We start from the raw sequence: 57671 nt of genomic DNA on the forward strand, positions 1-57671 counted from the left end.
CGAGATGTTCATGTGGTCGGGGTTCGACACCGCACCGATGGTGCCGCGGCAACGGCCGTGCACCAGGCGCTGCTCGCCCGAATTCAGGCGCAGGATGACGTAATCCTGGTCGCGGCCGACGATCTGGGCGTAGGTGCCGGCCGAACGCGCGATCTGGCCACCCTTCCCGATCTTCATCTCGATGTTATGGACGATGGTGCCGACCGGCATGTTGCCGAGCGGCATGACGTTGCCGGGCTTGACGTCGACATAATTGCCGGCAACCACCGTGTCGCCCGCGGCCAGCCGTTGCGGCGCCAGGATGTAGGCCTGCTCGCCGTCCTGATACTTGATCAGCGCGATGAACGCGGTGCGGTTCGGATCATATTCCAGCCGCTCGACGACGGCGGGCATGTCGACCTTGTTCCGCTTGAAGTCCACGATGCGGTAGGCCTTCTTGTGGCCGCCGCCGCGGAAGCGCACCGTGATGCGGCCGGTGTTGTTGCGGCCGCCGTTACCGAGCTTGCCCTCGGTCAGCGCCTTCACCGGCTTGCCCTTGTAGAGGGCCGAACGGTCGACCATCACCAGCTGGCGCTGGCCCGGCGTCGTCGGATTGTAAGTTTTCAATGCCATCGCTGTGTCGCCTTATAGTCCGGTGGTGACGTCGATGCGGTGGCCCTCTTCGAGGGTCACGATCGCCCGCTTGACGTCCGACTGCGAACCGAAATTGCCGCGGAACACCTTGGTCTTGCCCTTGCGGACCAGCGTGTTCACGCTCTTCACCTTGACGTCGAACAGCTTCTCGACGGCTTCCTTGATTTGCGGCTTGGTCGCCTTGCCGGCGACCTTGAACACGACCTTGTTGTGCTCGGACGCCACCGTCGCCTTTTCGGTGACGACGGGCGCAACGATCACGTCGTAATGGCGCGGATCGATATTCTTCATTTGAAGCGCGCCTCCAGCGCATCGACTGCCGCCTTCGTCAGCACGAGCTTCTGACGGCGCAGAATGTCGTAGACGTTGATGCCCTGGATCGGCAGCACGTCGATATTCGGAATGTTGCGAGCCGCGGTCGCGAAACCGTTGTTGAGCTCGGCGCCGTCGATGATCAGCGCATTGGTCAGGCCGAGACCCGAGAAGTGGCCGACCAGCGCCTTGGTCTTGGCTTCCTTGATCTGGGCGCTGTCGATCACGATCAGGCCGCCGTCCTTGGCTTTCGCCGACAGCGCGTGCTTGAGCGCCAGCGCGCGCACCTTCTTCGGCAAGTCGGTCGCATGCGAGCGAACCACCGGACCGAACGCACGGCCACCGCCGCGGAACTGCGGCACGCGGGCCGAGCCGTGACGGGCGCCGCCGGTGCCCTTCTGCTTGTACATCTTCTTGCCGGTGCGCCAGACATCGGCGCGGCCCTGCGTCTTGTGCGTTCCGGCCTGGCGCTTGTTGAGCTGCCATTGCACGCAACGCTGGATGATGTCGGCGCGGGGCTCGAGACCGAAGATCGCGTCCGAGAGCTGAACCGATCCGGCTTCCTTACCTTCAAGGGTCGTGACTTTCAGTTCCATCTCACGCGCCCTCCTGCTCGGCCGGAGCCTCAGCCTGCTCGCCGCCGGCAACCTTGAACTTGCCGGGCTTCGGAGCTTCCTTCGGCAACGGCTTCTTTACGGCGTCGCGCACCGAGATCCAGCCGCCCTTGGAGCCGGGAACGGCGCCTTCGACGAGGATCAGGCCGCGCTCGACGTCGGTCTGCACCACACGCAGATTGAGCGTGGTGATACGGTCGACACCCATGTGACCGGGCATCTTCTTGTTCTTGAAGGTCTTGCCGGGATCCTGGCGTCCGCCGGTCGAACCGATCGAACGATGCGAAACCGACACACCGTGGGTGGCGCGCAGACCGCCGAAATTCCAGCGCTTCATGCCGCCGGCAAAACCCTTACCGACCGAGGTGCCGGTGACGTCGACGAACTGGCCGACCACGAAATGGTCCGCCTGAATCTCGGCGCCAACCGGGATCAGCGCGTCCTCGGACACGCGGAACTCGGTGACCTTCCGCTTGGGCTCGACCTTGGCGACCGCAAACTGGCCGCGCTCTGCCTTCGGCAGATAAACGGTCTTGCGGGTCCCGGCACCGAGCTGCAGCGCGACGTAACCGTTCTTTTCGGTCGTGCGGTGGCCCAACACCTGGCAATTGCCCAGCTTCAGCACGGTCACAGGGATATGTTCGCCGGTCTCCGTAAAGACCCGCGTCATCCCGACCTTTTGTGCGATCACTCCGGAGCGCATCGGCGTGCTTCCTGTTCTTTCTGTCCGCTAACTTCGGACGATCCTGAAATTTAGAGCTTGATCTCGACGTCGACACCGGCGGCCAGGTCGAGCTTCATGAGAGCATCGACGGTCTGCGGGGTCGGGTCGACAATGTCGAGAAGGCGCTTGTGGGTGCGCATCTCGAATTGCTCGCGGCTCTTCTTGTCGACGTGCGGAGAACGGTTGACGGTGAACTTCTCGATGCGGGTGGGCAGCGGGATAGGTCCGCGAACCTGGGCACCGGTACGTTTCGCCGTGTTCACGATCTCGCGGGTCGACGTATCGAGGATACGATGGTCGAACGCCTTGAGACGGATGCGAATATTCTGGCCGTTCATTGCCGTTTGTCTTTCTTTGTCGTCGCTTCTTGCGAATGATGGAGGCGAACAGCGAGTGAACTCACTCGCTATTCGCCGTTCCCTGTTCGCTGCTTACTCGATGATGCTGGAGACGACGCCCGAACCAACGGTGCGGCCGCCTTCGCGGATTGCGAAGCGGAGCTTTTCTTCCATCGCGATCGGCACGATCAGGTGCACTTCCATCGCGATGTTGTCGCCGGGCATCACCATCTCGGTGCCTTCCGGCAGATGGACGACGCCGGTCACGTCGGTGGTGCGGAAGTAGAACTGGGGCCGGTAGTTGGTGAAGAACGGGGTGTGACGACCGCCCTCCTCCTTGGTCAGGATGTAGGCCTCAGCCTTGAACTTGGTATGCGGCTTGACCGAACCCGGCTTGCACAGCACCTGGCCGCGCTCAACTTCCTCGCGCTTGGTGCCGCGGAGCAGCGCACCGATGTTGTCGCCGGCCTGGCCCTGATCGAGCAGCTTGCGGAACATTTCGACGCCCGTGACGATGGTCTTCTGGGTGTCGCGGAGGCCTACGATTTCGATTTCCTCACCGACCTTGATGATGCCGCGCTCGACGCGGCCGGTCACCACGGTGCCGCGGCCCGAGATCGAGAACACGTCTTCGACCGGCATCAGGAACGGCTGGTCGACCGGACGGGCCGGCTGCGGGATGCTCTCGTCGACCGCCTTCATCAACTCCAGGACCGCGTCGTGGCCGAGCTTCGGGTCCTTGTTTTCGAGCGCTGCGAGCGCCGAGCCGCGGATGATCGGAATGGTGTCGCCCGGGAACTCGTACTTCGAGAGCAGTTCGCGGACTTCCATCTCGACGAGCTCGAGCAATTCCGGATCGTCGACCATGTCGCACTTGTTCAGGAACACGACGAGGGCGGGAACGCCGACCTGACGGGCAAGCAGGATGTGCTCGCGGGTCTGCGGCATCGGGCCGTCGGCGGCCGACACGACCAGGATCGCGCCGTCCATCTGGGCTGCGCCGGTGATCATGTTCTTCACATAGTCGGCGTGGCCTGGGCAGTCGACGTGGGCGTAGTGCCGATTCTTGGTTTCGTATTCGACGTGAGCGGTCGAGATGGTGATGCCGCGCGCCTTCTCTTCCGGCGCCTTGTCGATCTGGTCGTACGCCGTGAACGTCGCACCGCCGGTTTCAGCCAGCACCTTGGTGATCGCTGCGGTCAGCGAGGTCTTGCCATGGTCGACGTGACCGATGGTTCCGATGTTGCAGTGCGGTTTATTACGTTCAAACTTTGCTTTGGCCATTTGACTCTCCGTTCAGTCGTTAGCTTTGAACCAACGACAATCAGGCAAACTTCTTCTGGACTTCTGCCGACACGTTCGCCGGCGCTTCAGCGTAGTGATCGAATTGCATCGTAAAGGTCGCGCGTCCCTGGCTCATCGAGCGCAGGTTATTCACATACCCGAACATGTTCATGAGCGGCACCATCGCGTTGATGACGTTGGCGTTGCCGCGCATGTCCTGGCCCTGGATCTGTCCGCGCCGGGAATTCAGGTCGCCGATGACCGAACCGGTATAGTCTTCCGGGGTCACCACTTCGACCTTCATGATCGGCTCGAGCAGAACGGACTTGCCCTTCTGCAGCGCTTCGCGGAACGCCGCGCGCGATGCGATTTCGAAGGCCAGCGCCGAGGAGTCGACGTCGTGATACTTGCCGTCGACGAGCTGGACCTTGACGTCCACCACCGGGAAGCCGGCAACGACGCCCGAGCCCATCACGCTGTTGAGGCCCTTTTCGACGCCGGGGATGTATTCCTTCGGCACTGCGCCGCCGACGATCTTCGACTCGAACTCGTAACCCTTGCCGGGCTCGTTCGGCTCGACGATGATCGACACTTCGGCGAACTGACCGGTACCGCCGGTCTGCTTCTTGTGCGTGTACTTGACTTCAGCACGCTTGGTGACCCGCTCGCGGAACGCCACCTGCGGCGCGCCGATGTTGGCGTCGACCTTGTAGGTACGCTTGAGGATGTCGACCTTGATGTCGAGATGGAGTTCGCCCATGCCCTTGAGGATGGTCTGGCCGGACTCCTGGTCGGTCGACACGCGGAACGACGGATCTTCGGCGGCGAGCTTCGCCAGAGCGACACCGAGCTTTTCCTGGTCGGCCTTCGACTTCGGCTCGATCGCGATTTCGATCACCGGCTCCGGGAATTCCATCTTTTCCAGGATCACCTGCTTGTCGGGATCGCACAGCGTGTCACCGGTGCGCGCTTCCTTCAGGCCCGCCAGCGCGACGATGTCGCCGGCATAGGCTTCCTTGATGTCCTCGCGGTTATTCGCATGCATCAGAAGCATGCGGCCGATACGTTCTTTCTTCTCGCGGGTCGAGTTGACGACGCCGGTGCCGCTCTGCAGCACGCCCGAATAGATGCGGCAGAAGGTGATGGTGCCGACGAACGGATCGTCCATGATCTTGAATGCAAGCAGAGCCAGCGGCTCCTTGTCGTCGGCCTTGCGCACCACTTCGTTGCCGTCGTCATCGGTGCCCTTGATCGCGGGCACGTCGACCGGCGACGGCAGATAGTCGACGACGGCGTCGAGCAGCGGCTGCACGCCCTTGTTCTTGAAGGCCGAACCGCACAGCACGGGATAGAAGGCGCCGGTCAGCACGGCTTTACGGATCAGGCGCTTGAGCGTCGCCTCATCCGGCTCCTTGCCGTCGAGGTAAGCGGCCATGGCATCGTCGTCGAGCTCGACGGCGGCTTCGATCATCTTCTCGCGGTATTCCTTGGCCTGGTCGACGAGGTCGGCCGGGATGTCGACGTAGTCGAATTTCGCGCCGAGCGATTCATCGTTCCAGATGATGCCCTTCATGACGACGAGGTCGACGAGGCCCTTGAAATTGTTCTCGGCGCCGATCGGAAGCTGGATCGCGATCGGCTTGGCGCCGAGGCGGTCGACGATGTCGGCGAGACACTTGAAGAAATCCGCGCCGGTCTTGTCCATCTTGTTGGCGAAGACGATGCGCGGAACCTTGTACTTGTCGCCCTGACGCCAGACGGTTTCGGTCTGCGGCTCGACGCCCTGGTTGGAATCGAGCACGCATACGGCGCCGTCGAGCACGCGCAGGGAACGCTCGACTTCGATGGTGAAGTCGACGTGGCCGGGGGTGTCGATGATGTTCAGGCGCTTGCCGTTCCAGAACGCGGTGGTCGCAGCCGAGGTGATCGTGATGCCACGCTCCTGCTCCTGCTCCATCCAGTCCATCGTCGCGGCACCTTCGTGCACTTCGCCGATCTTGTGGCTCTTCCCGGTGTAATAGAGGATGCGCTCGGTGGTCGTGGTCTTACCGGCATCGATATGCGCCATAATACCGAAGTTGCGGTAGTTCTCGATGGCATGAACGCGGGGCATGGGCTGTTCCTTAAATCCGTTCTTCGCCGTTACCAGCGATAATGCGAGAAGGCACGGTTGGCTTCCGCCATCCGGTGCACGTCTTCACGCTTCTTGACGGCGTTCCCCCGGTTGTTCGACGCGTCGAGCAGCTCGGCCGAGAGCCGCTCCGTCATCGTCTTTTCATTGCGGTCGCGTGCCGCCGTGATGATCCAGCGAATGCCCAGCGCCTGACGGCGAACCGAACGCACTTCGACCGGCACCTGGTAGGTGGCGCCGCCGACGCGGCGCGAGCGCACTTCGATGGTCGGCATGACGTTTTCCAGCGCCTGCTCGAACACCGTGAGCGGCCCCTGCTTGGTCTTGGCCTCGATCATGGCGAGCGCGCCGTAGACGATGTTTTCGGCAGCGGACTTCTTGCCGTCATACATGATCGAGTTCATGAACTTCGTAATGACGATGTTCCCGAACTTCGGGTCCGGGTTGACTTCACGCTTTTCGGCAGAATGGCGACGAGACATCTTGTCTGTTCCCGCTTATTTCGGACGCTTCGCGCCGTACTTCGAACGGCGCTGCTTACGGTTCTTGACGCCCTGGGTGTCGAGGACGCCGCGGAGGATGTGGTAGCGCACGCCAGGCAAGTCCTTGACGCGGCCGCCGCGGATCATCACCACCGAGTGCTCCTGAAGGTTATGGCCTTCACCCGGGATGTAGCCGATCACTTCGAAGCCGTTGGTCAGGCGCACCTTGGCGACCTTACGCAGCGCCGAGTTCGGCTTCTTCGGGGTCGTGGTATAGACGCGCGTGCAAACACCGCGCTTCTGCGGCGACTGCTGCAGCGCCGGCACCTTCTTGCGTGACTTCTGCACCGCACGCGGATTTGCGATCAGTTGGTTGATCGTCGGCATGTCAGCCTTCACCCTTTAGTTCACGCGAAACCTAGACTGGCTTTCGCAAATTCTTCTCGGAACTAGCCGTTCCGTTCGGCCCGCCTTGCGCAGAAAAAACATCCACGCAAAACGAAATCGCGCCAACCACTCATCGCTGAGCGGAAAGCGCTTCGACGCCACAGAGGACCGCAAGTGAAGGCCGATCAGCGTTCGCTGTCCGGCCTGCTACCGAGGTCATGCATCCGAGTTCACTCTCAAGAGGACGTGCTCAAGAGAACTAAAATCGTCCTGGCATTGCCTAGCAAATATGATCGACAGCGTTTGAGCGGCATTCGTCGAGGGTGGTGCCCGTCCCGGTCCTTTAGGAAACTTCCGTAAGGATTTGAAAGGGTGTTCCGTTCCGACGCTGGCGTTGCTCACCGCCTGTCGTTAAGTGGCCGTCTTCTATAAGCGGTGAATGGCTAAGTCAAGCGAAACGAGAACACTGGAAATGCCTATGGCGTCTACGGATTCAGTGCTTCGCGTGAATTCGGGAAGTCCGAAATGGTGATGCGCCACCCTTCCCTGGCCCCTTTCGAGTGGCTTATTTTACCCGGATAAATATATCCAGAAACATAATTCTCGGTTCCAGCTTTTCCCGGCTAAGCCTTTATTTGCCATTCGGGGGTCAAAACTAGCGCTTTGAAGCCGGGATTGCCCATGAAATACACCGACATTGCGATCATCGGCGGCGGCCTGGCCGGCTCGACCGCCGCCGCCATGCTCGGACGCGCGGGAATTCCGACAGTTCTGATCGATCCGCATCAGGTCTATCCGTTCGACTTCCGCGTCGAAAAAATCAGCGGCGACGAGCAGCTCGGCCGCTTTTACCAGACCGGAATCGCCGATTCGGTGCTTCGCTCGGCCACCCATGACGGCGAAAACTGGATCGCGCGATTCGGCTACCTGCTCGACAAGAAGCCGAGCCGCCAATACGGCATCATGTACGACGCGCTGATCGGCGCGGTCCGGGCGGAAATCGTAGCTCCCGCCGAACTCGTCTACGGCAAGGTGACCGATGTCTCGACCAGCGCAGAGCGGCAGAAGCTCACGCTGTCCAACGGCGAAACGCTCTCGGCGCGCCTGGTGGTGCTGGCCAACGGGCTAAGTGTCGGGCTGCGCCGCAATCTCGGCATCGAGCGCCAGGTCCTCAGCGTCAGCCATTCCATCTCGATCGGATTTGACCTGGTGCCGGTCGGCCGCCCGGCCTTCGAATTTCCCGCCCTGACCTATTTTTCGGAGCGGGCCAAGGAGCGCGTCGCTTATGTGACGCTCTTCCCTGTCGGAAACCGGATGCGCGCCAACCTTTTCGTCTACCGCGAGGTCGACGACCCCTGGCTGCGCGAGATGCGGAAGCGGCCGGTCGAAACCATGAATGCCGCGCTGCCCAGGCTGCGCCGGATCACCGGCGAATACGGCGTTGCCGGCGACGTCAAGATCCGGCCTGCGGACCTTTACGTCTCTACCGGCTATCGCCAGCCCGGCGTCGTTCTGGTCGGCGACGCCTTTGCGGCGACCTGCCCGGTGACCGGCACCGGTACCGACAAAGTGTTCACCGACATAGCCCGACTCTGCAACGTCCATATCCCCGTCTGGCTTGCGACCGAGGGCATGGATGCGGCCAAGATCGCTTCCTTCTATGACGATCCGGTCAAGCAGGCCTGCGACGCCTGGTCGATGGCCAAGGCCGTCAGCTTCCGCAAGGTCACGATCGAGAACGGGCTGTACTGGCGTGCACAGCGTTGGGCGCGCTTCCTGGCGTGGTTGGGCGAAGGTGCCATGCGGCGGATGCGCAGCCGCGTCAGCGCGGCGTTAAACCGCCGCGCTTACTCCTCGTCATCATCCTCATCATCGTCATCGTCTTCATTGTCGTCGTCGGCCTGAGCGGCGGCCTGGTGCGGCGTGTGGCCCTGGTCGTCCCAGAGCTTGCGATAGACGCCGTTGGCCGCGAGCAATTGCGCATGCGAGCCGCGCTCGATTGCCTTGCCGCCCGAAATCACGATGATCTCGTCCATCTCGACCACCGACGTCAGGCGGTGGGTCGACCAGATCATGGTGCGCCCCTCCGCCACGTTGAGAAGCGTGCGGTTGATCGCGGCTTCCGTGGTCTGGTCGAGCGCCGACGTCGCCTCGTCGAGCAGCAGCAGCGAGGGATTGCGGATGATCGCACGCGCAATCGCGATGCGCTGGCGCTGGCCACCCGACAGCGTGTCGCCGCGCTCGCCGACCGGCGTGTCGTATTTCTGCGGCAGGCTCGTGATGTAGCGGTGAATCTCAGCCTTGCGCGCCGCCTCCTCGACCTCCTCGTCGCTGGCGCCTTCCTTGCCGAGCCGGATATTCTCGCGGATCGACATGTTGAACAGCATGTTCTCCTGGAACACGATCGCCATGCTCGCCCGCAGGGATTCGCGCGTCACGCGGCGGATATCGACGCCGTCGATCGCGACCCGCCCCTCGTCCGGCGTGTAAAGGCGCAGGATCAGGTTGAGCAGCGTGCTCTTGCCCGAGCCGCTCGGACCCACGATCGCGATGCGCTTGCCGACGCCGAGCTTGAGGCTGAAATTATCCAGCACCGGCGTCTCGCTGCCTTCGTAGGCGAAGGTGACGCGGTCGAATGTGATGTCGTTGGTGATGCGCGGCAGATCGGGCGCGCCCGGACGATCGGCGCCGCGCGTCGGCTCGTCCAGCAGTTCCTGCATGTGCCGCACCGCCGCCGCCGACTGGATCGACACCGGAATGAAGTGCATCAGGTGAGCGATGTTGTAGGACACCTCCCAGAATGCGCTCTCAAAAGTGACGAACGTGCCGATGGTGATCTGGCCCTTGGTGGCGAGATAGGCGCCGATCGCCAGCACGACGAGGTGCAGCAGCAAGACTGAAATGGTGACGGTGCGCTCCACCATCGTGGAAAGGAAGACAGCGGACGCGGTCTTGATGCGCACATCCTGGTTGCGCATGGTGAACCAGCCGAGCGTACGGCGCTGCAGGCTGAACGCCTTGATCACCGCCTGCGCCGCCACGTTTTCCTGCACCGTGCCGAGCAGCGCCGACTCGTTCAATTTCTGCTCGTAATTTGCCTGCACCGCCTTCGGCGTCAGGATTCGCGGCCCGATCAGCGTGATCGGAAATACCAGCAAGGCGACCGCCGCGAGCTGCCAGTTCAAAAACAGCATCAGGATGATGCCGGCGATCAGTTCCAGGAACGGCAGCGCCGCGCTGTTGGCGAAGGTCTTGATCGAGCCTTCGAAGGCCGCGAGATCGATCGAGAAGCGCGAGAGAATCTCACCGCGCTTGGTGCGGGCAAAATACGATGACGGCAGATTCTGGACGTGCTCGAACAGCCGCGCCCGTACATCGGCAATGATGCACGCCGCCAGCCGCGCATCCCAGCGTTCATACCAGACCGCAATGATCGAGGTGATGATGCCGGCGACCGCCAGCACGCCAAGGATCTTGTAGAGTGCCTGAAAATCCTCTTCGCCGAGCGCGTCGTCGATCAGGAATTTGAGGCTCAGCGGCATGATGACATTGAACAACGTCTCGACCAAGACCCCGAAACTGACGAAGATCAGAAGTTTCCTGTAATTGCCCAGATACGGCTTGACGAAGCCGTACATCGTCGCCAGCGCGCCGGCGGCTTCCTTGGCGGTGAAGACGACGAGATCCTCGTCGTCTTCATCGTCCTCAAGCTCCAGTTCGTCGTCGTCTTCCTTCTCATCGTCGGAGGGCGCGCCGGCCGCCTTGCCGCCGGAAAGCGGGGCGACAGTCGCCAATAAGAGCTTCTTCGCAAGCTCGGGATCGTCCGCCGGCGCGGAATTCTGATCATCCGAGGAAGGAGGCTTGGGCGCCATAAAACCAACCGATGCTGCACGGCCGGCATGACCGCAAATCGAACGCGGCAGCGGCGGGCGCTACCGCACGGATTCTATGCGATCGGGATCAATTCGGCAAACATTTGGCGCGCGGCGCTGATTCATCAGAGCCGGGCGCGCCTTAATACAACTGGTCGAACCTCAATCGTCCGATTCGACCTTGTCGAAGAACGAATAGCGCAGGCTGTCGGCGTCGGCGTACCACTGCCCCGGCCCCTTGTTGGCGGCCAGCGTCGCCGCCCACACCGCATCGGTGCAGTCACGGCGGTGCATCGAGAGGTCGAAGCCGTTGCCGAAGAACAATTCGGACCATTCCCACCAGGTACCGAGCTTCTTCACGCCGCGCAGCAGGTCGTAACGGTCGATCAGCGCGGGGGCCATGTCGGACGTCACCGACCCGAACACCAGCCCGGTCTTCACGACGCGGTTGAGTTCGCGCACCGCCCGCGGCACCTGCTTTTCGGCGACATGGCAAAGGCTGGTCTCGAACACGAAATCGAATTCGTCGTCCTTGAACGGCATGTCGACGATGGAGCCGAGCTTGTTGTACTTTTTCAGTGCCTTCGGCGTTTTGGCGTGGATCGCCTTGTTGTTTTCGATACCCCAGGCATCGATGCCGCGCTCGCGTAGCGCGCCGACCAGTTCGCCGCTGGCGGAGCCGGCGACGAGCAGCTTGTAGCCCTTGGCCCTGTCCCAGACGATCTTGATCAGGTCCGTCAGATAGGCCGGATCGGTAAACCGGTTCCAGACTTCGCTATACGGGCCAATGCCACGGTAATTCTCGAAATAGCTGAGGTCGATCTTGTCGGATGACAGCTCGCCTTGCTGGGCCCGGGCACGGCGCAACCGCATCATCTCGGTCAGAACGATATCGGTGGCGGCGTCGGAAGAATCGAGCAGGCCATTGAGCGTCGAATCGAACAGATAATCGCCGACCACCACGATCCCCGGGTGCTGCTTCGGTTCCGGACGATGGTTGGTCATGACGTCCCGCACCGGCATCCCGCCCGGCAGCGCGTTCACCGATGACAGCCAGCGGTGAATCCTGCCTTCCATGAAATGGTCGCGGGCGTTGCCGAACGCGGCCGGCAGCGACTTGAGCGCCGCGTCGATCAGTTCCTGGTCGCTGAGATTGGCAAACGCCAGCGCATCGGAACCTGCGATCAGCCAGTTGAGCACGCCGTGCTTGCCGACGTCGTGGCGGGCGCCCTCATTATAGACGCAGCAGCCGCCGAACGCTTCCGACATGAACCAGGCGCCGGCGATCTTCTCGCCCCAGAACGGCTCGTCGAACAGGATCGAAACCCGAAGGTAATGCGCCGGACGGTCGAAATAGGCGACGTGCTTGACCATCGACTTGCGCAGCTCTTCGCCATCCCAACGCATGGTGGCGAGCCAGGAATGTGGCAGACACATCAGCACCAGATCGAAATCCCGTGTCTCCGGCCCCTTCCCGTTCATCATATTGAGTTGATAGCGGCCGCTATTGGTCTTGCCGACCTTGAGCACGCGGTGATTGAGCTGGATGTTGGCATCGACTTCCGAGCGCAGGCACTCGATCAACTGCTCGTTGCCGTTCTGGATCGAGTACAGGCCGATATAGCCGTCGATATCCATCACGAAGTTCTTCAGCGCGTTCAGCCCGTTGGTATTGTGGCTTTCAGTCGCGATATCCGAGCGCGCCATCACCTTGAAGAAGCGCTTGGCGATGGGATCGTCGACTTCCTTGTCGAGCACTTCCTCGCAGGTCATGTAGGCCCAAGGGTGCTCGTTGTCGTGGGCGCCGACGCCCTCGTAATATTCGATCGGCGAGACCATGTCGCTGCAGCGCTTGCGGAACGCCTCGATCGCAGCCGCGGTCTTCTCACCATATTTGCGGCGCATGCCCGGCACGTCGTGGAGCAGCTCACCGTCGAGATGCACCTGCTCGGCGTCCATCGGTATGGTCTGCAGGCCGAAATGCTGGATCAGTTCCCTTAAGGGATCCGGGCCGGTCATTGAATAATCGTAGATTTCGGCGACGCCTGCCTCGTACATCGCCGGCGCGGAATCGAATTTGCGCGAGACAATCTTGCCCCCGATTCTGTCGGATGCCTCGTAGATCGTGACGCGGCAGAGATCGCCGAGCTTTTTCTTCAAATACCAGGCACTCATCAGCCCGCCCGGGCCGCCGCCCACGATTGCAAGATCCAACATGTCTTTTCCGTCGCCCCTCCGGCCCCCCTGCCTTCCGAAGCAGCCGGTCTAAACCGCATCTAGCAAAAGCGCTTTTCACCCTGAAGGGAAGATGAACAAAGCAGGTCCTCGCAACGCAGCAATGAAAGAAAGCAGCAAAAAGGCCGGCTTGCGCCCGCCTTTTGACTTCGCACCGTATTCTTGCGGAAGCCCTATTTCGCCGGCGGGGTGTGGCCGTTCCGCCTCTGCAATCAAGGACGCGGTTATCTAGCCGCCACGGAACGCCTTGCCGGCGAGCAGGCTGACAAGCTCCTGCTGGCGCGAGAGGCCGGTCTTCGACAGCACGGCCTTGAGCTGGCTGCGCACGGTCTCCCGATTGACGCCCGACGCGTCGGCAAGTGTATCGATGGTTTCAGCCTGGCCGATGCCCCGCGCCACGCGCGCTTCCGCCGGCGTCAGGTCGAACAGGCCTTGCAGGACTTCCGCGGTCGGCACCGCGGCGCGGTTGACCGGCGTCACCACCAACAGCGCGGTAGCCCGCGTGAAGATATCGTGCGCGGAACCGCGTACCGGGATCACATGCAGCACCATCGGTACTTGACCTGCCGTCGCGGCGATCGGTATGGACTTCACGGTACGGTCACCGGCAAAAGGCAGCGTGCCGAGCGCTTCGCCGAGCAACACGTCCGCCGCAACGTCCGCTATCGTGACGCGCTGGGCGCGATCCTGAAACAGCGAAGGCATCAGCGCTTCGAACAGACCGTTTGCCGCGAACACCCGGCCGCGCCCACGCAACACCGCACCTGGCAGGCCCAGCACCTGCAGCGCATCAGCCTGCGCGCGGGCACGCTCGAAGCCAAGGCGGTTCGCCGTCAGGGACGCCCGGGCCAGATGCGGCCGCAGCCCATCCAGCAAGGTGACGATTTCCCGCGGTACCGGACCGCGGTCCTGATGCCGCGGCACGACAATCGCGATGGAATCGCCGCTCGGTATCGGAATGATCGTTCCCGCCCGATAACCGATGCCGTGTTTGCGGTAAAAATTGCAATAGACGTCGTTGGTCGCGATCTCCTCCTCGGAGAGGAGGTCATGGTCGGTGACGAAGCCCGCATGATTGAGGGCGATGGCGCGCGGCAAATCAGGATCGCGCTCGCTCCATCCGTCTCTCAGGAAAACCGGCACGATCTCGTCATATTCGACGGAATTGACCGCGCTTGTGTATCCGTCCCGCACGCCGAACAGAAAACCGCCATTGCCGCCGACCGCCGCACCGAGTTCACCCAGTACCGCCGGCCAAAGCGATGGAACGAGCCCTGCCTCGTAGATGCGATCGATCAGGGATTCGAAATGAACCGGCTCGCTCATGGGGACTTGCCGATATTGGACACCATTGCCTGACTTGATAGCAGGCATCACCCGTCCGGGTGAAGCGCCAGATTCCCGTTCGCGAAAGAAAAAGCCGGCTTCGCAGCCGGCTTTTTTGTTGATCGGAATGGAGCCTTACTCCGCCGGCGGCAGCGCCAGCGGTTCGGCTTCCGGCGCGGTCGGCACGATCGCCGCCTGCTTCTCGCGCTCGTCGAGAATCAGCTTGTCGCGCTTGACGGCGACTTCGCGGATCTTGGCCATCGAGGCGCCGGTGCCTGCCGGGATCAGCCGGCCGACGATGACGTTCTCCTTGAGGCCCTCCAGCGGATCCACCTTGCCGTTGACGGCGGCTTCGGTGAGCACGCGGGTGGTTTCCTGGAATGAGGCCGCCGAGAAGAACGAGCGGGTCTGCAGGCTCGCCTTGGTGATGCCGAGCAGAACCGGCGTTCCCGTGGCGGGCTTCTTGCCCTCTTCCTTTGCCTTGGCGTTGAGCGCGTCGAACTCGATCTTGTCGACCTGCTCGCCCGAAATCATGTCGGTGTCGCCCTGATCGGTGACCTCGACCTTCTGCAGCATCTGACGGACAATCACCTCGATGTGCTTGTCGTTGATGAGCACGCCCTGCAACCGGTAGACTTCCTGGATTTCGTTGACCAGATAGGCAGCGAGTTCCTCGATGCCCTTGATCGCCAGGATGTCGTGCGGCGCCGGATTGCCTTCGACGATGAAATCGCCCTTTTCGACGATGTCGCCGTCCTGCAGATGGATGTGCTTGCCCTTCGGGATCAGGTACTCGCGCGGCTCCTCGGTCTTGTCCAACGGCTCGATCGCAATGCGCCGCTTGTTCTTGTAGTCGCGGCCGAAGCGGATGGTGCCGGCGATTTCCGCGATGATTGCCGCGTCCTTTGGCTTGCGGGCCTCGAACAGTTCGGCCACCCGCGGCAGACCGCCGGTGATGTCGCGGGTCTTGGCGCTTTCGGTGGAGATACGCGCCAGGATGTCACCAGCCTTGACCTTGGCGCCAACATCGACCGACAGAATGGCGTCGACCGACAGCATGTAGCGGGCATCGCCGCCACGGGCGAGCTTGAGCACCTTGCCGTCCTTGCCCTTGACGACGATCGCCGGACGCAGATCCGCGCCGCCCCGCGACGCGCGCCAGTCGATGACGACGCGCTTGGCGATACCGGTGGATTCGTCGAGCGTCTCCGAAATCGACTGACCCTCGACCAGGTCCTCGAACCCGATGGTGCCTTCGACTTCGGTGAGAACCGGACGTGAGTACGGATCCCATTCCGCAATGCGCTGGCCACGCTTGACCATATCGCCTTCATCGACGTGCATGCGCGCGCCATACTGAATGCGATGGGTCGCACGCTCTGTGCCGTCGGCATCGGTGATCGCAACGACCATGTTGCGAACCATCGCGACCAGGTGACCTTCGCTGTTCCTGGCGATGGCCTTGTTCTTGATGGTGACCTTGCCTTCGAAATTCGACTCGACGAACGACTGCTCGTTGATCTGCGCCGCGCCGCCGATGTGGAACGTACGCATCGTGAGCTGCGTGCCGGGTTCACCGATCGACTGGGCAGCAATGACGCCGACCGCCTCGCCGTGATTGACCGGCGTGCCGCGGGCCAGGTCGCGACCGTAGCACTTGCCGCAGATGCCGTTGACGAGTTCGCAGGTCAGGGCCGAACGGATCTTCACTTCCTGGATGCCGGCCTGCTGGATGGCGTCGACATGCGTCTCTTCCATCAGCGTGCCGCGCTTGACCACGACCTTGTTGGTCGCGGGATCGCGCAGGTCCTCGCCCGTGGTGCGGCCGAGGATACGCGACGCCAGCGAAGCGACGACGGTGCCGGCGTCGACGATGGCGCGCATCTTGATGCCGAGCTTGGTGCCGCAATCGTCCTGCGTGATGATACAGTCCTGCGCCACGTCGACCAGACGGCGGGTCAGGTAACCGGAGTTCGCGGTCTTCAACGCGGTGTCCGCGAGGCCCTTGCGGGCGCCGTGGGTCGAGTTGAAGTATTCGAGCACCGACAGACCTTCCTTGAAGTTGGAAATGATCGGCGTCTCGATGATCTCACCCGACGGCTTCGCCATCAGGCCGCGCATACCGGCGAGCTGACGCATCTGGGCCGGCGAACCGCGCGCGCCGGAATGCGCCATCATGTAGATCGAGTTGATGTCGGCGTCGGCGCCCTTCGGCGTCTTCTTGGTCGAGGAGATTTCCTTCATCATCTCCTTGGCGATTTCTTCGGTCGCCTTCGACCAGGCGTCGACCACCTTGTTGTACTTCTCGCCATGGGTGATCAGGCCGTCGTTGTACTGCTGCTCGAAGTCCTTTGCCAGCGTACGGGTGGTGTCGACGATCTTCCACTTCGAGTGCGGCACGACCATGTCGTCCTTGCCGAACGAGATGCCGGCCTTGAACGCGTTGTAGAAGCCGAGCGCCATGATGCGGTCGCAGAAGATCACCGTCTCCTTCTGACCGCAGTGACGGTAGACCTGGTCGATCACGCCGGAAATTTCGCGCTTGGTCATCAGCTTGTTGATGATCTCGTACGAAATCTTCGGGTTCTTCGGCAGCAGGGTGCCGAGCATAACGCGGCCCGCGGTGGTCTCGATCCAGCGCCTAGTGGTCTTGCCGTTCTCGTCAGTGCCTTCCCACCGGTACTTGATCTTGGTGTGGAGGTGGATGACCTTCGAATGCAGGGCATGCTCGAGCTCGGCCATGTCGCCGAAGATCTTGCCCTCGCCGGGCAGGCCTTCGCGCATGATCGACACGTAGTAGAGGCCGAGCACGATGTCCTGCGACGGCACGATGATCGGCTGGCCGTTCGCGGGGTGCAGGATGTTGTTGGTCGACATCATCAGGACGCGCGCTTCGAGTTGCGCTTCCAGCGACAGCGGAACGTGCACGGCCATCTGGTCGCCGTCGAAGTCGGCGTTAAACGCGGCGCAAACCAGCGGATGGAGCTGGATCGCCTTGCCCTCGATCAAGACCGGCTCGAACGCCTGAATGCCGAGGCGATGCAGCGTCGGCGCGCGGTTGAGCAGCACCGGATGCTCGCGGATCACCTCGTCGAGAATATCCCAGACCTCGGGACGCTCTTTTTCGACGAGCTTCTTCGCCTGCTTCACGGTAGTGGACAGACCCTTGGCGTCGAGCCGCGAATAGATGAACGGCTTGAACAGTTCGAGCGCCATCTTCTTCGGCAGGCCGCACTGATGCAGCCGCAGTTCGGGACCGACCACGATCACCGAACGGCCGGAATAGTCGACGCGCTTGCCGAGCAGGTTCTGCCGGAAGCGGCCCTGCTTGCCCTTGAGCATGTCGGCCAGCGACTTCAGCGGGCGCTTGTTGGCGCCGGTGATGACGCGGCCGCGGCGGCCGTTGTCGAACAATGCGTCGACGGCCTCCTGCAGCATGCGCTTTTCGTTGCGGATGATGATGTCGGGCGCGCGCAGCTCCATCAGCCGCTTCAAACGGTTGTTGCGGTTGATGACGCGGCGGTAGAGGTCGTTGAGATCCGACGTCGCGAAGCGGCCGCCGTCGAGCGGTACCAGCGGACGCAGGTCCGGCGGAATCACCGGCACCACGGTCAGGATCATCCACTCCGGCTTGTTGCCGGAATAGCGGAAGGCCTCGACGATCTTGAGCCGCTTGGCGAGCTTCTTGTGCTTGATGTCGGACTCGGTCTCCTGCATCTCGGCGCGCAGGGACTGCTCGAGCTTTTCGAGCTCGAGCCCCTTCAACAACTCGCGGATCGCTTCCGCGCCGATCATGGCGGTGAAGCTATCCTGGCCGTACTCGTCCTGCGCCTTCAGGTACTCGTCTTCCGACAGCAGCTGACGGTCCTTGAGCGCGGTCAGGCCCGGCTCCAGCACGACATAATATTCGAAGTACAGGATCCGCTCGAGATCCTTCAGCGTCATGTCGAGCAGAAGGCCGATGCGGGACGGCAGCGACTTCAGGAACCAGATGTGGGCAACCGGGGCTGCCAGTTCGATATGGCCCATGCGCTCGCGCCGGACGCGCGACAGCGTCACTTCGACCGAGCACTTTTCGCAGATGATGCCCTTGTACTTCATCCGCTTGTACTTGCCGCACAAGCACTCGTAATCCTTGATCGGACCGAAGATGCGGGCGCAGAACAGCCCGTCACGCTCCGGCTTGAAGGTCCGGTAGTTGATGGTCTCCGGCTTCTTGATCTCGCCGTAGGACCAGGACAGAATCTTCTCCGGGGATGCAATCGAGATCCGGATCTGGTCGAAGACCTGAGCCGGGGTCGTCGGATTGAAGAGATTCATAATTTCTTGGTTCATCGTCTTCTCCTCGCGTGCCGATCGTCACCGGCAGCAAATTCGAAATTCTTCTTTGGTCCGCGCCCGCTCAACGTCCGGGCGGAGCGCGAATGTCCGGCCCATCTGCGAAGTCGCCTTCGCGCTCTGGGCCGGACTATCGAATCTTTGACGTTACTCGGCCGCCTCGGACGTCGGCGCCGGTCCCATCTTGGAATTGTGCAGGTCGACGTTGAGGCCGAGCGAGCGCATTTCCTTGACCAGCACGTTGAACGATTCCGGAATACCCGCCTCGAACGTGTCGTCGCCGCGAACAATCGCCTCGTACACCTTGGTACGGCCGGCGACGTCGTCCGACTTCACGGTCAGCATTTCCTGCAGCGTGTAGGCCGCGCCGTAGGCTTCCAGCGCCCACACCTCCATTTCGCCGAAACGCTGCCCGCCGAACTGCGCCTTGCCGCCCAGCGGCTGCTGGGTGACGAGCGAGTACGGACCGATCGAACGCGCGTGGATCTTGTCGTCGACCAGATGGTGCAGCTTGAGCATGTAGATGTAGCCCACCGTCACCTTGCGATCGAAGGCATCGCCGGTGCGGCCGTCATAGACGGTCGACTGGCCGGAGGCGTCGAAGCCCGCGAGCTTCAGCATCTCTTCGATGTCGGCTTCCTTGGCGCCGTCGAACACCGGCGTTGCGATCGGCACGCCGTGGCTCAAATTCCTGCCAAGTTCCATCAGCTCGTTGTCGTTCAGCGTCTTTATGGTTTCATCATCGCCATAGATCTTCTTCAGGGTCTCGCGCAGCGGCTTGAGATCCTGCTTCTGATAATAGGAGTCGATGGTCTGGCCGATGCGCTTGCCCAGGCCGGCGCAAGCCCAGCCGAGATGCGTCTCCAGAATCTGGCCGACGTTCATGCGCGAGGGCACGCCGAGCGGATTGAGCACGATGTCCGCATGCGTGCCGTCCTCGAGGAACGGCATGTCCTCGATCGGAACGATCTTGGAAACCACGCCCTTGTTGCCGTGACGGCCGGCCATCTTGTCGCCGGGCTGGATCTTGCGCTTCACCGCGACGAAGACCTTGACCATCTTCATCACGCCGGGCGGCAGTTCGTCACCGCGCTGCAGCTTTTCGACCTTGTCGAGGAAGCGCTGTTCAAGGCCCTTCTTCGATTCGTCGTACTGCTTCCGCATCGCCTCGATTTCGCTCATCAGCTTGTCGTTCGGCGAGGCAAACATCCACCACTGCGACTTCGGATACTCCTCGAGCACGGCGCGTGTGATCTTGGTGTCCTTCTTGAAGCCCTTGGGACCCGCGATGCCCTGGCGGTTTTCCAGCAGCTCCGCGAGGCGGCCGTAGACGTTGCGGTCGAGGATCGCCTGTTCGTCGTCGCGGTCCTTGGCCAGACGCTCGATCTCTTCCCGCTCGATCGCCAGCGCACGCTCGTCCTTGTCGACGCCGTGGCGGTTGAACACGCGCACTTCCACGATCGTGCCCTGCACGCCAGGCGGCACGCGGAGCGAAGTATCGCGGACGTCGGAAGCCTTCTCGCCGAAGATGGCGCGCAGAAGCTTTTCTTCCGGCGTCATCGGGCTTTCGCCCTTCGGCGTGATCTTGCCGACCAGGATATCGCCGGCGCGGACTTCGGCGCCGATATAGACGATACCGGCTTCGTCGAGGTTCTTCAGCGCTTCTTCCGAAACGTTCGGAATGTCGCGGGTGATTTCCTCAGGACCGAGCTTGGTGTCGCGGGCCATCACCTCGAACTCCTCGATATGGATCGAGGTGAAGACGTCGTCCTTCACGATCCGCTCGGAGAGCAGGATCGAGTCTTCGAAGTTGTAGCCGTTCCACGGCATGAACGCGACCAGCACGTTGCGGCCGAGCGCGAGCTCGCCGAGATCGGTCGAGGGACCGTCGGCGATGATGTCGCCCTTCCTGACGATGTCGCCGACCTTCACCAGCGGACGCTGGTTGATGCAGGTCGACTGGTTGGAGCGCTGGTACTTCATCAGCCGGTAGATATCGACGCCCGACTTGGTGGGATCGAGATCTTCGGTGGCGCGGATCACGACGCGGGTGGCGTCGATCTGGTCGATCACGCCCGAGCGGCGGGCAGCAATCGCAGCACCGGAGTCACGGGCGACCACGCCTTCCATGCCGGTGCCGACGAACGGCGCCTCGGCGCGAACCAGCGGCACCGCCTGGCGCTGCATGTTCGAGCCCATCAGCGCGCGGTTGGCGTCGTCGTTCTCGAGGAACGGGATCAGCGCCGCAGCCACCGAGACGAGCTGCTTCGGCGACACGTCCATATAGTCGACCTTGTCGGGCGTGATCGGCAGCACTTCGCCGGCGTGACGGCAGACGATCAGGTCTTCGGTGAAGCGGCCCTTGGCGTCGAGCGGCACGTTGGCCTGCGCCACGCGATACCGGCCCTCCTCCATCGCCGAGAGATACACGACCTCGTCGGTGACGCGGCCGTCCTTCACCTTGCGATAGGGCGTTTCGACGAAGCCGTACTTGTTGACGCGCGCGAACGTCGCCAGCGAGTTGATCAGGCCGATGTTCGGACCTTCCGGCGTTTCGATCGGGCAGATGCGGCCGTAATGCGTCGGATGCACGTCGCGCACCTCGAAGCCGGCGCGCTCGCGGGTCAGACCGCCCGGTCCAAGCGCCGAGAGACGGCGCTTGTGGGTGATCTCCGACAGCGGGTTGGTCTGGTCCATGAACTGCGAGAGCTGCGAGGAGCCGAAGAACTCGCGCACCGCGGCAGCCGCCGGCTTGGCGTTGATCAGGTCCTGCGGCATCACGGTGTCGATATCGACACTGGACATGCGCTCCTTGATCGCGCGCTCCATGCGCAGCAGGCCGATGCGGTACTGGTTCTCCATCAGTTCGCCGACCGAGCGCACACGGCGGTTGCCGAGATGGTCGATGTCGTCGATCTCGCCCTTGCCGTCGCGCAGATCGACCAGCGTCTTGATGACGGCCAGGATGTCTTCCTTGCGCAGCGTGCGATGGGTGTCGGGGGCATCGAGTTCAAGGCGCATGTTCATCTTGACGCGGCCGACCGCGGACAGGTCGTAACGCTCGGCGTCGAAGAACAGCGACTGGAACATGCTCTGGGCCGAATCGATGGTCGGCGGCTCGCCCGGACGCATCACGCGATAGATGTCGAACAGCGCGTCTTCACGCGTCATGTTCTTGTCGGCATGCAGCGTGTTGCGGATGTAGGCGCCGACATTGACGTGGTCGATGTCGAGCAGCGGCAGTTCCTTGTAGCCATGCTCGTTGAGCGCCTTGAGCGACTTCTCAGTGAGCTCCTCGCCGGCTTCGGCGTAGATTTCACCGGTCTTCGGATTGACGAGATCCTCGGCGAGATAATTGCCGACCAGCTCTTCATCCGACAGCCGCAGCGCCTTGAGGCCCTTTTCCTGCAACTGGCGCGCCGCGCGCACGGTCAGCTTCTTGCCGGCCTCGAGCACGACCTTGCCGGTATCGGCGTCGATCAGATCGTTGATGGTCGAGTAGCCGCGGAAACGGGCGGCGTCGAACGGCACGCGCCAGCCTTCCTTGGCGCGCTTGAAATTGATCTTCTTGTAGAACGTGGACAGGATCGTCTCGCCGTCGAGACCGAGCGCGTACATCAGCGAGGTCACGGGGATCTTGCGGCGACGGTCGATGCGCGCGAACACGATGTCCTTGGCGTCGAACTCGATGTCGAGCCAGGAACCGCGATACGGAATCACGCGCGCGGCAAACAACAGCTTGCCGGACGAATGGGTCTTGCCCTTGTCGTGGTCGAAGAACACGCCGGGCGAACGGTGCATCTGCGAGACGATGACGCGCTCGGTGCCGTTGACGACGAAGGTGCCGTTCATGGTCATGAGCGGGATATCGCCCATGTAGACGTCCTGCTCCTTGATGTCCTTGACCGACTTGGCGCCGGTTTCCTCGTCGATATCGAACACGATCAGGCGCAGCGTCACCTTGAGCGGCGCAGCATAGGTCATGCCGCGCTGGCGGCACTCGTCGACGTCGTATTTCGGCGGCTCGAACTCGTAGCGGACGAATTCCAGCATCGACGTGCCCGAAAAATCCGAGATCGGGAACACCGAGCGGAACACCGCCTGCAGGCCTTCGTCCAACCGACCGCCCGGGGGTTCGTCGACCATCAGGAACTGGTCGTAAGACGCCTTCTGAACCTCGATGAGGTTCGGCATCTCGGCGACTTCCTTGATGTGTCCGAAGAACTTGCGAACGCGTTTGCGACCGGTGAATGTCTGCTGCGCCATCGTGGCCTCTCATTTTCGTCGCCCGTGTGGGCGAACCTTCCGAAGCGCGACTGCCATCGCCCCCGGGTTGAATTTCGAATCGCTCAAAGGAACAAAGCCCAATTTCAGGAATTAAATCCCGAATCCGTTCTCCAGCCCTTCAAAACGCAAAACGACGCGCGGGGCGCATGACTGCACCCGCCCGTCTCAACTTGCCGCTTCACGGACTGAAAAAGCCCGAAATCTGACTGTCTCCCAGCGGCTTACGTCGGGAACCCTGCCGTCCCCGCCACCTACCGCATTTTCCTGCTGCCGCCCCGATATGGGGCGGAATAGTGGAGATTCGAGGGGCTAACCCCGCGAATCCCCACACTTTTCTGTGTACGCCGTACTCCGGGTTACCCCATCGCACAAATTTTGCAACGAACCCGCCACTTTCGTCATGGCTCCGACCAAATGCCCGCCATCCACGCCGTTGGCAGATCCCCGGATCGCGCTCGGCCAAGGCCTCGCTTGTCCGGGGATTTCGCCGAAGTAACTTGCGTTACTTCAGCTCAACCTTCGCACCAGCCTTTTCGAGCTGGGCCTTGAGCTTGTCGGCCTCTTCCTTGTTCACGCCTTCCTTGACCGGCTTGGGCGCGCCTTCAACGAGGTCCTTGGCTTCCTTGAGGCCCAGGCCGGTGATGGCGCGGACTTCCTTGATGACTTCGATCTTCTTGTCGCCGGCGGCGGCGAGAACGACGGTGAAGTCGGTCTTCTCTTCGGCCGGCGCGGCAGCAGCGCCGCCACCCGCAGGCCCGGCAACTGCAACGGCGGCGGCAGCGGAAACGCCCCACTTTTCTTCGAGGAGCTTTGCGAGTTCGGCAGCTTCGAGCACGGTGAGGCTCGAGAGGTCGTCGACGATTTTCTGTAGGTCAGCCATTGATCAGTTTCCTTAAAGGTTTGGTTCGAACCAGATTTGATTTGCGAAGGGTCAGGCCGCTTCGCTCTTTGAGGCATAGGCCTGAACGACGCGCGCGAGCTTGGCCGCGGGCGCAGTCGAGAGCTGGGCGATCTTGGTCGCCGGCGCCACCAGGAGGCCGACAAGCTTTCCGCGCAGTTCATCGAGTGACGGCAGCGAGGCAAGCGCCTTCACACCGTTCACATCCAGGACGGTTTTACCCATCGAACCGCCGAGAATGACGAACTGCTCGTTCGCCTTGGCGAATTCCATGGCAACCTTCGGCGCCGCTACCGGATCGTTTGAAGTCGCGATCACGGTCGGCCCCTTCAGCAGGGAACCGATGGCAACGACGTCCGTGCCTTCAAGAGCAATTTTGGCGAGACGGTTCTTCGAGACCTTCACCGACGCACCCGCCAGCTTCATCTGCATGCGCAGCTTCTGCATCTGGGCCACAGTGAGGCCGGAATAGTGGGCGACGACCGCGACGCTCGTGGTCTTGAAGACCTGGTTGAGCTGTTCGACCGCGTCCTTTTTTGCCGCTCTTTCCACAGCAAGCTCTCTCCGGTTGGCGGCCTTCGCAAGAAGCGAGACCACCGGGTTGCACCCATCGTCTCGCCCAAAACCTGACCTCAAGACACCAGTCTTTCGGACACGTCGGGCAGACGACATCTTAAAAGCCTGCCCTCCCGAACCAGATGGCGCGGGGTGTCGAGGTTCGAACCAAATCAGCGCGTTGCGCCGCGGGAAGCGGCGTTGAAGCGAAATCCGGTCTTCACCCGTCTATGCAGGCCGGGAAATTAAGCCGTTGAGGGAATTTGCATTTCCATGCAAATTTCGACTTGGGCGCCTGCAGTCTCGGACAGGATCGAGATCATCCGGCAAGCCGAAGGATCCCTGCCGCATTCCACCGAAGCGATGAGTTTTCCTTCCTTTCGAGCAATCCATGCGGATGTCCTGAAAGGAATGATCTCCTACCGTGTCGGGTTTTCGGAATGCGCGCACGGACGTGCCAGCAACGGCCAGCACGCCCGGAAGCCGTTGTTTACCGAGTCTTGTCCGGCTTGCCAAGAGCAAAATTCAGACCAGATCGCACACCCGCTTTTGCCTTGAAATCGGGTCCAAAATGCTCCCGGAAGATTTCTTTGGCCGGTTCCGTCACACCGGGGCCGCCGCGCTCGTCTTGGCCGCAGGAGGTTCCGAAATACCGGCGAGCTACGCCATCCGTCGCCGACGGCGCCCCACTGATGCGTCAGCCGAGCGGCACCGCATAGGGCAAGGGTTTGCCGGCGAAGAACGCATCGAGATTGGCCAGCACGCAGTCCTGCATCGCCACATGCGACTCCAACGTATGGCCGCCGATATGCGGCGAGAGCACGACATTGGGCAGCGCCGTCAGCGCGTCAGGCGCATGCGGCTCCTTCGCATACACGTCGAGGCCTGCGCCGGCGATGGTCTGGTCGGTCAGCGCGGCGACCAGCGCCGGCTGGTCGATGACCGAGCCGCGCGAGATGTTGACGACGTAGCCATCCTTGCCGAGCTTCTTCAAGATATCGGCGTCGACGGCGTGATTGGTATCCGCACCCGCCCGCACCGCGATCATCAGGACACTGCACCATTCGGCCAGCGCATCGAGCGTCGGAAAATATTGATAGGGAACGTCGTGCCGGCTGCGGCTGAAATAGCCGACCTCGGTCTCGAAGGCGGCAACGCGCGCCGCGATCTTGCGGCCGATCTCGCCCATGCCATAGACGCCGATTCTGCGGCCGAGCATCCCGGCTTGCGGGCGCATCATCGGCGACGGTTTTGCTGCCGCCCAGCTCCCGCCCCGCACGTAGTCGTCAGCCACAAGCAGCCGTCGTGTGGCGGCCAGCATCAGGGTGACCGCAATATCGGCGACCGATGCCGCATTCGCGCCCGGACTGTGGCCGACCGCGATGTTGCGTTTCGCCGCCGCGGCCAGATCGACACCGTCATAGCCGGTGCCGTAGCAGACGATCGCGCCCAATTTCGGCGTCATGTCCATCGCATCGCTGCGCAGCGGCGTGCCGCCGGCCGTGATCATCGCGCGAATGTCTGCGAGCTGCTCGGCAGAAAACACTTCATTGGGCGGCTTGCCGGCAGCATTCAGGAGTTCAAACCGTTCGCCGAAACGCTCCATCTGGGCCTTTGGAAAACGCGAATATATCAGGACCTTCTCGGGCATTATTCTTCCTTGTTGCCAAGTCCGGCCGCACGACGATTAAGCAAAAGCGGCATCAAATGCAAAGGGCGGAACCGGAAATGCAAAGGGCGGAACCGGTTTCCCGATTCCGCCCTCTCTCATTCGCGTAAACCGCGAGGAATTAGCCGAGCAGCGTACCCGGCTCGACCTTGACGCCCGGGCCCATGGTGGAGGAAACCGCCACGCGCTGGATGTAGGTGCCCTTGGCGCCGGCAGGCTTTGCCTTTGACACCGCATCGGCAAGCGCCTTCACGTTCTGCACCAGCTTTTCCTCAGAGAACGACGCCTTGCCGACGCCGGCCTGCACGATGCCGGCCTTCTCGACGCGGAATTCGACCGAGCCGCCCTTGGCGCCCTTCACGGCAGTGGCGACATCCATCGTCACGGTGCCGATCTTCGGGTTCGGCATCATGCCGCGCGGGCCGAGCACCTTACCGAGGCGGCCGACCAGCGGCATCATGTCGGGGGTGGCGATACAACGATCGAAATCGATGTTGCCGCCCTGCACCTTCTCGACCAGGTCTTCGGCGCCGACGACGTCAGCTCCCGCCGCCTTGGCTTCCTCGGCCTTGGCGCCGCGGGCGAACACGCCGACGCGCAGCGTGCGGCCGGTGCCATTCGGCAGGTTGACGACACCACGAACCATCTGGTCGGCGTGACGCGGATCGACCCCGAGATTGATCGCAATTTCGATCGTCTCGTCGAACTTCGACGTGGCGCGTTCCTTGACCATCTTGATGGCATCCGCGAGCGGGTAGAGCTTCTCGCGGTCGATGCCTTCGCGGACCTTCTTCAAACGTTTTCCGATTGCCATGGTCCGTTACCCCGCAACTTCCAGACCCATCGAACGGGCGGAGCCCTCGACCATCTTCATGGCCGACTCGATGGAATCACAATTGAGATCCTTCATCTTCTTCTCGGCGATCTCGCGCACCTGCGCGCGTGTCACCTGGCCGGCCTTGTCGCGGCCCGGAGCTTTCGAGCCGGACTGGATCTTGGCAGCCTGCTTGAGGAAGTGGGACATCGGCGGCGTCTTCATCTCGAAGGTGAAGGAACGGTCCGCATAGATGGTGATGATCACCGGGATCGGGGTGTTCTTCTCTTCCTTCTGCGTCTGCGCGTTGAACGCCTTGCAGAATTCCATGATGTTGAGACCGCGCTGACCAAGCGCGGGACCGATCGGGGGCGAAGGATTCGCCGCACCGGCCGGCACCTGAAGCTTCAGGTATCCGGTCACTTTCTTTGCCATTTATCACTCCTGTTGTGCCGGGTTTGGAGCCGGCGGTTTCAGGTTCGTGGTTCGGATCAAGGGCGGTTGGCAACCACCCTCTTCCTCCCACGGCCTCTTGATACGCGAAGACGCGCTTCGCGCTCTCCAATCAGACCTTCTCGACCTGACCGAATTCCAGTTCGACGGGCGTAGCGCGGCCGAAGATCGATACCGCGACCTTCACGCGCGAACGCGCCTCGTCAATTTCTTCAACCACGCCGGAGAACGACGCAAACGGACCATCCGCCACGCGGACGTTCTCGCCGATTTCGAACGAGACCGACGCCTTCGGGCGTTCGACGCCTTCCTGCACCTGGTGCAGGATCCGCATCGCCTCGGATTCGGAGATCGGCATCGGCTTGTTTTCGGCGCCGAGGAAGCCGGTCACCTTGGGCGTGTTCTTGATGAGATGGAACGCCTCGTCGGTCAGCTTCATCTTCACCAGCACGTAGCCCGGGAAGAATTTGCGCTCGGCGTCGATCTTGCGGCCGCGGCGCACCTCGGTGACCTTTTCGGTCGGCACCAGCACCTGCTCGAACAGATCCTCGAGCCCGCGCTGCTTCGCCTGTTCCCGGATCGACTCCGATACCTTCTTCTCGAAGTTCGAGTAGGCGTGAACGATATACCAGCGCTTGTCCATGGTTTGGGTTCCGGTGCTCATCAGTGGACGCCCAGCAGGAAAGTGACGACGTTGCGGATGATCAAATCCGATGCGAAGAAGAAGATCGAAGCCAATGCAACCATCACGAACACCATGATCGTGGTGATCGTCGTCTCGCGGCGGGTCGGCCAGGTGACCTTGGCGGTCTCCGAGCGCACTTCCTGCAGGAATTTGAACGGGCTGAAAGCCATCGTTGGTTACCGCGTCCTTCGTGAGACGATTGTGATTTAAAGCGAATCCGAACAGCCCTCTAGCGCCCAGCCCTCTCTCGAAGGATGAGCCGCACAGCGGGCTCGATTGTTCGGGGGAATTCAAAGCCGCGCCGGATATCCGCATCTAGCGGGCCGGCTGCAGGTGGCGGGTATCTACTGCCGGCCGCGCAAAAGGTCAAGGTACGGGGTGCCGCGGGGCTGCCACCGCGCCTTGCGGCGGCCGCCCGGTCATTGGTTAATCCCCAGTACCGCCTTGCCTCAAATGCGCACAAGGCCGCGATCTGGTTTTTAAAAGCTCTCGGCTATCCTGCAGGCTCCAAAAGGGCGAGATTGACCATGGCTCAGCTAGGCCGCAACGATCAGGAACGACCCGCGGGCGAGACGGCCTGGACGGTTCTCGACGCGGCCAACGACCTCGGCGACATCCTCACGGCGGATGCATGCCGGCGGGTCATCGATGCCGATCTGCGGGGTGAGGCCCCGGCGCGGTCGGACGTGGCTGTGCTCAGCGCGTTCTTTGCGTAAGTTCGAAAGCCCGTCTAAGTATTTGATTTAGCTGGCAGGAGTGGCAGGGCTCGAACCTGCGACCCCCGGTTTTGGAGACCGGTGCTCTACCAATTGAGCTACACTCCTGCAGGGAAGCGGCGTGTGCGGCCGCTTCGCGCCGTTTCAAGCATAGGGCATGCCCCGATTGCAAGGGCGAAGCGGCTTGCGCCCTATCCAAAGCACGCCTTCTGCGCCAGACTTGGGTCTCACAAACAACAAGCGCAACGGGAGAGACCATGAACGCGCAGACCGCCGCCCGGCCAACATCCGCCCAGACCCCTTCTCTCCCCGACGCCAAGCCGGAAACCATCGGGCTCTCGAGCATCCGCCTGCAGCGGATGTCGGACGCCTTCAAGCGCGAGGTCGACAAGGGAACCCTTCCCGGGGCCACGGTGATGGTGGCGCGGCGCGGCCAGATCGGCTGGTTCGACGCGATCGGCCGCCAGGGCCCGGCGGCAGCCACGCCGATGGCGCATAACAGCATTTTCCGCATCTTCTCGATGACGAAACCGATCGTCTCGGTCGGGATCATGATGCTGGTCGAGGACGGTCACTTCATCCTGAGCGATCCCGTCGCAAAGTTCATTCCGGAGTTTGCCGAGCAGAAGGTCGGCATCGAGAACAACGGCAAGCTCGACCTCGTACCGGCCAGGCGCCAGATGACGGTGCAGGATCTGCTGCGGCATACCTCCGGACTGACCTACGACCACACCGGCAACGGCCTCGTCCAGCAACTCTACCAGCAATCGCGGCTGCGCAGCCGCAAGATCACCAACGCCGAGCATGCGACCATGATCGCCGGCATGCCGCTGATCTGCCAGCCGGGCGCGGAATGGAACTACAGCCGCTCGACCGATGTTTTGGGACGCATCATCGAGGTCGTCTCCGGCAAATCGCTCGGCGCGTTTCTGACCGAACGCATCCTGGCGCCGCTGCAAATGGCCGAGACCGCATTCCATACGCCGGAAGCAAATGCCGGCCGCCTCGCCGAGCCGTTCGCGACCGATCCCTGGAATGGCGACAAGGTGCAGCTCTTCAACATGCTGGAGAAGCCCGCGATGGAATCCGGCGGCGGCGGGCTCGTCTCGACCACGATGGACTACGCGCGATTCTGCCAGATGCTGCTCAATGGTGGCGCGCTCGACGGCAACAGGATCATCGGCCGCAAGACGCTGGAGCTGATGGCCTCCGATCACCTCACTGCCGGCGTGAAGGTCTATTCGCCGCTGATGCCGCCCGGCCACGGCTTTGGCCTCGGCTTCGCCGTCCGCACCGCCAAGGGTATTGCGCCGTTCCCGGGATCGCTCGGCCAGTTCTTCTGGAGCGGCATGGCCGGCACGTTCTTCTTCATCGACCCCGCGGAAGACCTGTTCACGGTGTTCATGATGCAGGGCCCCGGCCAGCGCGAATACATCCGCAACTTGCTGCGGGATCTGGTCTACGCCGCGGTGGAGTGAGCCGGAACGAGCCGCCTCTCTGCGTCATGCCCGGGCTTGTCCCGGGCATCCACGTTCTTTGGGGCCGGCAGGAGAAGGACGCGGATGGCCGGGACAAGCCCGGCCATGACGCAGATCCAACCGCAACGCCTCAACTAATCGTGGCCCCGCCGTCGATCACGATGGTCTGGCCGGTCATGAAGTCACCGGCCTTCGATCCCATCAGCACCGCGGCGCCCGCGATCTCGTCGGGCACGCCGATGCGCAGCAGCGGCGAACGCGCGGTGGATGCCTTCAGCGTCTCCGGATTATCCCACAGCGCTTTCGCGAAATCGGTCTTGATCAGGCCGGGCGCGATGCAGTTCACGCGGATATTGTGCTTGCCGTACTCGCAGGCGAGGTTGCGCGCGAGTTGCATGTCGGCGGCCTTCGAGATCGCGTAGGCGCCGAGCACGGTTGAGCCCTTCAGGCCGCCGATCGAGGACACGATCACGATCGAGCCGTCCTTGCGCTCGATCATCTGCGGCACGACCATCGAGATCAGCCAGTTGTTGGCAACGATGTTGTTGTCGAGAATTTTCCGGAACTGATCGTCCGAGATGCCGCCGAGCGGACCGTAATAGGGATTGGAGGCCGCGTTGCAGACCAGCACGTCGATCTTGCCGAAGGCGCGGTTGGATTCGTCGACGAGGTTCTGCAGGTTTTCCTTGCTCGAGATATTTGCGGCGATCGCAACCGCCGTACCCTCGCCGAATTTTTCGTTGATCTCCTTGGTGACCTGATCGCAGACGTCCTGCTTGCGCGAGGAGATCACGACCTTGGCGCCGTGTTCGGCCATGCGCTCGGCGATGGCGCGACCGATGCCGCGCGTGGAGCCGGTGATGACGGCGACTTTCCCGGTCATATCGAACAAGCTCATATCTCTCTCCCCAATGTTGGCCCAGCGCGATGCTGGTTTCATCTTGTATTCGAACTAAGCAGCCTTTGCGGCCATCGACAACTCAAGGCTCAAGCGAGTTTCGTCGCCGGCGGCTCGACCTCAGGCCCAGCCGGTTGATGCATCGCGTTGTGCGAGGCGTCCGCGATCCATGGCTGCTGGTTGACCATCGGCAGCCGCCAGCCAGTGTAATTGGCGCTTGAGAGATGATCGAGCCGCGTCACCGAACAATTGTCGATGTCGAAGTCGAGGCCCTTTCCTGGCTGACCGCCCAGGGCAAGGCCGATGGCGGCCCTGATCGTGCCGCCATGCGCGACGACGATGATGTCCCTGCCCGCCTGCTCGGCATTGATACGCTCGATCGCGCCGCATGTGCGGTTATAGAGGTCCATGAAACTCTCGCCGCCGGGCGCGGGTTCATCGATCCCGGTAAGCCAGTGTCTGCCGACCGGCAGGCTCGCGTAAAATGCCGCGCGATTCATGCCCTGCAACTGCCCGAGATGCTGCTCGGCGAACGCATTTACGAGTGGCATCTCTGTAGGCTTGGGAAAGCCCGCTGCCCAGATCGCGTTCGCGGTCTGATGCGTGCGCTTCAGATTGCTTGCATACCAAACAGCGTTGCGCGGCAGGATTTTTCCGACCGCCTCGAACACGACGCGGTCGCTGGTGTCGCAGCCGAGATCCTTCTGCCCGTAAATGCAGCCAAGATCCTCGCGGACCGGCGCATGGCGCACCCACCACCATCGCGTCGTAATCAGTCGCGGTTTGTCTACATTGGACATCGCCAAAGCCCTTCAATACTGTTCGTTGTCGCTGTACGTCAGAGCACTCATCGTCTCAAGTGCTTCGGCGTTTGAAATCTTGTTTGAATTCCGCAAGGCGGCAGACGCCGACACGCATAACACTATCAGGGAGAAACTCATGGGCCGCCTCGAAGGCAAATCCGTCGTCATCACCGGTGCAGGCAGCGGCATTGGACGCGCCGCGTCGGTGTTGTTCTCCAGGGAGGGCGCGAAGCTCATCATCGTCGACCGCACCGAGGGCGTGAAGGAAACCGCAAAGCTCGTCAGCGATGCCGGCGGTACCGTCGAGGCCGTTATGGCGGATGCCGGTTCGGAAGCCGACGTGAAGGCCTTCATCGACAAGGCGGTCGCGAAATACGGCAGGCTTGACGCGATCTGGGCCAACGCCGGCGTCAGCGGCGGGCTGGTGCCGCTGGCCGAGCAGACCGTTGAGCACTGGCAGGAAGTCCTGCGCATCAACCTGATCGGTCCGTTCCTCGCGATCAAGCATTCGATGCCGCATATGATCAAGCAGAAGTCCGGCTCGATCGTCTGCACCGCCTCCGTCGCCGGCCTGAAGGCAGGCGCAAGCGGACATCCATACGGCGCGAGCAAGGCCGGCGTCATCAGCCTGGTGCAGACCACCGCCTACTCGCTGTCCGGAACCGGCGTGCGCATCAATGCGGTGTGCCCGGGCCTGATCGAGACCGGCATGACCAAGCCGGTGTTCGACCGCGCCAAGGAGCGCGGCACCCAGGACAAGATCGGCCAGCTCAATCCTTTGAAGCGCGCCGGCCAACCGCATGAACTCGCCGCGATGGGATTGTTCCTGGCCAGCGACGACGCGTCCTACGTCAACGGCCAGGCGATCCCGGTCGACGGCGGCCTCACCGCGTCGATGCCCTACACCGGCAAGCCGGTCTGATTGCCGTCGTTTCATGATTACAACCCGTCGGGCGGCAGGCCGGATGATTCCGCTGCCAGCGCGCGGTGGCGGATGCGTTCGCGGTAGAAGGCGTAGAGGCCGGACAGCACGATGATGGATGCGCCCAGCACCATCATCGCGTCGGGCACGTCGCCGAACATGAGATAGCCGAGCAGCATCGCCCACAGCAGCGCGGAATAGCGGAACGGCGCCACCGCCGAGATATCGCCCGAACGCAGCGCCGTGATGATGCATTGGTAACCGATCAGCAGCAGCACGGCGGCCAGCGCCTGCAGGCCAAGCGCGCCTGTCGATGGCGGCGTCCAGCCGCCGAGCGGAACCAGGATGGCGCCGCCCGCGGTCGTCACCGTCACCGTGGTGAGCAGCGTGATGAACAGCGACGGGATCTTGGCGGGTATCCGCCGGGTTGCGAGATCGCGCACCGCGCAGAAGGCGACCGACACCAGCGCGAACAGCGAATATTGGCTGAAGCCCGCAAGCCCCGGCCGTACGATGATGAGCACGCCGACGAAGCCGGCCACGATCGCCGACCAGCGCCGCCATCCGACCGGCTCGCCGAATATCACGGCGGCGCCGAGCGTGATCGCCAGCGGCAACGCCTGGAAGATCGCCGAGGTGTTGGCGAGCGGCAGATGCGCAAGCGCCGCCATGAACGAGATCGTACCGCCGATTTCGCCGAACACCCGCAGCGCCACCGGTTTGAGCATCAGGGTGCGCAGCGGACGCAGCGCGCCCTGATGCCACGCGAACGCCGCGACCAGCAGGATCGCGAACAGCCCGCGCACCAGCATCACCTGGCCGAAGTTCATCTCGGACGACACCACCTTGGTGATGGAGTCGTTCGTGGTGAACGCCGCCATGGATACCGCCATGAGCAGGCTGCCGCGAATATTCGGAGAGAGTGCCAAGTAAACTAACGGCCCGGGTTAGATCGCGCCGGCCTTCTGAGCGTATTCCCACGAAGACTTCGACAGCGGCACCGTGCGCGCCGCCGATTCCAGCGCCTTGGCATTGGCGGCGGTGCCGTCGCGGATACGTCCGGCGATACCCTGGGTGATGCCGGCGAGGCGGAACATGTTGTAGGCGAAGTACCAGTTGAGGTCGGGCACTTCCATGCCGGTGACGGCGCAATAGATCTGTGCGGCCTCGTCCACGCTCGGAATGTTCAACGCCTTGATATCGGCATTGGCGAGACCCGGCATGGTCCACTGCATCAGGAGATAAGTGAAGTCGGCCATGGGATCGCCGAGCGTCGATAATTCCCAGTCCAGCACGGCCTGCACGCGCGGTTCCGTCGCATGGAAAATCATGTTGTCGAGACGGTAGTCGCCATGGACGATCGAGACGCGCTTCTGTTCAGGTACGGTGCGCGGCAGCCATTCGGCCACCTTCTCGAATTCCGGAATGTGCTGCGTCTCGGAGGCGCGGTACTGCTTGGTCCAGCGATCGATCTGGCGCGCGAAATAATTGCCGGGCTTGCCGAAATCGCCGAGCCCGATCGTTTCCGGATTGAAGACGTGGAGCTTCGCCAGCGTCTCGATCTTGCTGGTGAAGATCTTGCGCCTGTTGTCCGGCGTCTGGCTCGGCAGCGTCGGGTCCCAGAACACCCGCCCCTCTTCCATCGACATGACGTAGAAGGCGGCGCCGATCACGGCATCGTCGGTGCACAGCGCATAGGCTTTTGCGACCGGAAAGCCCTGCTTGCCGAGCGCTGCAATAACGCGGAACTCGCGGTCGACCGCATGCGCCGATGGCAGCAATTTGCCGAACGGTTTTCGGCGCATCACATAGGAGCGAGCGGGCGTCTCCAGCTTGTAAGTCGGGTTGGACTGACCGCCCTTGAACTGCAGGACGGTCAGCGGCCCCTGATAGCCTTCGACATGCTCGCGCATCCAGCCGTCCAGGCTCGCCTCGTTGATACGATGACGCTCCTCAACTTCCTTTGTGCCCGAGAATTCTTCGTCTTTCCTGACGCCGTCCGCCACGATGACGCTCCCTCAAATTTTTTCTTGAACCTTGGGGAGCGCCATCCTAGCCCGCTCCCGTTTTAGTGCGTAGCGTTTGCATACTTCCGAAGTTCAAGTCTGGCAATGGCGCGGTTATGCACCTCGTCCGGACCATCAGCCAGGCGGAGCGTACGGATGTGCGCATAATCCCGCGCCAGGCCGGCATCGTCGGAGACACCGCCGCCGCCGTAAGCCTGGATGGCGTTGTCGATGATCCGCAGTGCCATATTGGGGGCCGCGACCTTGATCATCGCGATCTCGGCCTGTGCAGTCTTGTTGCCGACCTTGTCCATCATGTCGGCGGCCTTGAGGCACAGCAAGCGATTCATCTCGATGTCGGCGCGCGCTTCGCCAATGCGCTGTTCCCACACCGAGTGCTCGATGATCTTCTTGCCGAACGCGGTGCGCGAGGCCAGCCGCTTCACCATCTTCTCCAGCGCCTCCTCGGCCTTGCCGATGGTGCGCATGCAGTGATGGATACGGCCGGGGCCGAGACGGCCCTGTGCGATCTCGAAGCCGCGGCCTGCGCCGAGCAGGATGTTTTCCTTCGGCACCCGAACGTTTTCCAGCAGCACCTGGGCATGGCCGTGCGGCGCATCGTCAAAGCCGAACACGGGCAGCATCTTCTCGACCTTGATGCCGGGGGTATCGAGCGGAACCAGGATCTGCGACTGCTGCTGGTGCTTCGCCGCCTTCGGATCGGTCTTGCCCATCAGGATCGCGATCTTGCAGCGGGGATCGCCGACGCCCGACGACCACCATTTGCGGCCGTTGATGATGTAGTGATTACCGTCGCGCTCCATGCGCGTTTCGATGTTGGTGGCGTCCGATGACGCAACCGCCGGCTCGGTCATCAGGAAGGCGGAGCGGATCTCGCCGTCCATCAGCGGCCGCAGCCACTTCCGCTTTTGCTCCTTGGTGCCGTAGCGGATGAACACTTCCATGTTGCCAGTATCGGGTGCTGAGCAGTTGAACACCTCCGAGGCCCAGGAGATGCGGCCCATTTCTTCCGACAGCAGCGCATATTCGAGGTTGGTCAATCCCGCGCCGCGGAATTCGTCGTCTTCATGCGCGTTCGGCGGCATGAACATGTTCCAGAGGCCTTCGGCCTTCGCCTTTTTCTTCAGTTCCTCGAGGATCGGGATCACCTTCCAGCGCGGGCCCTCCGCATCCTGCTGCTCGTAGATCGGCACCGCGGGACGGACATGCGTCTTCATGAATGCCTGCACGCGGTTCAGCCATTCCTTTTGCTTTTCGGACATATCGAAGTTCATGGGGCGCTCCTCCGCTCTGGGCTTCTGAATTCGTTGGGCCGCACTGTCCGCCCGCCTTCCATTCGCCGCAAGGTATTTTGCGCTTCGCGATGAGGCGACCGATTGACATTTCCGGTCCTTCAAACGATAGTTTCATACAATTGTTTGAATTGCAACTCCTCCCCGCCTGTCATTCCGGGGCGTCGAACCCGGAATCCAGAAGTTGGGCGCGAGATGCGCGATTGTGCACCTGAGATTTGCGCCTCGTCGCGCGCCGGATGACGGAAAGAGGCTGTAGCCATGTCGAGCGATCGGACCAGGTCTGCCATCCTTGCCGCCGCCGAACGGCTGTACGCCGATCGCGGTTTTGGCGACGTGACGCTGCGCGACATCGTCGCGGAAGCGAACGTCAACCTCGCCGCGGTGAATTATCATTTCGGTTCCAAGGACGAGCTGATCGCGGAACTGTTCGTCACCCGCAGCCTCGCCACCAACCGCGAGCGGCTCAACGAGTTGAAACTTGCGGAGGAAAAGGGCGGCGGCCGCGCGCCGATCGACGCCATTTTGCACGCGCTGGTGGGCCCTACCCTGCGCGGCTGCCTCGGCCCCGACCGCGATGGCTCGACGGCGGCACGCTTCATGATCCGCGCGTCCATTGAATCGGTGCCGCCGATCCGGCGCATCAAGAACCGCGAGGTCGACCATCTGCGGAAATTCATCGCCGCGATGCGCCGCGCGATGCCCGGCCGCGACGACGCCGATCTGTATTGGGGCCTGCACTTCGCGCTGGCGATGTCGCATCACACCATCCGGGAAAAAGAGCGGCTGATGAAGTTGTCGGAAGGGCAATGCGACCTCAATGACGTGGACGCCATCGTCGATCGCGTGGTCTCTGTCTCGGTGATGGCGCTGACGGGTGGCGAGGCGCCGGCGAAGAAGGCGCCTGCCCGATCGGCGGTGCCACATGGAAGGCTGACGCGGCAGGATCTCTGAGCCAGACGGCAACGGGCAGAATTCTTGTAGCCCGCATGAGCCAGCGGGTCACGCCGCTCTCTCCGCGTCATTGCGAGCGCAGCGAAGCAATCCATCTTTCGGTGCATGCGGTGACAATGGATTGCTTCGCTGCGCTCGCAATGACGTGGATACAGTTTCGCCTTCTCGCGACGCTGATCGCCCGAGGTGTGCATCTAACTTTGTCCCTCTTCGAAATAGAGGGCGCAGGGAAGACCGGGTGCTTGCTGCACCCGCGGTCTCGCGTGCGATTTGCGCAAACAAAACTGCACACGAGCATACAGGGCAGCGGGAGCATTCCGGCCTTCCCTGCGCAATGGCTTTACGGCTTACTTCGTGCTCTCCCTGGTGAACGGCTCTTTTGCTTCCGCGCAACTTAACGCCAGCACCGCGGCGTCCAGACCACACGACTTCGCCGTACGCCTCCGGCGCGTACGTCTAGCGCGCCATCTGCGTCCATCGCATCTCACCGCACGTTCGTGACGATCGCGAGCGCCCCTCAATCGGGTGAGACGGGCGGAGTTATGCAGGTGATTTGGGTGAGAACGAAAGCGGAATATTTTTGCCAAGAGGGCTGGACAGGTTTTGACTGATTTGCCCGACAAGTGGTTTTGTCGCGGTTTGCCGCCGTCATTCCGGGGCGCGCGTAGCGCGAGCCCGGAATCCATCAGGCAGCGCGTTCTGCGGTGAAATGGATTCCGGGCTCGCGCTACGCGCGCCCCGGAATGACAAGTAGAGCACGCGTTCATTCATATTGCGGTTACTCGGAGACCGAACTTTTCACCCACCACTTCGAAGCGGCCGCGCGTCACCGGCGAGACCGGCGCGTTCCGGTTGGCAAGCCAGGACGACATCGGCTCGACGCGAATGACTTCCCGCTTCATCGTGACACCTCTCGAACGAACTGATCGAGGGGGCAGGATAGCGCAATCCGAAGCCAGCATGCTTCGATTAAGATGGAAGTGTCGATGTCGAGATCAGACGATCTTCCGCACCTTCAGCGCTTCCACCTTGGCCTCGTCGTAGCCGATCGTCGCCAGCACGTCCTTGGTATCCGCGCCGAGCAGCGGCGGCGCGCGATATTCCTTCACCGGCGTGCCGGAGAAGGTGATGGCATTGCGGATCAGCGACAGATCGGGCTCGAGGGGGTGCTCGACCTTGACCCGCATGCCGCGCGACTGCACGTGGGGATCGTTGAACACCTGCGAAAAATCATTGATCGGACCCGAGGGAACGCCGGCCTTCTCCAGCTCTTCCAGCCAATAGGCGACGGGCTTCTTCAAGAACAATCCTGCAAAAATCGCCATGATCTCCCTGCCGTGGACGACGCGGTCGTTGTTCTTGACGAAGCGCGGATCGGTCGCGAGTTCGGACGCGCCGAGCACGGCGCAGGTGCGCTGGAACTGGCCGTCATTGCCGACCACCAGCATCAGTTCGCCATCGGTGCAGCGGAACACGCCAGCCGGCATGCCGCCATTGCCCCAGGTGCCGCGACGCGGCGGGGTCTGGCCGTTGACGAGAAAGATCTGCGCGTAGTGTGACAGCGAGGCGATCACAGTGTCGAACAGGCAGACGTCGACATGCTGCCCCTCCCCGCCGTTCGCCTTGCGGTGATAGAGCGCGGCCAGAATGCCGATCGAGGAGTTCATGCCGGTCATGTAGTCGACGATGGAGGGGCCGACCTTCATCGGTCCCGCGCCGGGCTCGCCGTCGAGATGGCCGGTCACGCTCATCAAGCCGCCCATCGCCTGCAGGATGGCATCGTAACCGGCGCGCGGCGCGTATGGCCCGGTCTGGCCGAAGCCGGTCACCGAGCAATAGATAATGCCGGGATTGATCGCCTTGATCGATTCGTAATCAAGCCGATAGCGCTTGAGATCGCCGACCTTGTAGTTCTCCATCATCACGTCGCAGGATTTTGCCAGATCACGGACGATGTCCTGCCCCTCCGGCGTCGCGATATTGACGGTGACCGATTTCTTGTTGCGGTTGGCGCACAGATAGAACGAGTTGTTGTTGTTCGCCTTGCCCTCGGGGTCTTTCAGGTAAGGCGGGCCGAAGGCGCGCGCGTCGTCGCCGCCGCCGGGACGTTCAATCTTGATCACCTCGGCGCCGAGATCGGCCAGCATCTGCGCCGACAAGGGACCCGCGAGCACCCGCGTCAGGTCGAGAATTTTGATGCCCGAAAGTGGCAGAGCCGACATGAACTTCCTCCGAATTTTTTGGCGTGGTGGCGCGGGGAACGTGCCCGGGCGCTTTGATGCTTGCCGATACACTATTTTATGCGGCTTAGCCCTGCATTACCGGCATGACGCCATCCGTTCGACGCCCGCTTTGCGCGCAGGTGGCCGGACGCCCGGAAGGTTCAGGGGGATTGGAAGGGAAGCGGACGCGCCAATTCCAGCAAGAGGAACAGCCCAGACATCCCAAAAGAACGACGGCCCGCCGAAGCGGGCCGTCCCATTGCAAACCGTGTTACCGGCTGCCTTGATTTACCGGTTGGTGCTGGCCTTGGCGCGGCTGGCGCGCCATTCCAGGAATTCACGATACAGGGGATCGCGATCCTGCGGGGCAAGGGCTGTGGACGGCGCGGCCACCGGGGCAGCAGGCAGGACGGCGCCCGATGCTGCTGACACGGCCGAGCCCGGCGGCGGAGGCATGTTGCGGTCGAGCCATTCCTGCGCCGCCTTGAAGCGGGTCCAGCCGGACACCGTTGCTCGTGGCGCCATTTCCTTCCATTTCGGATGGAACGGCGGCCGCTGCAACTGCGCCACCTTGTCGAACATGGTGTCCACCAGAAGCGAGAGGCGGCGATAGCGGTCGCTGTTCGGCGCCCAGTTATACGACGCCAGCACCGCCTCCGCCGCAACCGTCTCCACCGAGCCGCCTTCCGCGACCAGGTTCGGGTAGTCCGCCGACGAAAGCTTCGATGGCAGATACTCCTCCTGCAGCGGCTTGGCGTAGTCGACCGGCACCAGATGCAGGTTGCGGTCGTTGATCTGGTTCAGCCATTGCAACGGCTTGCCTTCGATCGCCACGATCGCGTCGACCTCACCCTTGCGCAGCATGTCCACCGCCAGCCGCGGCTCCTGATAGATCAGATGCGGCCGGATCCCGAGCCGGTCGAACACGTTGATCGCCGTCACGAAGGTCGAGCTGTCGGGCAAATCGACCACCACGGTCTTGCCGTCGAGGTCCCGCATGCTGGTGATCGTCTTCGGCGCCAGGACGTGCATTTCCTCGTTGAACATCTTGGCCACATAGACGAACTGGTTGCGGATGTCCTTGGCAAAATCCTTGCGGTCGAGATAGGCGAGCGTGTCCTTGCGCACGATGCCGGCGTCGACGCCACGCAGCAGCAGAATATCCGCCACCGCCTGCACCGATCCACGGCCCATCACCGGCAGGATCCGCAGCGCCGTGCCATTGTCGAGCACGGAGGCGAGATCGGCGCCGACCTGGGCGTAGGTCGAGCCGAACGAGCCGGTCATCAGGCTCACGGTATTGGCGTTGAGCTGGTTGGCCAGATCGCGCTTGGTGGCGGTGCCGTACTTGAAGATGGTCTTGAAGGACTCGCTGACGGCGCCCGCATCGACGCCGCTTCGCACCGGGCCGAAGTGCTGCCACTGGCCGTTGGTGAAGCGCATCATTCGCATCTGCTCGATTGGCGCATGGTCGGACGGGCTGGTGTTGATCTGGATGCCCTGCACCATCATGGGAAGCTGGATACCCTTGAGCAGGCGGGCCTGCTTCATGATGTTTTCGCGCGAGAGGTCGTCGCCGCAGTTCTTCAAGACCTCGACCGTCAACTTGCCGACCAGATAGCCGAGGACGGCCTGGCCGTTGGTCTTGCTCACGCTCGGGACATAGCGCTGCATGAAGGCGCTCCATTCGCGGAACACCGCGTCGCCGGCCGCCGCCGCGTCTTCGCCTTCGAGCCGGTATGCCGCCGACAGCAGGCCTTCCGCATTTTGCGCGCCCGCCGGCTGAATCACGGCCGAGTAGGAATTGGCGATCGAGGCGACGAAATGGTTCGGCCTCCAGCCGAGTTCGGCGCTTCGCTTGATCGCCATGATCGCGAATTTCGGCGTGGTGAACTCGATAAAGATGTCGGCGCCGGAGGCCTTGAGCTTGGCCATCTGCGCGTCGATATTGGTGTCCGTGACCTTGTATGGAGCCTCGGCCACGATCGCTATCTTGCCACCCAGGCCGTCCTTCAGGCCCTTCAGGTATTCCTTGCCCATCCCATCCTCCTGATAGAGGACGGCGATCTTGCTGCGGGGATGGTTCTCCAGGATATACTGCGCAAAAATTTGCGCTTCAGCCGTGTAGGTCGGCAAGAAGCCGATGGTCCAGGGAAACTCGTGCGGCTGATCCCAGGCCGCCGCGCCCGACAAGGCAAAAAGTTGCGGAACCTTTTTTGAGTTCAAGTAGGGTTGGATCGCGGCGTTCGTGTTGGTGCCGATGGTCCCCAACGCGAGGAGAACGTTGTCTTCCTCGACCAGCTTGCGGGTCATCGCCATTGTTTTGGTGGGTTCGTAGGCGTCGTCATAGGTGATCATGTTGACCTTGCGGCCGTTGATGCCACCTTCGGCGTTGATCTTGTCCAGATAGGCCGCGATGACCTTGGCGATAACGCCGTAGGCGGAGGCCGGACCGGTATAGGGCGCGGTGTTGCCAATCCGGATTTCGTTGCTCGCCGGGGGCGCTGCGTACACCCGATCGCTAATCGCCGAGCCGGCCATCCCTGCCAGCACCAGCGCCGCCATCGCGTTGCGCCGAGGCGCGGCGAAAAGCCGGCGGATGGCCTCTCCTGCCCCAGACCGGGACAATTGCTCTATCCGCCGACGAGGATCGATCGTAGCCCGCATTGCAGCCCCCTGTGATGCCCATAACCTTGCAATTACTAACGTTACCAAGCGCGCGTAACGAGAACGGTCAACGTTTCAACCGTACTCGCCGACATTGTGTCTCAATCGGATTGATTTTGTGGCGAGTCCAGGCGTTCCGTAAGGCATGGTTAGCAACCGCGTATTTCCGCCCTCAGAAATGCACGGAATTGCCGCTAACGCGCCACCGCACAATCAGCGCGTGTCCGCTTGTGCGACCGCAGATGCCTGCGGCGCATCGCCTTGCGACACGATATCAGGGATATCTTGAATAAACTTTGAATGATGGAGGGTGAAGGGAATCGAACCCGTATTCAGCTTGGAAGGCTCCGGAATTTCGCAATGTTTTCAGGAACCTTGCGATATTTCGCAAATTTTTGGGCGATTGAATTGAACCGCGATGCTCATCGCATCGTCGCGAGTTGGACTGCGAGAGCACACGCCCGGTCGTACTCGTCGAGATTGATCCACTCGTCGATCGTGTGCGGCTCGTTCTGCCCCGCGCCGAAGGTCACCGTCGGAACGCCGTGGCGGACCATCCAGTTTGCATCTAACCCGCCATTCGCGGCGCGGATGGTCGGTGTTGCGCCGATGCCGGACACTGCCGCGACCGCGCGTTTGACCACGGGCAGGCTCTCCTTCATGCGGAACGGATAATAGTCGGTCTCAGCCTTGAACTTGACGCGGCCCGACTTGCCATCGCTGTTCTTCACGCGCTTTGCGGCCTTCTCGAACGCCGCCTTGTAGGCCTTCGTAATCTCCTTGAAGAACTTGCTGTCATGGCTGCGGCTTTCGCCGCGCACATGCACATAGTCGGTGACAACATTGGTGGCGTCCCCAGCCGGCCGGCCGTCGCCGCCGGTGACGGGGCCGATATTGCTCGTGCCCTGCCGCTTGCGCTTCACCACCTTGCCGAACCAGCCACCAGCCTTCACATCGGCGAGCGCAAGCGCCAGAATCATGGTCGAACTGATCCCGCGCTCGGGTGCGACACCAGCATGCGAGGCGCGGCCGAAAATCTCGACCTGCCAACGATCCGCGCCAACGGCGCCGATCGTGACATTGGAGGCAGAGCCGCCGTCGTAGTTGAAGGCCATGACCGGCAAGCCGAGGTCGGCGGTCTTGACATGGCGCGCGCCGTACAGCCCGCTCTCCTCGCGCACGCAGAACAACAGCGTGATCGGTGGATGATCGAGCTTCTGCTTCGCAAGCTCGGCCGCCAGCGTGACGAGAACGCCACAGCCGGCGCGGTTGTCGCCGCCGAGCGCGGTCTTCGCCTCATTGACGATCTTGCGCCCCGTTAGCTTCGGCTTCGCTCCGGCGCACAGCGGCACGGTGTCCATGTGAGTCATGAACATGATCCGCGGCTGGTTGTGCATTGCGCCTCGGCCAGGCAGATCGACAATGAGATTGCCGGTCTCGGTCGGCACCGGAATGCGCGTGTTGGCGTCGTCGAGGCGGATCGCGGCCGCCGGCACGCCACTTTCCTGCAGCGCCGCGCTGAGCTCGCGTCCTATCGCCGCCTCCTTTCCGGTCACTCCCTCGACAGCGAGGAAGCGCATGAGGCGGTCGGTGGCGGTTTTGACGTCGACGGGCATGGCGATCCCTTGGATAGAGGCTTGCGGAGCTTGTGAGCATCGTTCGAGACGCGTTGCTTCGCAAGGCTCCTCGGGGCATGCCAGACTCTCAGGATGAAACGGGCGGTTGGCTTGCCGAGCCGTAGCTCGCGGTCAAAGCCCGCCGTCGCCGGCTCGGCTTCGGCGCGGCAGCCTTCTCTCGCTTCGCGAGCGAAGGCTGGAGCGGGTGAAGGGAATCGAACCCTCGTATTCAGCTTGGAAGGCTGCTGCTCTACCATTGAGCTACACCCGCGCTGGCGTTGACCTAACACGCCGTGCAGGCGGCCTCAACCCGCCCCACGGTCCGGAAACATGCTGCGGGGCCATCGGCTGATCCGGGGCTCTTAACAGGGGCCGATTCGCCGCCTATATTGATGTCTCCATCAACAATGAAAGGAGGTGATCCAGTGTCTTATACCAAGCGCTGTCACCTCGCTGGGATCGCCCGCTAGGCTGACGTTTTGGCCTGGCATCGGGGCGCTCTCAGCCCTGGACCAGCGAGCACAACAATGGGGCGCGACGGGAGCCATCCCGCCGCGCCTTTTTTGTTGGAACGATCAAATTTGTTGGAAAGTATCAAAAGCCACAGCGATTGACGGAGCGCGGACGCGAGCCGCGGCGGTCTTCAACGATGCGCTCGCCGCCATTGATGGCCGAACTGCCGTAGTAGCGGTGATGGCCGGTGACGTCGTGCCAATCGCCCGCTTGCGACGACGCCGGCTGCGGCGCGCGCAATCTGGCGGCATCGCAGATGATCGTGGCTGGCTGGCGTCGCATGACCGTCTCCTTGAATGGTGTGCGTTGGCTCGCGTCCTGCTCATCAGTCGAGAGCCCGCCACCTCACGTTCAAGGGCAATCCGATATATCATGTTTCCAGAATGTTCCGTGGGCCGCCGGAATGTCGGGACTGGCCACGGCAAAACGTCCTCGGGAGGCAGCCAATCCGGCCCGCCTAGAGCATTATCGGTTCTGATTGAATCAGAACCGAAGCTCTAGATTCTTGTTTTGACGCGTTTTCTACCGCAGATAAGTCTACGCAATCTGCGCAAGCTTGATTGCTATGCGAACCGGTATCCACTTCGCTCGAAAACGCGACATGAAGGAGAAAGCGATGCTCTACGCCATGCTGGCCTATCACGTCGAAGCCGAGGTTACCTCCTGGACGGCGGAGGAGGACGCGGCCCTGATGACCGAACTGCGGGCGGTGCATGAACGGCTGAATGCGAAGAAGTTGCTCGGGCCGGCGGCGCGGCTGGGCGCGACGGCGGAAGCCCGCACCTTGCGCGGACCGGGCGCCGGAATGGTCATCGACGGGCCGTTTGCCGAAACCAAGGAGCAGTTGCTGGGTCTATATGTGTTGAATTGCGCCGACGAGGACGAAGCGATCAGCATTGCCCGCGACCTGCGACGCGTCAATCCGTCCGCCGTCTACGAGATCCGCCCGATCAGGCTCTATCTCCCCGGAGAATCCCTGCCGGAGACGGCTCAAGAAGGCGGTCAGGACTGAGGGAGAGTGCAAGGGCTGGCGTGCCGCCACGGGAACAAAAGCGAATTCGTTGACACAACCGATCGACGGCGTACGCTTGTCGGATCGCGTTGTGCGGGAACTTGCTCTGGCCTGCCGCCAGCTATCGCCCTGCCTTCGGTATGAGCCGGCCGGAACACGGGCTCACCCATTCCGGTCAAAGAAAATGACGATCACGCTGCGGTCAATTTCCCGGCGTTCGATCTAGATCAGGCTGCTCGCCTCTCATAGGTCTCGAAATCTGGCCGCACTCTTTGTAACGGAGTTCATCCGATGCAAACCAGGGTCCGAACGCTGATTGCTCTTGTGTTGGCTCTGACTTCGTTGGGCGCGATCACCGAGCGGGTGCGCGATCCAGGCGTGACCGACACTGAAATTCGCATCGGCAACGTTATGCCCTATAGCGGCAGTTTGCAGGTCTTCGGGGCGATTGGAAAAGCCGAAGCGGCGTATTTTGAGCTGATCAACGAGCGCGGCGGGATCAACGGCCGCAAGGTGCGCTTCATCTCGTACGATGACAGATCCGATCCGACGACCGCGCTGGACGTTACGCGCGGCCTTGTCGAGAAAGACGATGTCCTCTTGATGTTCGGTTCGTTCGGAACACCGGGGAATTTTGCCGTTCGCGCGTACTTGAACGAAAGGCAAGTTCCTCAGCTCTTTGTCGCCTCCGGAGACGATCATCTAAGCGATCCGTCGCTGTTTCCATGGACCATGGGCTGGCAGCCCTCCATTCGCGAAGAGGGACGCATCTACGCCAACTACATACAGGCGTTCTACCCCGGAAAAAGGATCGTCGCTCTCTGGCAGAACGATCATTTCGGCCGAGAATTGTTCAAGGGGTTGGAAGACGGGCTCGGCGACATCGCCCGGATGATCAGGGTCGACATCGCCTACGATATCGCGGATGAGCATCTGGACACGCACGTATCGATCCTGAAGCGATCAGGAGCTGAAATTTTTGTATTTGCAGGGGTGCCTGCAAACGCAGCGAAAGTCGTTCGCGTAGCGGCGGATCTCAATTGGCATCCGGTGTTCATCTTGAACCATATGGCGTCATCGATCGCGACGGCCCAGCCCGCCGGCCCGGACAACGCCTTGAGCGCTATCACGGCCGCCTTCTTGAAGGATGCAAATGATCCGGCCTGGAAGGACGAACAGGCCACCAGGGACTGGCAGGCATTCATTGAGAAATATAATCGGGCCGGAGGCAAAGACGACAATGCCGCTGTCTTCGGCTACGCCGCTGCCGAGACATTGGCCCAGGTGCTCAAGCAATGCGGCGACGACCTGTCTCGCGAGAACGTCATGAAGCAGGCAGCGGCCCTCAAGGACTACCAAGGCTCCATGCTGTTGCCTGGGATCAAAATCAGCACCGGCCCCTGGAACTTTCGGCCGATCAAACACCTGCGGCTGATTCAATTCGACGGCCGCACCTGGCAGCCGATCGGCGAAGTGCTCGAAACGGCTTTCTCTAATGCGCAGAAGTAGGTGGCCCGCGCTTGAGCGAAAACAGTCCGTCTACGCTTTCGCTGCGCTCAAGCTACGCCGGACACGCTTCGGCCTGACGCCTTCGCGTGGCTGCGCCACGCGTAGCCCGTCAGGGCGAAGCGTGGTGGGGAAGGAAGGACTCGAACCTTCGAAGCCATGAGGCGGCTGATTTACAGTCAGCTCCCTTTGCCACTCGGGACACTTCCCCGTCCGCCAGCGTCAGGAACCGGCCGCCCGAGTGGCGGAGGACCGGACCATGGATGACGCTGAGGCCGAAAGCCCGTTTTCGAACCGGCTGCGGCCGGCGCGTTTATGGGCGAAGCGGGATGGCAAAGTCAACCAACGCAAGCCGCTAAATGCGCCCCCAAGCGACCCAAATTGCCATATTCGGGCCCCCGTGACACAAGCTCTCCATGAGCGATCGCGACCGAAAATCACCGTTCCGCCGCGGTGGCGGCAAACCCTTCGAAAAAGGGCGGAAATTCGCCCGTCCGCCGGGCCGCCGGGACCGGGACGCGAGCCCTGACGGGCCGGTGATTCTTTATGGCTGGCACACGGTTTCGGCGGCCCTGGCCAACCCGGAACGGCAGATCCGAAAGCTGTTTCTGACCGAAAACGCCGCAAGGCGGCTGGCGGATGAGAATATCGACACCCGCGTTTCCCCCGAAATCGTCCGCCCGAACGCGATCGACCAGCGGCTCGGTCCCGACGCCGTGCACCAGGGGCTATTGGCGGAAGCCGAGCCCCTGCCCTCGCCTGACATCGATACGCTGCCGCTGGAAGGCATCGTGCTGGTGCTCGACCAGATCACCGACCCGCACAATGTCGGCGCGATCATGCGCTCGGCGGCAGCGTTTGCGGTGAAAGCGATCGTCACCACCGCCCGGCACAGCCCGGAGGCCACCGGCGTACTGGCGAAATCCGCCTCCGGCGCGCTGGAGCTGGTGCCGCTGGTCACGGTGCAAAATCTCGCCCGCGCGCTGACCGAACTGAACGACCGCGGCTTCATGACGGTCGGGCTGGACAGCGAGGGCAGCGAGGACCTCGGCGCGGTGACGCTGCAGCAGCCGCTCGCGCTGGCGCTGGGGGCCGAAGGCAAGGGCCTGCGGCAATTGACGCGCGAGACCTGCCGCGTGGTGGCGCGGCTCGACATGCCCGGCGAGATCAAGAGCCTGAACGTCTCCAACGCCGCGGTGCTGGCGCTCTATATCAGCGCCAGCCGATTGGGCTTGATGAAGTGAAAGGATGATAACGCCCGCTCGCAACTCAATGCGAACGGGCGCTGAAATCCTTCAACTGATCGACAGATCAGTAGTAGCGGCGCAGTACGCGCTGGCCGTGGTAGTAGCGCGCCGCGTAGCCGTGGTGGTGGCGGTGATAGTAGCGGTGCGCGCGGTAATACGGACGGTTGTAGCCATAACCGTAGCCGGAGATCGAGCTTTCGCGATAGACCGGACGCGGCGCCCAGTTGCCGGGACCGGTATAGGTCGGGCCCTGGTTGACCCAGTAATATTGCTGCTCCGGATCGGGCAGACGTTCGCGCACCCAGCCGCCGCAGGGGCTACAGCCGGCGTAGCCATAGGTCACGAGCGGCGCAACATAGACCGGCTCGGCGCAAGGGGTGTAACCGCAAGCCATCGCGGGCGCTGCAACCATGACGGCGACTGCCGCTATCAATCCTTTAAATATCTGACGCATTACTCTCTCCTGTCGGTGTTTAATTGGTCTTCTTAACGTGGAAGGTGCGGCCCGCGCCGGTCATAGTTCGGCGCGTAGATGATCTCGGGCGGATTGACGGGCACGTTGGACTGCGCCGGCAGCGGCGCCGATTGCGCCGACCAGGACTCGTGATAGCTCTCAGCCGGCTGCGGCAATCTGCGGTTCGCCGCCGGCTCGATTTCCAGCCGCCCGTAACCGGGCATGCGGCCGGCGCTCGGATAGTAATGACCGACGCGCGGCACCGGATCGACATAGCGGCCACCGTAGATGGTCGGCTCGACATGGGTGCCCTTGCCCAGCCCCCAATCGCCCTCGACCACCGCATAGGAGGCGTCGACGCCGTTAATGATGATGGGTACGTCGGGTCGGCCCGGGATCACGATCTCGAAGCCACCACCGGCAAAAGCCGTCGACGTCATCGCCGCCAAAATTGCCAGTGTCGAGGCAACGCGCATCGCTCGGGATCCCATTTTCCTGGAGTCCCAATTTAATCCAGCACGCCGCTTCAAGGGTTAAGGCGGCCGGCCAAACTGCGGGTAAGGCTAACGCGCCAGCATGGATCGCCGCGCAATTGCGAGAAATGCCGCTATCCAAACGTTAACGCCTCGACCCCGGCCGCCTGATCGATTGTCATTTGCGCTGACATATCGCACCATCCCGCCGCTCGCCCGCTTCCTCCTAACGCCAGCCGAAATGCCTGAAATGACGACCAAAACGCCTGCGAAGAACGTGCTCTGGATCATGTGCGACCAGCTTCGCTACGACTACCTCGGCTGCACCGGGCACGCGATCCTGAAGACGCCGAACATCGACGCGATGGCCGAGCGCGGCGTGCTGTTTTCGAACGCCTATGTGCAGTCGCCGATCTGCGGGCCGTCGCGGATGTCGTTCTATACCGGCCGCTATATGCGCTCGCACGGCTCGCACTGGAACGGCTGGCCGTTGCGCGTCGGCGAACCTACGCTTGGCGATCACTTAAAGAAGATTGGCGTCCGCAACGTGCTGGTCGGCAAGACGCATATGGCGCCCGACCTCGAAGGGCTGAAGAATCTCGGCATCCCCCAGGACTCGATCATCGGCGTGCATGTGTCGGAATGCGGGTTCGAGCCCTATGAGCGCGACGACGGCCTGCATCCGACGGGACGGCCGCGCCCAGCCTACGACAGTTATTTGCGCCAGCACGGCTATGACGCGCCCAATCCGTGGGAGCACTGGGCCAATTCCGGCGCGGCCGAGGATGGGAGCGTGCAGAACGGCTGGCTATTGGTGCATGCCGACAAGGCGGCGCGCGTGCCGCACGAACATTCCGAGACGCCCTACATGACGCGGCGCGCGATGGATTTCATTACCGAGGCCGAGGACGACGGAAGGCCATGGTGCCTGCATCTGTCCTACATCAAGCCGCACTGGCCCTATATCGCGCCGGAGCCCTACGCCAGCATGTACGGGCCTGAGGACGTGCAGCCGGTGATCCGCTCGCAAGAGGAACGCGCCAACGCGCATCCGGTGTTCGCCGCCTATATGGACATGCGCTACTCCCGCAACATGTCGCGCAACGAAGCGCGCGAAAAGGTCATCCCGACCTATATGGGCCTGATCAAGCAGATCGACGACCAGATGGGCGTCCTGATGCAATTCCTCGAAGCGCGCGGCCTGCTCGACACCACCATGATCGTGTTCACCTCGGACCATGGCGACTATCTCGGCGACCACTGGATGGGCGAGAAGGATCTGTTCCACGAGCAATCGGCCAAGATTCCACTGATCGTGATCGATCCCTCCTCTGCTGCCGACAATACGCGCGGCACGGTGAGCGATGCACTGGTCGAAGCGATCGACCTGGCGCCGACCTTCCTCGATTATTTCGGCGGCAATCCGCCGGACCACATTCTGGAAGGACGTTCGCTGCTGCCGCTCTTGCATGGCAAACAGCCGGCTGATTGGCGCAAGGCAGTGTTCTCCGAATACGACTACGCCATGCAGGACGTCCGCGTGATGCTGAACCAGCCAATCGAGCGCTGCCGCCTGTTCATGGTGTTCGACGGCCGCTGGAAGTTCATTCACGCCTCCGGCTTCCGGCCGATGCTCTACGACCTCGAAGCCGATCCGCAGGAATTGACCGACCGCGGCGCCGACCCCGCCTGCGCCGAGATCGTGGCGCGGCTGCAATCGGAGCTGTTCGACTGGGCGCTGCATCCGAAAATGCACATCACTACGCCGAATGCGAAGATCGCGGCGTATGCGGCCCAGCAATTGCAGGTCAAGAACGGCGTCCTGATCGGCATCTGGGACGAAGCCGAGCTCGGCGCCATCAGGGAGAAGATGGGGATGAAGCCTTGAGAGCCGATTCGCACGCGTGAATCGCGTTCTGCTCCGGGCACGTAGCGAAAACCATTGAGCAGCCTGGAACCTGGTGTTGCGGCGGAGACACGTCGTGCCGACAAATTGCGGCTGCTCGCCCCGCCCTTGTTGCAGTTCCGAGCACGCGGACGCTACGGTCGCCCGGAAACACTTCCGAGCCCTTCGAGGAGAGCCATGAAGCCATATCGCGGCGACGCTGGATTTGACGGCTGGCCATCCTTTGTCCGCCGGGCATTGCGGCGTCGACTGCAAACGATAGCGATCGCAGTCTTGTTGCTCCTGCCAATCGGCGCAAACGCCGCGCTGGCAATGCCGAATTCCGCGTCGGCAGCTTCGACTGCTCATGTCTATCTGCTCCGCGGCGTGCTCAATATCTTTTCCCTGGGTCTCGATGACATTGCGGCACAACTGCGGGCGCAGGGCATCCCGGTCACTGTCGCGAACTTCGCCTCCTGGTCGTCGCTCGCCGACGAAGCCGCCGCCGGATACAAGAGTGGCAGGATCAAGACCATCATTCTGGTCGGGCATTCCTCGGGCGCGACCGCGCTGCCCGATATGGTCGCCAAGCTTGATCAGCTCGGCGCTCCCGTGAAGCTGGCAATTGGCCTGGATTCGGTGTTTCGCACCAGCCTCTCGGGGCGCGTGGGACGCTATATAAACTTTTACATCGCCAACGGCGCCGGCACGGCGGTCGTGAAAACCGGACAATTCCAGGGCAAGCTCGAGAATGTGAATGTGCAGGACGTGCCTGGCGTCGGGCACATGTCCATCGAAAAGAACCAGATCATGCAGCGGAAGGTGATCAGCGAGATCGACGCCGTCGTCTTCGGCCGATCTGCACCAGCTTCGGGAACGCAGAAACCGCGGCAGCCTCGAGCGGCAAGCGCGGCGAGACCTGGCATGGCAAGCACCGCAGCGGTACGCCAGTAGTTCAGGTGGCTGTCGCCAAGCGACGAGCGCCGCAAATTCTGCCAATTCCTCGACGATAGATCACCGGCAGAGCGCCGGGTGGCGTGGCCTGCCGGCTTTCATGGTCCGGCGTGCCTTTGCGCCTGAAATCGCGGGCGAAAAGCGTATGAGAAGTTCGACGCAGGTTACGGCCGTGGTGATCTGGGCGGCTCTTTCCGCCTGCATCTTCTCAGCCATTTGCAATCCGGCGCTCGCCGGGCCGGTCGCACGCTCGACCGATGCTACCGCGACAAGCGTTCCTGTCGCACCGCCAGCCGCGGCCCAGCCGCAGGCGCGCGTCTACTTGTTCCGCGGCGCGCTCGGGCCGATCTTTTCGCGCGGGATGGACCACCTGACCAAGCGCCTCGAAGAGGCCGGCATCCGGGCGGACGTCTACGAATTCACCATTTGCCGGCTGATCGCCGATCAGGCCATCCGTGATTTCCGTGACAATCCCGCTCCGATCGTCCTGATCGGTCATTCGATGGGCGGACTTTGCGCCTTGACGTTTGCCGGGATACTGAAGTCCGAAAACATCCAGGTAAGCTTGGTGGTCACCATCGATCCGGCTCACGCAAGCCCGAAGGTGCCGCTGAACGTCGAGCGTTACATCAACATTTTCCTGTCTGACAGCGTATTGGGCGGCGGCGATGTGGTGGCGGAGCCGGGTTACCAGGGCCACTACGCGAGCTTCGATTTAAAGGAGCACGAGGAAGTCACCCACATCAACATCGACAAGATGGATTCCATCCACGAGCAATTGGTGGCAGCAATTGCGCAACTTACGACGACGCCTTTGGCGGCCAAAGGTGAGGCAGTGCCGCTGCGCTACGTCGTTCCACCCGATGCGCCGCTTGAGCTGTGGGACAGCGGCACGCAGCAATTCGCCCGTTCGGGCGATACCTTGCAGCGGCTTGCGGCACTTAACCGTGTGCCGCTGTGGTCACTTACGCAGGCCAATCAGTACTCGGACAGTGCTCCGCTGTCAGTTGGCCAGCGCATCCTGGTCCCGCGCCGTCTTGCCACACCGGTCGCGACATCGGCGGCGGCGCGACCGAAACGGTAGCCTGCAGAATATTCTGCGGTGTCAGGTGCGCGGCAGGAACGGAATCAGCATCGGAACGCGACGGCAATACGATCCATAGGCATCCGCACCGAGTTCCGCCGTGAGGAAGCCTTCCTCCATGCGGGCCTTCAACCCCATCCCCAGCGAGATCAGCACCGCACCCAGCATCGCGGTCACTGTTCCGATCGCAATACCCGTCACCAGCATCCCCGCAATAAGCCCGGTATAGATCGGGTGGCGCACCAGCCCGTACGGGCCGGTATCAATGACCTGATGGCCTTCCTTGTGCGTGATCGCGTTCGACCAGAACCGTCCAAGATGAATTCTCCCCCACCATGTGAACGAGATCCCCGCAAGAACAAGGCCCGCCAGCACATAGACGCCAAGGCTGCCGAACTGCCAAAGCGGCTTTTCCCCCAGGACCCTGCCAGTCCATGGCAAGAAAAGAATGGCTCCTGCAAGAATCGGGAAGCGATACTTCCACGACTCCAGGGTCATCACGTGTTTTTTCGTTTGCCCGGACCAGAACGACGCCAAAACCCAACTGATGACCCACAAAATCCAGATTAGGGCGAGCAACTGTGTGGGCCAGGTAGCGGTCCAGCCACTCCAGGCGAAAGCTAGCCATTGACCAGGAACGTGCAGCATGTCAGCGGACCTTTAATGAGCGATTGAATCAACCGCTAAGTCGGCGCTCGATGTGAAACGATTGAGCGCGACTGTTTGGCGTTGAGCTCCATTCAGGCTGATGGTGGCCGTCATCAAGCAGATGCGCAATGGTTTCCCGCAATACAGGTTCGACGGGGCCCGGCGCATAGCCCAGATCTCGTTGTGCCTTCTTGATCGACAAGGCCTCCGCCCGCAACGCGATACGGACGCCTTCGGCCGTACCGGAGGGAGCCCGGCGTGTCACGTGATCGGCGATGAACTCCAGCACTGCAGTGGCGATTAGACCGGCTCGGCCGGGAACTCGAACGCGTCGGGCTCGATGGCCGCTGATGGTTGCCATGAGTTCGAGAACTTGTCTGAGCGGCATGCTTTCGCCACCGAGAATGTAGCGATGTCCAGCTTGTCCGCGTTCCATGGCAAGCACCAGCCCTTCGGCGGCGTCGCGCACATCGACGAGGTTCACGGCAAAATCAAGATACAACTGAAGACGTCGGCCGAGAAAATGCCGGAGCATCGCCATCGGCGGGGTGACGTTGTGGTCACGAGGCCCGACGGGCATGGTGGGACAGCCAATAACCACCGGATATCCGGATGCCGCCGCTTGCGTAGCGAACCGATCGGCGAGCATTTTCGAGCGCGTATACGGACCCGGCATGTCGTCCGCCAGCAACGCATCGTCTGCGGGAGCAGCCATCGACGGCGAGGCACGGAACAGAATGGACTCCGTCGAGCAGTGCAGAACGCGCTTTATGCCACGTTTGCGCGCCGTCCCAATGACGATCTCGGTTCCACCGTAATTGACGGTGTGAAAATCAGCTTTCCGCGGCAGCCACATCCCCGGCAAGCCAGCCAGGTGATAGACCTCGTGGACCCCGTCCATCGCTCGGTCCACGAGGTCGCGATCAAGTACCGATCCCCCGACATACTGAACCTGCGGCAAGGCGCGGGGCGGTGGCTGAAGATCGAGGACCCTGACCTGCCGGCCTCGCGCTATCAGCGCGGAGACCAGGTGCTTTCCGATGAACCCACTGCCGCCGGTGACCAGTATACGCGTCATGCTGCCGAGATCACGATGCAGCACCTTGCGGATGCCCCTGAATGATGATGGCGAGATCGCGCCGAAAGCCCAGCGTGATAAACAGCTTGGCCATGACAAACATTGGTCCGAGCAACAGATGGGTCGGGTTGTCGACCAGCGCCGGCTGCCGTCGCTCGAACACGCGGTGTCCAACGATCTGCGATGCGACCCCAACGACAATCAGGATGGCCGTAAGTGACCACATGCCAGCAGTCGTCGCATGACCAACGATCACGGCAGCGACCGAGAGCAACACGATTGCGGCCCCAAGGATCGCGGCTCCAAGCGCGAAGTCGAGCACGAACCAGTAGACGAGCACCGGTACGACAGCGACGGTCGCCGCGCTGGTTTGGAACCCGAATACGGTGATGGACCACAGGCTGAGCGGAAGAATAGCGGCCAGGAACAAGAACGCGATGCCGAAGACATGCATCGCGCAATTCCAGGGGTCACGATGGTATTCAACGTAATCCGCAAGCTGCCGCCGAAAATATGAACCCATGCGGTACTTATCCCCCTGCTGTCGGCACACGCGGCTGGACGGAGTCAAGCAAAAACCCGGCGCACCTGCTTCGATGCCCAACTTCCATCAGAGACATAATGGTAGTTAAACTTGGGAATCATCATCAAGTCAAAGCGCGGACGCGGCTCGATTTCACGGCCCATCGAGCGCGAAGGCACTGCCAACGTTGACAAATCATGCAGTAATTCAGGCGACTAACACGGCATAGGGGCCTGAGGAACCGCCACGCGTTGCGATAATTTTTCCCGCAGGTGTTGCAGTTTAGCCGAGCAGTCATGATCGCTTGGTGAGTGCACACCCTACCCCGCGACGCTGATCATCGCGGTCATCCTTGGAGTCGAACGCAAATGCGCGCTGATCGGGATGAGGTCCGAGTTCGCTTCTAATTCGTAATCTTGTACCCCGTCGCCTTCACAATCGGCTGCCAGAACGCGGTGTTGGCGGCGAGCTCCTTCGTCAAGCCTTCGGGCGTCGAGCCGACCGGGATCAGGCCGATCGCGAGCAGCTTCTCCTTGACTTCGGGCTTGGCGAGCGCGGCGGCGGCCGCCTCGCTCAGTTTCTTCGCGAAATCGGATGACGCGGCCGCCGGCAGCCACATGCCGTACCAGGCGTCCGCCACCAGATCGACGCCACTCTCCTTCAGGGTTGGGGCATCAGGCAGGAACGGCGAACGCGTCTCGCTGCCGACCGCGAGAATCCGGATGTTGCCCGCGCGATGCTGCGGGATGGCATCGGTCAACGTGGAAATCGCAAACGGCATATGGCCGCCAACGAGGTCGTTGATGATCGGCGCGCTGCCGCGATAGGCCACGCGCGTCAACTTGATGCCCAGCGCCTGCTCGAGCCGCGATCCGCTAAAATGCGGAATGGTGCCGTTGCTGGGCACGCCGAACGTGGCCTGGTCCGGATTGGCTTTCAGCCAGGCGACGAATTGCTTGAAGTCCTTGACCTCGGCCGGAACGGCCGTGCCGGCGAAGACACAGAACTCGAACCGCGCGAGATGGCTGACCGGGACGAAATCCTTGGCCGAGTCGAAGCTCGGCGTCGTCTCGACCATCGGCAGCAGATACATCGTCGGCCCCGTGGTCACGAGGATGGTGGTGCCGTCGGGGTTGGCCCCCTTCACCGCCTTGATGCCGATCAGCCCGTCGCCGCCGGTGCGGTTTTCAACGATGACATTGCGATCGAGCAAAGGACTGATGTGCTGTGCCAGCAAGCGGCACAGCGCATCCCCGCCGCCGCCGGCCGCGAACGGAAAGATGATTTTGGTCAGCGGCCCCGATTGTGCGAACGCCTGGCCCGTCAATGCGGCCAACGAACATGCGGCGCTTCCGGCCAGAAAATCTCGGCGTTTCATCTCATTCCTCCGAACACTCTATAACTATTGATCGCCCACAGCGCCGAGGCGCCCCCGCGTCAGGCCCGCACCGTCTCGACCACGGTCATAATTCCGATCGCGACGGTGGCAAGCCCCACGGCCCCCTGCAGCCCGCGATTGGCCCAGGTGAGCGAGCGGGCGGAGACCGCAAGCGGCACCGCAATCGCCGTCGACAGCGCGCCCATGCCGATCATCGAGCCGACGCCGAACAGTGCGACATATCCGAGTCCGACCGCAGGACTGGAAGCCTGCGAAACCGCCAGCACCAGCAGCGCGGCCGAGCCCGCCATGCCGTGCATCAGGCCGACCAGCAGGGTACGCCAGCGAAAGCCATGGTCATGGGCATGCGCGGTGCGGGCATGCGGCGCGGTTTCGCCGGCATGGCTGTGGGCATGGAAATGCACCGTGCCGTCGCCATGGCCGTGTTGGTGAAAATGCACGCGGTCGCGCCACAGCCGCCACAGCACATGGGCGCCGAGGCCGACCAGCATGACACCGACGGCAGTCTCGATCGGCCGGGCGACGGTTTCAGGGATCGCGCGGCCGAGCAGGATGGCACAGCCTGCAAAGACGAACAGCGTCAGCGTGTGGCCGAGCCCCCAGGTCAGCCCGTGCTTGACGATATCGGCGACATGGCTGCGGCGCGCGGCGATGCTGGAGACGGCGGCGATGTGATCGGCCTCGAGCGCATGCTGCATGCCCAGCAAAAAGCCCAGCCCAAGAATTCCGAACATACGCCCCCTACCCGTTGTATCAGTTGAAGTTCAGCTCAAAGCTGAACTTCTGATTTTGATTTTGACGCGTTTTCTTCACGCGAACCGGTGCCCACCCGCGGATCAAGTCCGAGGGCATGCTTCGCTTGAAAAGGCTATGAAATACCAGTTGGAAGCCTTTGTCAGGTCAAGACTTCATCGAACAGGCTTTTCATCGACGCCCAGGAGCGGCGGTCGGCCTGCTCGTTGTACAGCGCGGCGCGCATCATCGAGCCGTCGGCGGCCGGGTTGGTGAAACCATGCAGCGTGTTGCCGTAGGCGATGATCTGCCAATCCTTCACGCCGCCGGTGCGCATCTCGTTCTCGAAATCCGCAACCTGTTCCGGCGGCGCCAGGGGATCGTCCACCCCGGTGCAGACCAGCACGCTGGCCTTCACCCGGCCGGCTTGCGCCGGCATTTTAGTCGCCAGCACGCCGTGGAAACTGACCACCGCCTTCAGCTCGGCGCCATCGCGCGCCAGTTCGAGCACCACCGATCCGCCGAAGCAGA

The 57671-nt window shown here is 62.2% G+C and carries 50 protein-coding genes and 3 tRNA genes (2 of these 53 running past the window's edge); 11 read left to right on the forward strand and 42 right to left on the reverse strand.

Annotated features, from left to right (window positions below; genetic code table 11):
- The 9 genes from rplB to rpsL form a co-directional block, all read right to left on the reverse strand.
- Nucleotides 1-612 carry the 5' portion of a 50S ribosomal protein L2 gene (rplB, locus tag V1288_RS32810; RefSeq protein WP_334360941.1) on the reverse strand. 222 nt of this gene lie to the left of the window's left edge, so 612 of the gene's 834 nt are visible here — the first part of the coding sequence; it begins with the start codon at nt 610-612; its stop codon lies beyond the left edge, outside the window.
- A gap of 12 nt (nt 613-624) precedes the next feature.
- On the reverse strand, nt 625-924 hold the full coding sequence (locus tag V1288_RS32815) for a 50S ribosomal protein L23 (protein WP_247836435.1): 300 nt from the start codon (nt 922-924) through the stop codon (nt 625-627).
- A complete protein-coding gene (gene rplD / locus V1288_RS32820) occupies nt 921-1541 on the reverse strand; it encodes a 50S ribosomal protein L4 (RefSeq protein ID WP_247836434.1) in 621 nt (206 codons plus the stop codon). The genes V1288_RS32815 and rplD overlap by 4 nt, the downstream gene beginning before the upstream one ends.
- A 1-nt stretch (nt 1542) precedes the next feature.
- Nucleotides 1543-2262 carry a 50S ribosomal protein L3 gene (gene rplC, locus V1288_RS32825; RefSeq protein WP_334360942.1) on the reverse strand — a complete coding sequence of 240 codons (720 nt, stop codon included), beginning with the start codon at nt 2260-2262 and terminating at the stop codon, nt 1543-1545.
- A 50-nt stretch (nt 2263-2312) separates the two neighbouring features.
- On the reverse strand, nt 2313-2621 hold the full coding sequence (gene rpsJ / locus V1288_RS32830) for a 30S ribosomal protein S10 (protein WP_002712302.1): 309 nt from the start codon (nt 2619-2621) through the stop codon (nt 2313-2315).
- Nucleotides 2622-2714: 93 nt separating this feature from the next.
- On the reverse strand, nt 2715-3905 hold the full coding sequence (tuf, locus tag V1288_RS32835; protein ID WP_334360943.1) for an elongation factor Tu: 1191 nt from the start codon (nt 3903-3905) through the stop codon (nt 2715-2717).
- A 40-nt stretch (nt 3906-3945) separates the two neighbouring features.
- A complete protein-coding gene (gene fusA / locus V1288_RS32840) occupies nt 3946-6018 on the reverse strand; it encodes an elongation factor G (protein ID WP_334360944.1) in 2073 nt (690 codons plus the stop codon).
- 29 nt (nt 6019-6047) lie between these two features.
- Nucleotides 6048-6518: a 30S ribosomal protein S7 gene (gene rpsG / locus V1288_RS32845; RefSeq protein ID WP_247836430.1), complete on the reverse strand. Its 471-nt coding sequence runs from the start codon at nt 6516-6518 to the stop codon at nt 6048-6050.
- Between the two features lie 15 nt (nt 6519-6533).
- Nucleotides 6534-6905 carry a 30S ribosomal protein S12 gene (gene rpsL / locus V1288_RS32850; protein ID WP_025588683.1) on the reverse strand — a complete coding sequence of 124 codons (372 nt, stop codon included), beginning with the start codon at nt 6903-6905 and terminating at the stop codon, nt 6534-6536.
- Between the two features lie 681 nt (nt 6906-7586).
- Between rpsL and V1288_RS32855 the strand changes: the two genes are divergently transcribed.
- A complete protein-coding gene (locus V1288_RS32855; protein ID WP_334360945.1) occupies nt 7587-8810 on the forward strand; it encodes an FAD-dependent oxidoreductase in 1224 nt (407 codons plus the stop codon).
- Here V1288_RS32855 and V1288_RS32860 read toward each other — a convergent pair.
- From V1288_RS32860 to secE, 12 genes are all read right to left on the reverse strand, one after another.
- On the reverse strand, nt 8753-10777 hold the full coding sequence (locus V1288_RS32860) for an ABC transporter ATP-binding protein (RefSeq protein ID WP_334360946.1): 2025 nt from the start codon (nt 10775-10777) through the stop codon (nt 8753-8755). The two genes, V1288_RS32855 and V1288_RS32860, sit on opposite strands and share 58 nt — an antisense overlap.
- 162 nt (nt 10778-10939) lie before the next feature.
- Nucleotides 10940-12994, reverse strand: a complete 2055-nt coding sequence (locus V1288_RS32865) for an FAD-dependent oxidoreductase (RefSeq protein ID WP_334360947.1) — start codon at nt 12992-12994, stop codon at nt 10940-10942.
- A 246-nt stretch (nt 12995-13240) separates the two neighbouring features.
- Nucleotides 13241-14338 carry a helix-turn-helix transcriptional regulator gene (locus V1288_RS32870; RefSeq protein ID WP_334360948.1) on the reverse strand — a complete coding sequence of 366 codons (1098 nt, stop codon included), beginning with the start codon at nt 14336-14338 and terminating at the stop codon, nt 13241-13243.
- 135 nt (nt 14339-14473) lie between these two features.
- Complete coding sequence (gene rpoC / locus V1288_RS32875) at nt 14474-18673, reverse strand: DNA-directed RNA polymerase subunit beta' (protein WP_334360949.1); 4200 nt, start codon at nt 18671-18673, stop codon at nt 14474-14476.
- Nucleotides 18674-18823: 150 nt separating this feature from the next.
- On the reverse strand, nt 18824-22942 hold the full coding sequence (gene rpoB, locus V1288_RS32880; protein WP_334360950.1) for a DNA-directed RNA polymerase subunit beta: 4119 nt from the start codon (nt 22940-22942) through the stop codon (nt 18824-18826).
- A gap of 523 nt (nt 22943-23465) precedes the next feature.
- Nucleotides 23466-23843, reverse strand: coding sequence for a 50S ribosomal protein L7/L12 (gene rplL, locus V1288_RS32885; protein ID WP_334360951.1), 378 nt, complete (start codon nt 23841-23843; stop codon nt 23466-23468).
- Between the two features lie 51 nt (nt 23844-23894).
- Nucleotides 23895-24413: a 50S ribosomal protein L10 gene (gene rplJ / locus V1288_RS32890; RefSeq protein ID WP_334360952.1), complete on the reverse strand. Its 519-nt coding sequence runs from the start codon at nt 24411-24413 to the stop codon at nt 23895-23897.
- Nucleotides 24414-25113: 700 nt separating this feature from the next.
- Nucleotides 25114-26067 carry a 2-hydroxyacid dehydrogenase gene (locus V1288_RS32895; RefSeq protein ID WP_334360953.1) on the reverse strand — a complete coding sequence of 318 codons (954 nt, stop codon included), beginning with the start codon at nt 26065-26067 and terminating at the stop codon, nt 25114-25116.
- A 139-nt stretch (nt 26068-26206) separates the two neighbouring features.
- Nucleotides 26207-26899 (reverse strand): 50S ribosomal protein L1, encoded by a 693-nt coding sequence (gene rplA, locus V1288_RS32900; protein WP_057857996.1) that lies wholly within the window; start codon nt 26897-26899, stop codon nt 26207-26209.
- Between the two features lie 6 nt (nt 26900-26905).
- On the reverse strand, nt 26906-27334 hold the full coding sequence (rplK, locus tag V1288_RS32905; protein ID WP_025588714.1) for a 50S ribosomal protein L11: 429 nt from the start codon (nt 27332-27334) through the stop codon (nt 26906-26908).
- Nucleotides 27335-27464: 130 nt separating this feature from the next.
- Entirely contained in the window at nt 27465-27995 is a 531-nt protein-coding gene (gene nusG, locus V1288_RS32910; protein WP_247787048.1) for a transcription termination/antitermination protein NusG, read from the reverse strand.
- A gap of 20 nt (nt 27996-28015) precedes the next feature.
- Nucleotides 28016-28207, reverse strand: coding sequence for a preprotein translocase subunit SecE (gene secE, locus V1288_RS32915; RefSeq protein WP_334360954.1), 192 nt, complete (start codon nt 28205-28207; stop codon nt 28016-28018).
- A gap of 357 nt (nt 28208-28564) precedes the next feature.
- On the opposite strand from secE, the gene V1288_RS32920 reads away from it, so the two are divergent.
- Entirely contained in the window at nt 28565-28753 is a 189-nt protein-coding gene (locus V1288_RS32920) for a hypothetical protein (RefSeq protein WP_334360955.1), read from the forward strand.
- 32 nt (nt 28754-28785) lie between these two features.
- Here the strand turns inward: V1288_RS32920 and V1288_RS32925 are convergent.
- Nucleotides 28786-28861: transfer RNA gene (locus V1288_RS32925), tRNA-Trp, on the reverse strand.
- A gap of 149 nt (nt 28862-29010) precedes the next feature.
- Here V1288_RS32925 and V1288_RS32930 point away from each other — a divergent pair.
- Nucleotides 29011-30231 (forward strand): serine hydrolase domain-containing protein, encoded by a 1221-nt coding sequence (locus tag V1288_RS32930; RefSeq protein ID WP_334360956.1) that lies wholly within the window; start codon nt 29011-29013, stop codon nt 30229-30231.
- 130 nt (nt 30232-30361) lie between these two features.
- Here the strand turns inward: V1288_RS32930 and V1288_RS32935 are convergent, their stop codons facing one another.
- Both V1288_RS32935 and V1288_RS32940 read right to left on the reverse strand, forming a co-directional pair.
- Complete coding sequence (locus V1288_RS32935; RefSeq protein WP_334360957.1) at nt 30362-31129, reverse strand: SDR family NAD(P)-dependent oxidoreductase; 768 nt, start codon at nt 31127-31129, stop codon at nt 30362-30364.
- A gap of 89 nt (nt 31130-31218) precedes the next feature.
- The gene (locus V1288_RS32940) at nt 31219-31929 is read right to left on the reverse strand and encodes a histidine phosphatase family protein (RefSeq protein WP_334360958.1); all 711 of its coding nucleotides are present in this window, start codon (nt 31927-31929) and stop codon (nt 31219-31221) included.
- A 139-nt stretch (nt 31930-32068) separates the two neighbouring features.
- On the opposite strand from V1288_RS32940, the gene V1288_RS32945 reads away from it, so the two are divergent.
- Nucleotides 32069-32854 (forward strand): SDR family NAD(P)-dependent oxidoreductase, encoded by a 786-nt coding sequence (locus V1288_RS32945; RefSeq protein ID WP_334360959.1) that lies wholly within the window; start codon nt 32069-32071, stop codon nt 32852-32854.
- A gap of 17 nt (nt 32855-32871) precedes the next feature.
- On the opposite strand, the gene V1288_RS32950 is transcribed toward V1288_RS32945, so the two are convergent.
- The 3 genes from V1288_RS32950 to V1288_RS32960 all read right to left on the reverse strand — a co-directional run bounded on the left by V1288_RS32950 (nt 32872) and on the right by V1288_RS32960 (nt 36155).
- Nucleotides 32872-33783 (reverse strand): DMT family transporter, encoded by a 912-nt coding sequence (locus tag V1288_RS32950; RefSeq protein WP_334360960.1) that lies wholly within the window; start codon nt 33781-33783, stop codon nt 32872-32874.
- Between the two features lie 18 nt (nt 33784-33801).
- Nucleotides 33802-34860, reverse strand: coding sequence for a phosphotransferase family protein (locus tag V1288_RS32955; RefSeq protein WP_334360961.1), 1059 nt, complete (start codon nt 34858-34860; stop codon nt 33802-33804).
- Between the two features lie 62 nt (nt 34861-34922).
- Nucleotides 34923-36155: an acyl-CoA dehydrogenase family protein gene (locus tag V1288_RS32960; protein ID WP_334360962.1), complete on the reverse strand. Its 1233-nt coding sequence runs from the start codon at nt 36153-36155 to the stop codon at nt 34923-34925.
- Between the two features lie 279 nt (nt 36156-36434).
- Between V1288_RS32960 and V1288_RS32965 the strand changes: the two genes are divergently transcribed.
- On the forward strand, nt 36435-37127 hold the full coding sequence (locus V1288_RS32965; RefSeq protein WP_334360963.1) for a TetR/AcrR family transcriptional regulator: 693 nt from the start codon (nt 36435-36437) through the stop codon (nt 37125-37127).
- 767 nt (nt 37128-37894) lie between these two features.
- On the opposite strand, the gene V1288_RS32970 is transcribed toward V1288_RS32965, so the two are convergent.
- From V1288_RS32970 to V1288_RS32995, 6 genes are all read right to left on the reverse strand, one after another.
- Complete coding sequence (locus tag V1288_RS32970) at nt 37895-38029, reverse strand: hypothetical protein (RefSeq protein WP_334360964.1); 135 nt, start codon at nt 38027-38029, stop codon at nt 37895-37897.
- Nucleotides 38030-38122: 93 nt separating this feature from the next.
- Nucleotides 38123-39349: a CaiB/BaiF CoA transferase family protein gene (locus V1288_RS32975; RefSeq protein WP_334360965.1), complete on the reverse strand. Its 1227-nt coding sequence runs from the start codon at nt 39347-39349 to the stop codon at nt 38123-38125.
- 288 nt (nt 39350-39637) lie between these two features.
- Complete coding sequence (locus tag V1288_RS32980) at nt 39638-41977, reverse strand: ABC transporter substrate-binding protein (protein WP_334360966.1); 2340 nt, start codon at nt 41975-41977, stop codon at nt 39638-39640.
- A 461-nt stretch (nt 41978-42438) separates the two neighbouring features.
- Nucleotides 42439-43632, reverse strand: a complete 1194-nt coding sequence (locus V1288_RS32985; RefSeq protein WP_334360967.1) for a M20/M25/M40 family metallo-hydrolase — start codon at nt 43630-43632, stop codon at nt 42439-42441.
- A 197-nt stretch (nt 43633-43829) separates the two neighbouring features.
- A tRNA-Gly gene (locus V1288_RS32990) sits at nt 43830-43903 on the reverse strand.
- 323 nt (nt 43904-44226) lie between these two features.
- The gene (locus V1288_RS32995) at nt 44227-44427 is read right to left on the reverse strand and encodes a hypothetical protein (protein ID WP_334360968.1); all 201 of its coding nucleotides are present in this window, start codon (nt 44425-44427) and stop codon (nt 44227-44229) included.
- A gap of 334 nt (nt 44428-44761) precedes the next feature.
- Between V1288_RS32995 and V1288_RS33000 the strand changes: the two genes are divergently transcribed.
- A complete protein-coding gene (locus V1288_RS33000; protein ID WP_334361464.1) occupies nt 44762-45157 on the forward strand; it encodes a YciI family protein in 396 nt (131 codons plus the stop codon).
- A gap of 291 nt (nt 45158-45448) precedes the next feature.
- Entirely contained in the window at nt 45449-46666 is a 1218-nt protein-coding gene (locus V1288_RS33005) for an ABC transporter substrate-binding protein (RefSeq protein ID WP_334360969.1), read from the forward strand.
- Nucleotides 46667-46788: 122 nt separating this feature from the next.
- Here the strand turns inward: V1288_RS33005 and V1288_RS33010 are convergent.
- Nucleotides 46789-46874: transfer RNA gene (locus tag V1288_RS33010), tRNA-Tyr, on the reverse strand.
- A 205-nt stretch (nt 46875-47079) separates the two neighbouring features.
- Between V1288_RS33010 and V1288_RS33015 the strand changes: the two genes are divergently transcribed.
- Entirely contained in the window at nt 47080-47907 is an 828-nt protein-coding gene (locus V1288_RS33015; RefSeq protein WP_334360970.1) for a TrmH family RNA methyltransferase, read from the forward strand.
- A gap of 67 nt (nt 47908-47974) precedes the next feature.
- Here the strand turns inward: V1288_RS33015 and V1288_RS33020 are convergent, their stop codons facing one another.
- Both V1288_RS33020 and V1288_RS33025 read right to left on the reverse strand, forming a co-directional pair.
- On the reverse strand, nt 47975-48364 hold the full coding sequence (locus tag V1288_RS33020; RefSeq protein ID WP_334360971.1) for a hypothetical protein: 390 nt from the start codon (nt 48362-48364) through the stop codon (nt 47975-47977).
- 32 nt (nt 48365-48396) lie between these two features.
- Nucleotides 48397-48840 carry a hypothetical protein gene (locus V1288_RS33025; RefSeq protein ID WP_334360972.1) on the reverse strand — a complete coding sequence of 148 codons (444 nt, stop codon included), beginning with the start codon at nt 48838-48840 and terminating at the stop codon, nt 48397-48399.
- A 247-nt stretch (nt 48841-49087) separates the two neighbouring features.
- On the opposite strand from V1288_RS33025, the gene V1288_RS33030 reads away from it, so the two are divergent.
- The 3 genes from V1288_RS33030 to V1288_RS33040 all read left to right on the forward strand — a co-directional run bounded on the left by V1288_RS33030 (nt 49088) and on the right by V1288_RS33040 (nt 52760).
- Entirely contained in the window at nt 49088-50725 is a 1638-nt protein-coding gene (locus V1288_RS33030; RefSeq protein ID WP_334360973.1) for an alkaline phosphatase family protein, read from the forward strand.
- A 195-nt stretch (nt 50726-50920) separates the two neighbouring features.
- Entirely contained in the window at nt 50921-51676 is a 756-nt protein-coding gene (locus V1288_RS33035; protein WP_334360974.1) for a hypothetical protein, read from the forward strand.
- A 172-nt stretch (nt 51677-51848) separates the two neighbouring features.
- A complete protein-coding gene (locus tag V1288_RS33040; RefSeq protein WP_334360975.1) occupies nt 51849-52760 on the forward strand; it encodes an alpha/beta fold hydrolase in 912 nt (303 codons plus the stop codon).
- Nucleotides 52761-52781: 21 nt separating this feature from the next.
- On the opposite strand, the gene V1288_RS33045 is transcribed toward V1288_RS33040, so the two are convergent.
- The 6 genes from V1288_RS33045 to V1288_RS33070 form a co-directional block, all read right to left on the reverse strand.
- Entirely contained in the window at nt 52782-53408 is a 627-nt protein-coding gene (locus V1288_RS33045) for a methyltransferase family protein (protein ID WP_334360976.1), read from the reverse strand.
- Nucleotides 53409-53436: 28 nt separating this feature from the next.
- The gene (locus V1288_RS33050) at nt 53437-54486 is read right to left on the reverse strand and encodes an NAD-dependent epimerase/dehydratase family protein (protein WP_334360977.1); all 1050 of its coding nucleotides are present in this window, start codon (nt 54484-54486) and stop codon (nt 53437-53439) included.
- A gap of 10 nt (nt 54487-54496) precedes the next feature.
- Nucleotides 54497-55009 carry an Mpo1 family 2-hydroxy fatty acid dioxygenase gene (locus V1288_RS33055; RefSeq protein WP_334361465.1) on the reverse strand — a complete coding sequence of 171 codons (513 nt, stop codon included), beginning with the start codon at nt 55007-55009 and terminating at the stop codon, nt 54497-54499.
- 403 nt (nt 55010-55412) lie between these two features.
- Complete coding sequence (locus V1288_RS33060; RefSeq protein WP_334360978.1) at nt 55413-56387, reverse strand: Bug family tripartite tricarboxylate transporter substrate binding protein; 975 nt, start codon at nt 56385-56387, stop codon at nt 55413-55415.
- 59 nt (nt 56388-56446) lie between these two features.
- Complete coding sequence (locus tag V1288_RS33065; RefSeq protein WP_334360979.1) at nt 56447-57142, reverse strand: HoxN/HupN/NixA family nickel/cobalt transporter; 696 nt, start codon at nt 57140-57142, stop codon at nt 56447-56449.
- Between the two features lie 161 nt (nt 57143-57303).
- Nucleotides 57304-57671: the 3' portion of a dienelactone hydrolase family protein gene (locus V1288_RS33070; protein WP_334360980.1), read on the reverse strand. It continues 352 nt past the right edge of the window; the window shows 368 of its 720 coding nt (coding positions 353-720); its start codon lies off the right edge, out of view — the gene reads right to left on this strand; the stop codon is at nt 57304-57306.

The sequence above is a fragment of the Bradyrhizobium sp. AZCC 2176 genome (assembly GCF_036924645.1).
Taxonomy (GTDB): domain Bacteria; phylum Pseudomonadota; class Alphaproteobacteria; order Rhizobiales; family Xanthobacteraceae; genus Bradyrhizobium.

Excerpts from the sequence above, each read along its gene's own strand:
- V1288_RS32815 (WP_247836435.1), bottom strand. The coding sequence starts at position 924 with ATGAAGAATATCGATCCGCGCCATTACGACGTGATCGTTGCGCCCGTC.
- rplD (WP_247836434.1), bottom strand. The coding sequence starts at position 1,541 with ATGGAACTGAAAGTCACGACCCTTGAAGGTAAGGAAGCCGGATCGGTT.
- rplC (WP_334360942.1), bottom strand. The coding sequence starts at position 2,262 with ATGCGCTCCGGAGTGATCGCACAAAAGGTCGGGATGACGCGGGTCTTT.
- rpsJ (WP_002712302.1), bottom strand. The coding sequence starts at position 2,621 with ATGAACGGCCAGAATATTCGCATCCGTCTCAAGGCGTTCGACCATCGT.
- tuf (WP_334360943.1), bottom strand. The coding sequence starts at position 3,905 with ATGGCCAAAGCAAAGTTTGAACGTAATAAACCGCACTGCAACATCGGA.
- fusA (WP_334360944.1), bottom strand. The coding sequence starts at position 6,018 with ATGCCCCGCGTTCATGCCATCGAGAACTACCGCAACTTCGGTATTATG.
- rpsG (WP_247836430.1), bottom strand. The coding sequence starts at position 6,518 with ATGTCTCGTCGCCATTCTGCCGAAAAGCGTGAAGTCAACCCGGACCCG.
- rpsL (WP_025588683.1), bottom strand. The coding sequence starts at position 6,905 with ATGCCGACGATCAACCAACTGATCGCAAATCCGCGTGCGGTGCAGAAG.
- V1288_RS32855 (WP_334360945.1), top strand. The coding sequence starts at position 7,587 with ATGAAATACACCGACATTGCGATCATCGGCGGCGGCCTGGCCGGCTCG.
- V1288_RS32860 (WP_334360946.1), bottom strand. The coding sequence starts at position 10,777 with ATGGCGCCCAAGCCTCCTTCCTCGGATGATCAGAATTCCGCGCCGGCG.
- V1288_RS32865 (WP_334360947.1), bottom strand. The coding sequence starts at position 12,994 with ATGTTGGATCTTGCAATCGTGGGCGGCGGCCCGGGCGGGCTGATGAGT.
- V1288_RS32870 (WP_334360948.1), bottom strand. The coding sequence starts at position 14,338 with ATGAGCGAGCCGGTTCATTTCGAATCCCTGATCGATCGCATCTACGAG.
- rpoC (WP_334360949.1), bottom strand. The coding sequence starts at position 18,673 with ATGAACCAAGAAATTATGAATCTCTTCAATCCGACGACCCCGGCTCAG.
- rpoB (WP_334360950.1), bottom strand. The coding sequence starts at position 22,942 with ATGGCGCAGCAGACATTCACCGGTCGCAAACGCGTTCGCAAGTTCTTC.
- rplL (WP_334360951.1), bottom strand. The coding sequence starts at position 23,843 with ATGGCTGACCTACAGAAAATCGTCGACGACCTCTCGAGCCTCACCGTG.
- V1288_RS32895 (WP_334360953.1), bottom strand. The coding sequence starts at position 26,067 with ATGCCCGAGAAGGTCCTGATATATTCGCGTTTTCCAAAGGCCCAGATG.
- rplA (WP_057857996.1), bottom strand. The coding sequence starts at position 26,899 with ATGGCAATCGGAAAACGTTTGAAGAAGGTCCGCGAAGGCATCGACCGC.
- rplK (WP_025588714.1), bottom strand. The coding sequence starts at position 27,334 with ATGGCAAAGAAAGTGACCGGATACCTGAAGCTTCAGGTGCCGGCCGGT.
- nusG (WP_247787048.1), bottom strand. The coding sequence starts at position 27,995 with ATGGACAAGCGCTGGTATATCGTTCACGCCTACTCGAACTTCGAGAAG.
- secE (WP_334360954.1), bottom strand. The coding sequence starts at position 28,207 with ATGGCTTTCAGCCCGTTCAAATTCCTGCAGGAAGTGCGCTCGGAGACC.
- V1288_RS32920 (WP_334360955.1), top strand. The coding sequence starts at position 28,565 with ATGGCTCAGCTAGGCCGCAACGATCAGGAACGACCCGCGGGCGAGACG.
- V1288_RS32930 (WP_334360956.1), top strand. The coding sequence starts at position 29,011 with ATGAACGCGCAGACCGCCGCCCGGCCAACATCCGCCCAGACCCCTTCT.
- V1288_RS32935 (WP_334360957.1), bottom strand. The coding sequence starts at position 31,129 with ATGAGCTTGTTCGATATGACCGGGAAAGTCGCCGTCATCACCGGCTCC.
- V1288_RS32940 (WP_334360958.1), bottom strand. The coding sequence starts at position 31,929 with ATGTCCAATGTAGACAAACCGCGACTGATTACGACGCGATGGTGGTGG.
- V1288_RS32945 (WP_334360959.1), top strand. The coding sequence starts at position 32,069 with ATGGGCCGCCTCGAAGGCAAATCCGTCGTCATCACCGGTGCAGGCAGC.
- V1288_RS32960 (WP_334360962.1), bottom strand. The coding sequence starts at position 36,155 with ATGAACTTCGATATGTCCGAAAAGCAAAAGGAATGGCTGAACCGCGTG.
- V1288_RS32965 (WP_334360963.1), top strand. The coding sequence starts at position 36,435 with ATGTCGAGCGATCGGACCAGGTCTGCCATCCTTGCCGCCGCCGAACGG.
- V1288_RS32970 (WP_334360964.1), bottom strand. The coding sequence starts at position 38,029 with ATGAAGCGGGAAGTCATTCGCGTCGAGCCGATGTCGTCCTGGCTTGCC.
- V1288_RS32975 (WP_334360965.1), bottom strand. The coding sequence starts at position 39,349 with ATGTCGGCTCTGCCACTTTCGGGCATCAAAATTCTCGACCTGACGCGG.
- V1288_RS32985 (WP_334360967.1), bottom strand. The coding sequence starts at position 43,632 with ATGCCCGTCGACGTCAAAACCGCCACCGACCGCCTCATGCGCTTCCTC.
- V1288_RS32995 (WP_334360968.1), bottom strand. The coding sequence starts at position 44,427 with ATGCGACGCCAGCCAGCCACGATCATCTGCGATGCCGCCAGATTGCGC.
- V1288_RS33000 (WP_334361464.1), top strand. The coding sequence starts at position 44,762 with ATGCTCTACGCCATGCTGGCCTATCACGTCGAAGCCGAGGTTACCTCC.
- V1288_RS33005 (WP_334360969.1), top strand. The coding sequence starts at position 45,449 with ATGCAAACCAGGGTCCGAACGCTGATTGCTCTTGTGTTGGCTCTGACT.
- V1288_RS33015 (WP_334360970.1), top strand. The coding sequence starts at position 47,080 with ATGAGCGATCGCGACCGAAAATCACCGTTCCGCCGCGGTGGCGGCAAA.
- V1288_RS33020 (WP_334360971.1), bottom strand. The coding sequence starts at position 48,364 with ATGCGTCAGATATTTAAAGGATTGATAGCGGCAGTCGCCGTCATGGTT.
- V1288_RS33025 (WP_334360972.1), bottom strand. The coding sequence starts at position 48,840 with ATGCGCGTTGCCTCGACACTGGCAATTTTGGCGGCGATGACGTCGACG.
- V1288_RS33030 (WP_334360973.1), top strand. The coding sequence starts at position 49,088 with ATGACGACCAAAACGCCTGCGAAGAACGTGCTCTGGATCATGTGCGAC.
- V1288_RS33035 (WP_334360974.1), top strand. The coding sequence starts at position 50,921 with ATGAAGCCATATCGCGGCGACGCTGGATTTGACGGCTGGCCATCCTTT.
- V1288_RS33045 (WP_334360976.1), bottom strand. The coding sequence starts at position 53,408 with ATGCTGCACGTTCCTGGTCAATGGCTAGCTTTCGCCTGGAGTGGCTGG.
- V1288_RS33050 (WP_334360977.1), bottom strand. The coding sequence starts at position 54,486 with ATGACGCGTATACTGGTCACCGGCGGCAGTGGGTTCATCGGAAAGCAC.
- V1288_RS33055 (WP_334361465.1), bottom strand. The coding sequence starts at position 55,009 with ATGGGTTCATATTTTCGGCGGCAGCTTGCGGATTACGTTGAATACCAT.
- V1288_RS33060 (WP_334360978.1), bottom strand. The coding sequence starts at position 56,387 with ATGAAACGCCGAGATTTTCTGGCCGGAAGCGCCGCATGTTCGTTGGCC.
- V1288_RS33065 (WP_334360979.1), bottom strand. The coding sequence starts at position 57,142 with ATGTTCGGAATTCTTGGGCTGGGCTTTTTGCTGGGCATGCAGCATGCG.